General features: G+C 68.0%; 64 protein-coding genes, 4 tRNA genes and 2 pseudogenes (1 of these 70 cut by a window edge). 56 read left to right on the plus strand and 14 right to left on the minus strand.

The features are described from left to right. The 3 genes and pseudogenes from ACIGXP_RS39060 to ACIGXP_RS39070 form a co-directional block, all read left to right on the plus strand. Positions 1 to 99 (plus strand): annotated as a pseudogene (locus ACIGXP_RS39060) (IS481 family transposase); the annotation flags it as partial. Positions 100 to 275: 176 nt separating this feature from the next. Then, entirely contained in the window at positions 276 to 1,139 is an 864-nt protein-coding gene (gene htpX, locus ACIGXP_RS39065; protein ID WP_363214396.1) for a zinc metalloprotease HtpX, read from the plus strand. Continuing rightward, positions 1,136 to 1,528 (plus strand): YccF domain-containing protein, encoded by a 393-nt coding sequence (locus ACIGXP_RS39070; RefSeq protein WP_363214395.1) that lies wholly within the window; start codon positions 1,136 to 1,138, stop codon positions 1,526 to 1,528. The genes htpX and ACIGXP_RS39070 overlap by 4 nt, the downstream gene beginning before the upstream one ends. A 75-nt stretch (positions 1,529 to 1,603) precedes the next feature. Here ACIGXP_RS39070 and ACIGXP_RS39075 read toward each other — a convergent pair whose 3' ends face one another. Continuing rightward, complete coding sequence (locus tag ACIGXP_RS39075) at positions 1,604 to 2,854, minus strand: APC family permease (protein ID WP_399776677.1); 1,251 nt, start codon at positions 2,852 to 2,854, stop codon at positions 1,604 to 1,606. Positions 2,855 to 3,005: 151 nt separating this feature from the next. Between ACIGXP_RS39075 and ACIGXP_RS39080 the strand changes: the two genes are divergently transcribed. After that, positions 3,006 to 3,272 (plus strand): GlsB/YeaQ/YmgE family stress response membrane protein, encoded by a 267-nt coding sequence (locus tag ACIGXP_RS39080; RefSeq protein WP_363214393.1) that lies wholly within the window; start codon positions 3,006 to 3,008, stop codon positions 3,270 to 3,272. A gap of 61 nt (positions 3,273 to 3,333) precedes the next feature. On the opposite strand, the gene ACIGXP_RS39085 is transcribed toward ACIGXP_RS39080, so the two are convergent. Next, entirely contained in the window at positions 3,334 to 3,822 is a 489-nt protein-coding gene (locus ACIGXP_RS39085; RefSeq protein WP_019756392.1) for a YajQ family cyclic di-GMP-binding protein, read from the minus strand. A gap of 226 nt (positions 3,823 to 4,048) precedes the next feature. Here ACIGXP_RS39085 and ACIGXP_RS39090 point away from each other — a divergent pair. Beyond that, a tRNA-Tyr gene (locus ACIGXP_RS39090) sits at positions 4,049 to 4,130 on the plus strand. 97 nt (positions 4,131 to 4,227) lie between these two features. On the opposite strand, the gene ACIGXP_RS39095 is transcribed toward ACIGXP_RS39090, so the two are convergent. Together ACIGXP_RS39095 and ACIGXP_RS39100 are read right to left on the minus strand one after the other, a co-directional pair. Further along, a complete protein-coding gene (locus tag ACIGXP_RS39095) occupies positions 4,228 to 4,467 on the minus strand; it encodes a hypothetical protein (protein WP_399776681.1) in 240 nt (79 codons plus the stop codon). A gap of 74 nt (positions 4,468 to 4,541) precedes the next feature. Beyond that, a complete protein-coding gene (locus ACIGXP_RS39100; protein ID WP_363214391.1) occupies positions 4,542 to 5,000 on the minus strand; it encodes a DUF4231 domain-containing protein in 459 nt (152 codons plus the stop codon). Positions 5,001 to 5,127: 127 nt separating this feature from the next. On the opposite strand from ACIGXP_RS39100, the gene ACIGXP_RS39105 reads away from it, so the two are divergent. Genes ACIGXP_RS39105 through ACIGXP_RS39115 form a run of 3 tightly spaced genes read left to right on the plus strand, consistent with a single transcriptional unit; the run spans position 5,128 to position 6,004 of the window. Further along, positions 5,128 to 5,481 (plus strand): DUF6233 domain-containing protein, encoded by a 354-nt coding sequence (locus tag ACIGXP_RS39105; protein WP_363214390.1) that lies wholly within the window; start codon positions 5,128 to 5,130, stop codon positions 5,479 to 5,481. A 44-nt stretch (positions 5,482 to 5,525) separates the two neighbouring features. Further along, on the plus strand, positions 5,526 to 5,750 hold the full coding sequence (locus ACIGXP_RS39110; RefSeq protein ID WP_363214389.1) for a hypothetical protein: 225 nt from the start codon (positions 5,526 to 5,528) through the stop codon (positions 5,748 to 5,750). A gap of 41 nt (positions 5,751 to 5,791) precedes the next feature. Beyond that, positions 5,792 to 6,004 (plus strand): hypothetical protein, encoded by a 213-nt coding sequence (locus ACIGXP_RS39115; protein ID WP_363214388.1) that lies wholly within the window; start codon positions 5,792 to 5,794, stop codon positions 6,002 to 6,004. Between the two features lie 105 nt (positions 6,005 to 6,109). Here the strand turns inward: ACIGXP_RS39115 and ACIGXP_RS39120 are convergent, their stop codons facing one another. Beyond that, positions 6,110 to 6,766, minus strand: coding sequence for an SDR family oxidoreductase (locus tag ACIGXP_RS39120; RefSeq protein WP_363214387.1), 657 nt, complete (start codon positions 6,764 to 6,766; stop codon positions 6,110 to 6,112). A 205-nt stretch (positions 6,767 to 6,971) separates the two neighbouring features. After that, entirely contained in the window at positions 6,972 to 8,237 is a 1,266-nt protein-coding gene (locus ACIGXP_RS39125; protein WP_399776688.1) for an amidohydrolase family protein, read from the minus strand. A 357-nt stretch (positions 8,238 to 8,594) separates the two neighbouring features. Between ACIGXP_RS39125 and ACIGXP_RS39130 the strand changes: the two genes are divergently transcribed. The 6 genes from ACIGXP_RS39130 (at position 8,595) to ACIGXP_RS39155 (ending at position 11,304) form a co-directional block, all read left to right on the plus strand. Continuing rightward, positions 8,595 to 8,667: transfer RNA gene (locus ACIGXP_RS39130), tRNA-Thr, on the plus strand. A gap of 46 nt (positions 8,668 to 8,713) precedes the next feature. Further along, positions 8,714 to 8,786, plus strand: a tRNA-Met gene (locus ACIGXP_RS39135). 90 nt (positions 8,787 to 8,876) lie between these two features. Then, positions 8,877 to 9,041 carry a 50S ribosomal protein L33 gene (gene rpmG, locus ACIGXP_RS39140; RefSeq protein WP_003948671.1) on the plus strand — a complete coding sequence of 55 codons (165 nt, stop codon included), beginning with the start codon at positions 8,877 to 8,879 and terminating at the stop codon, positions 9,039 to 9,041. Positions 9,042 to 9,178: 137 nt separating this feature from the next. After that, positions 9,179 to 9,631: a MaoC family dehydratase N-terminal domain-containing protein gene (locus ACIGXP_RS39145; RefSeq protein WP_363214385.1), complete on the plus strand. Its 453-nt coding sequence runs from the start codon at positions 9,179 to 9,181 to the stop codon at positions 9,629 to 9,631. 7 nt (positions 9,632 to 9,638) lie between these two features. After that, the gene (locus tag ACIGXP_RS39150) at positions 9,639 to 10,067 is read left to right on the plus strand and encodes a MaoC family dehydratase (protein ID WP_363214384.1); all 429 of its coding nucleotides are present in this window, start codon (positions 9,639 to 9,641) and stop codon (positions 10,065 to 10,067) included. Positions 10,068 to 10,248: 181 nt separating this feature from the next. Beyond that, positions 10,249 to 11,304 carry a UDP-N-acetylmuramate dehydrogenase gene (locus tag ACIGXP_RS39155; RefSeq protein WP_399776691.1) on the plus strand — a complete coding sequence of 352 codons (1,056 nt, stop codon included), beginning with the start codon at positions 10,249 to 10,251 and terminating at the stop codon, positions 11,302 to 11,304. A 7-nt stretch (positions 11,305 to 11,311) separates the two neighbouring features. Here the strand turns inward: ACIGXP_RS39155 and ACIGXP_RS39160 are convergent, their stop codons facing one another. Then, positions 11,312 to 11,944 (minus strand): NAD(P)-dependent oxidoreductase, encoded by a 633-nt coding sequence (locus ACIGXP_RS39160; protein ID WP_399776693.1) that lies wholly within the window; start codon positions 11,942 to 11,944, stop codon positions 11,312 to 11,314. Between the two features lie 102 nt (positions 11,945 to 12,046). On the opposite strand from ACIGXP_RS39160, the gene ACIGXP_RS39165 reads away from it, so the two are divergent. Beyond that, entirely contained in the window at positions 12,047 to 12,658 is a 612-nt protein-coding gene (locus ACIGXP_RS39165; RefSeq protein ID WP_399776696.1) for a TetR/AcrR family transcriptional regulator, read from the plus strand. A gap of 98 nt (positions 12,659 to 12,756) precedes the next feature. Here ACIGXP_RS39165 and ACIGXP_RS39170 read toward each other — a convergent pair whose 3' ends face one another. Together ACIGXP_RS39170 and ACIGXP_RS39175 are read right to left on the minus strand one after the other, a co-directional pair. Next, entirely contained in the window at positions 12,757 to 13,797 is a 1,041-nt protein-coding gene (locus ACIGXP_RS39170) for an adenosine deaminase (protein WP_399776698.1), read from the minus strand. Positions 13,798 to 13,919: 122 nt separating this feature from the next. Then, positions 13,920 to 15,146: a pyridoxal phosphate-dependent aminotransferase gene (locus tag ACIGXP_RS39175; RefSeq protein WP_399776701.1), complete on the minus strand. Its 1,227-nt coding sequence runs from the start codon at positions 15,144 to 15,146 to the stop codon at positions 13,920 to 13,922. Between the two features lie 262 nt (positions 15,147 to 15,408). Between ACIGXP_RS39175 and ACIGXP_RS39180 the strand changes: the two genes are divergently transcribed. From ACIGXP_RS39180 to ACIGXP_RS39230, 11 genes are all read left to right on the plus strand, one after another. After that, positions 15,409 to 15,481, plus strand: a tRNA-Trp gene (locus ACIGXP_RS39180). A 107-nt stretch (positions 15,482 to 15,588) separates the two neighbouring features. After that, positions 15,589 to 15,876, plus strand: coding sequence for a preprotein translocase subunit SecE (gene secE, locus ACIGXP_RS39185; RefSeq protein WP_360093898.1), 288 nt, complete (start codon positions 15,589 to 15,591; stop codon positions 15,874 to 15,876). A gap of 80 nt (positions 15,877 to 15,956) precedes the next feature. After that, entirely contained in the window at positions 15,957 to 16,811 is an 855-nt protein-coding gene (gene nusG / locus ACIGXP_RS39190) for a transcription termination/antitermination protein NusG (protein ID WP_399776704.1), read from the plus strand. 162 nt (positions 16,812 to 16,973) lie between these two features. Next, complete coding sequence (locus ACIGXP_RS39195) at positions 16,974 to 17,375, plus strand: hypothetical protein (protein ID WP_399776706.1); 402 nt, start codon at positions 16,974 to 16,976, stop codon at positions 17,373 to 17,375. Between the two features lie 185 nt (positions 17,376 to 17,560). Then, positions 17,561 to 17,995: a 50S ribosomal protein L11 gene (gene rplK, locus ACIGXP_RS39200; RefSeq protein WP_055493153.1), complete on the plus strand. Its 435-nt coding sequence runs from the start codon at positions 17,561 to 17,563 to the stop codon at positions 17,993 to 17,995. 101 nt (positions 17,996 to 18,096) lie between these two features. Further along, positions 18,097 to 18,822 carry a 50S ribosomal protein L1 gene (gene rplA, locus ACIGXP_RS39205; RefSeq protein WP_055706206.1) on the plus strand — a complete coding sequence of 242 codons (726 nt, stop codon included), beginning with the start codon at positions 18,097 to 18,099 and terminating at the stop codon, positions 18,820 to 18,822. A 178-nt stretch (positions 18,823 to 19,000) separates the two neighbouring features. Further along, positions 19,001 to 19,936 (plus strand): hypothetical protein, encoded by a 936-nt coding sequence (locus tag ACIGXP_RS39210; RefSeq protein WP_399776708.1) that lies wholly within the window; start codon positions 19,001 to 19,003, stop codon positions 19,934 to 19,936. 485 nt (positions 19,937 to 20,421) lie between these two features. Beyond that, positions 20,422 to 20,952, plus strand: coding sequence for a 50S ribosomal protein L10 (gene rplJ / locus ACIGXP_RS39215; RefSeq protein WP_363214376.1), 531 nt, complete (start codon positions 20,422 to 20,424; stop codon positions 20,950 to 20,952). Positions 20,953 to 21,064: 112 nt separating this feature from the next. After that, positions 21,065 to 21,448, plus strand: a complete 384-nt coding sequence (rplL, locus tag ACIGXP_RS39220) for a 50S ribosomal protein L7/L12 (protein ID WP_398001933.1) — start codon at positions 21,065 to 21,067, stop codon at positions 21,446 to 21,448. Positions 21,449 to 22,039: 591 nt separating this feature from the next. Beyond that, positions 22,040 to 25,525 (plus strand): DNA-directed RNA polymerase subunit beta, encoded by a 3,486-nt coding sequence (gene rpoB, locus ACIGXP_RS39225; protein ID WP_363214375.1) that lies wholly within the window; start codon positions 22,040 to 22,042, stop codon positions 25,523 to 25,525. 98 nt (positions 25,526 to 25,623) lie between these two features. Next, positions 25,624 to 29,523, plus strand: a complete 3,900-nt coding sequence (locus tag ACIGXP_RS39230; RefSeq protein WP_363214374.1) for a DNA-directed RNA polymerase subunit beta' — start codon at positions 25,624 to 25,626, stop codon at positions 29,521 to 29,523. Between the two features lie 89 nt (positions 29,524 to 29,612). Here the strand turns inward: ACIGXP_RS39230 and ACIGXP_RS39235 are convergent, their stop codons facing one another. Then, the gene (locus ACIGXP_RS39235; protein WP_399776713.1) at positions 29,613 to 30,059 is read right to left on the minus strand and encodes a cold-shock protein; all 447 of its coding nucleotides are present in this window, start codon (positions 30,057 to 30,059) and stop codon (positions 29,613 to 29,615) included. 313 nt (positions 30,060 to 30,372) lie between these two features. On the opposite strand from ACIGXP_RS39235, the gene rpsL reads away from it, so the two are divergent. The 4 genes from rpsL to tuf all read left to right on the plus strand — a co-directional run bounded on the left by rpsL (position 30,373) and on the right by tuf (position 34,732). Beyond that, on the plus strand, positions 30,373 to 30,744 hold the full coding sequence (gene rpsL, locus ACIGXP_RS39240; RefSeq protein ID WP_003948652.1) for a 30S ribosomal protein S12: 372 nt from the start codon (positions 30,373 to 30,375) through the stop codon (positions 30,742 to 30,744). A 2-nt stretch (positions 30,745 to 30,746) separates the two neighbouring features. Continuing rightward, the gene (gene rpsG / locus ACIGXP_RS39245; RefSeq protein WP_003998848.1) at positions 30,747 to 31,217 is read left to right on the plus strand and encodes a 30S ribosomal protein S7; all 471 of its coding nucleotides are present in this window, start codon (positions 30,747 to 30,749) and stop codon (positions 31,215 to 31,217) included. Between the two features lie 39 nt (positions 31,218 to 31,256). Next, positions 31,257 to 33,383, plus strand: a complete 2,127-nt coding sequence (fusA, locus tag ACIGXP_RS39250) for an elongation factor G (RefSeq protein ID WP_363214372.1) — start codon at positions 31,257 to 31,259, stop codon at positions 33,381 to 33,383. Positions 33,384 to 33,538: 155 nt separating this feature from the next. Next, a complete protein-coding gene (gene tuf, locus ACIGXP_RS39255; RefSeq protein ID WP_363214371.1) occupies positions 33,539 to 34,732 on the plus strand; it encodes an elongation factor Tu in 1,194 nt (397 codons plus the stop codon). A gap of 103 nt (positions 34,733 to 34,835) precedes the next feature. On the opposite strand, the pseudogene ACIGXP_RS39260 reads toward tuf, so the two are convergent. From ACIGXP_RS39260 to ACIGXP_RS39270, 3 genes and pseudogenes are all read right to left on the minus strand, one after another. After that, positions 34,836 to 35,018, minus strand: a pseudogene (locus ACIGXP_RS39260) (hypothetical protein); the annotation flags it as partial. Next, positions 35,015 to 35,437, minus strand: a complete 423-nt coding sequence (locus tag ACIGXP_RS39265; protein WP_399776716.1) for a hypothetical protein — start codon at positions 35,435 to 35,437, stop codon at positions 35,015 to 35,017. The pseudogene ACIGXP_RS39260 and the gene ACIGXP_RS39265, both read right to left, overlap by 4 nt. Beyond that, a complete protein-coding gene (locus ACIGXP_RS39270) occupies positions 35,434 to 35,967 on the minus strand; it encodes an ATP-binding protein (RefSeq protein ID WP_399776718.1) in 534 nt (177 codons plus the stop codon). The genes ACIGXP_RS39265 and ACIGXP_RS39270 overlap by 4 nt, the downstream gene beginning before the upstream one ends. Positions 35,968 to 36,116: 149 nt before the next feature. Between ACIGXP_RS39270 and ACIGXP_RS39275 the strand changes: the two genes are divergently transcribed. From ACIGXP_RS39275 to ACIGXP_RS39285, 3 genes are read left to right on the plus strand one after another with little or no spacing between them, the layout of a single operon-like run. Next, complete coding sequence (locus tag ACIGXP_RS39275; protein ID WP_399776720.1) at positions 36,117 to 36,962, plus strand: helix-turn-helix domain-containing protein; 846 nt, start codon at positions 36,117 to 36,119, stop codon at positions 36,960 to 36,962. Beyond that, entirely contained in the window at positions 36,959 to 37,156 is a 198-nt protein-coding gene (locus ACIGXP_RS39280) for a DUF397 domain-containing protein (protein ID WP_399776722.1), read from the plus strand. Before ACIGXP_RS39275 ends, ACIGXP_RS39280 begins: the two co-directional genes overlap by 4 nt. Then, positions 37,153 to 37,767, plus strand: a complete 615-nt coding sequence (locus ACIGXP_RS39285) for a serine/arginine repetitive matrix protein 2 (protein ID WP_399776724.1) — start codon at positions 37,153 to 37,155, stop codon at positions 37,765 to 37,767. The genes ACIGXP_RS39280 and ACIGXP_RS39285 overlap by 4 nt, the downstream gene beginning before the upstream one ends. Before the next feature lie 85 nt (positions 37,768 to 37,852). Here ACIGXP_RS39285 and ACIGXP_RS39290 read toward each other — a convergent pair whose 3' ends face one another. Then, positions 37,853 to 38,230 carry a hypothetical protein gene (locus ACIGXP_RS39290; protein ID WP_399776727.1) on the minus strand — a complete coding sequence of 126 codons (378 nt, stop codon included), beginning with the start codon at positions 38,228 to 38,230 and terminating at the stop codon, positions 37,853 to 37,855. 222 nt (positions 38,231 to 38,452) lie between these two features. Between ACIGXP_RS39290 and ACIGXP_RS39295 the strand changes: the two genes are divergently transcribed. From ACIGXP_RS39295 to rpsE, 23 genes are all read left to right on the plus strand, one after another. After that, a complete protein-coding gene (locus ACIGXP_RS39295) occupies positions 38,453 to 38,875 on the plus strand; it encodes a hypothetical protein (protein WP_399776728.1) in 423 nt (140 codons plus the stop codon). Positions 38,876 to 38,930: 55 nt separating this feature from the next. Next, a complete protein-coding gene (locus tag ACIGXP_RS39300) occupies positions 38,931 to 41,255 on the plus strand; it encodes a hypothetical protein (RefSeq protein ID WP_399776731.1) in 2,325 nt (774 codons plus the stop codon). A 37-nt stretch (positions 41,256 to 41,292) separates the two neighbouring features. Continuing rightward, on the plus strand, positions 41,293 to 42,384 hold the full coding sequence (locus ACIGXP_RS39305; protein ID WP_399776733.1) for a hypothetical protein: 1,092 nt from the start codon (positions 41,293 to 41,295) through the stop codon (positions 42,382 to 42,384). A gap of 265 nt (positions 42,385 to 42,649) precedes the next feature. Next, on the plus strand, positions 42,650 to 43,207 hold the full coding sequence (locus tag ACIGXP_RS39310) for a hypothetical protein (protein WP_399776736.1): 558 nt from the start codon (positions 42,650 to 42,652) through the stop codon (positions 43,205 to 43,207). 324 nt (positions 43,208 to 43,531) lie between these two features. Further along, complete coding sequence (rpsJ, locus tag ACIGXP_RS39315; RefSeq protein WP_003948644.1) at positions 43,532 to 43,840, plus strand: 30S ribosomal protein S10; 309 nt, start codon at positions 43,532 to 43,534, stop codon at positions 43,838 to 43,840. A gap of 16 nt (positions 43,841 to 43,856) precedes the next feature. Continuing rightward, positions 43,857 to 44,501, plus strand: coding sequence for a 50S ribosomal protein L3 (gene rplC / locus ACIGXP_RS39320; RefSeq protein WP_103781446.1), 645 nt, complete (start codon positions 43,857 to 43,859; stop codon positions 44,499 to 44,501). 8 nt (positions 44,502 to 44,509) lie between these two features. Further along, positions 44,510 to 45,163 carry a 50S ribosomal protein L4 gene (gene rplD, locus ACIGXP_RS39325; protein WP_363214358.1) on the plus strand — a complete coding sequence of 218 codons (654 nt, stop codon included), beginning with the start codon at positions 44,510 to 44,512 and terminating at the stop codon, positions 45,161 to 45,163. After that, complete coding sequence (gene rplW / locus ACIGXP_RS39330; protein ID WP_363214357.1) at positions 45,163 to 45,582, plus strand: 50S ribosomal protein L23; 420 nt, start codon at positions 45,163 to 45,165, stop codon at positions 45,580 to 45,582. The genes rplD and rplW overlap by 1 nt, the downstream gene beginning before the upstream one ends. A gap of 40 nt (positions 45,583 to 45,622) precedes the next feature. After that, the gene (gene rplB / locus ACIGXP_RS39335; protein ID WP_228621219.1) at positions 45,623 to 46,459 is read left to right on the plus strand and encodes a 50S ribosomal protein L2; all 837 of its coding nucleotides are present in this window, start codon (positions 45,623 to 45,625) and stop codon (positions 46,457 to 46,459) included. Between the two features lie 12 nt (positions 46,460 to 46,471). Continuing rightward, positions 46,472 to 46,753: a 30S ribosomal protein S19 gene (gene rpsS / locus ACIGXP_RS39340; protein ID WP_030233885.1), complete on the plus strand. Its 282-nt coding sequence runs from the start codon at positions 46,472 to 46,474 to the stop codon at positions 46,751 to 46,753. A 45-nt stretch (positions 46,754 to 46,798) separates the two neighbouring features. Further along, positions 46,799 to 47,146, plus strand: coding sequence for a 50S ribosomal protein L22 (gene rplV, locus ACIGXP_RS39345; RefSeq protein WP_019329637.1), 348 nt, complete (start codon positions 46,799 to 46,801; stop codon positions 47,144 to 47,146). Beyond that, a complete protein-coding gene (rpsC, locus tag ACIGXP_RS39350; protein ID WP_014674374.1) occupies positions 47,146 to 47,967 on the plus strand; it encodes a 30S ribosomal protein S3 in 822 nt (273 codons plus the stop codon). Before rplV ends, rpsC begins: the two co-directional genes overlap by 1 nt. 5 nt (positions 47,968 to 47,972) lie before the next feature. Beyond that, on the plus strand, positions 47,973 to 48,392 hold the full coding sequence (gene rplP / locus ACIGXP_RS39355; RefSeq protein WP_009190136.1) for a 50S ribosomal protein L16: 420 nt from the start codon (positions 47,973 to 47,975) through the stop codon (positions 48,390 to 48,392). After that, positions 48,392 to 48,616: a 50S ribosomal protein L29 gene (gene rpmC / locus ACIGXP_RS39360; RefSeq protein ID WP_007494763.1), complete on the plus strand. Its 225-nt coding sequence runs from the start codon at positions 48,392 to 48,394 to the stop codon at positions 48,614 to 48,616. The genes rplP and rpmC overlap by 1 nt, the downstream gene beginning before the upstream one ends. Next, a complete protein-coding gene (gene rpsQ / locus ACIGXP_RS39365) occupies positions 48,616 to 48,900 on the plus strand; it encodes a 30S ribosomal protein S17 (RefSeq protein ID WP_153539280.1) in 285 nt (94 codons plus the stop codon). The genes rpmC and rpsQ overlap by 1 nt, the downstream gene beginning before the upstream one ends. A gap of 95 nt (positions 48,901 to 48,995) precedes the next feature. After that, positions 48,996 to 49,364 carry a 50S ribosomal protein L14 gene (rplN, locus tag ACIGXP_RS39370; RefSeq protein WP_003998823.1) on the plus strand — a complete coding sequence of 123 codons (369 nt, stop codon included), beginning with the start codon at positions 48,996 to 48,998 and terminating at the stop codon, positions 49,362 to 49,364. A 2-nt stretch (positions 49,365 to 49,366) separates the two neighbouring features. After that, complete coding sequence (gene rplX / locus ACIGXP_RS39375) at positions 49,367 to 49,690, plus strand: 50S ribosomal protein L24 (RefSeq protein ID WP_055706473.1); 324 nt, start codon at positions 49,367 to 49,369, stop codon at positions 49,688 to 49,690. Beyond that, positions 49,690 to 50,247, plus strand: a complete 558-nt coding sequence (gene rplE / locus ACIGXP_RS39380; RefSeq protein WP_014674377.1) for a 50S ribosomal protein L5 — start codon at positions 49,690 to 49,692, stop codon at positions 50,245 to 50,247. Before rplX ends, rplE begins: the two co-directional genes overlap by 1 nt. Before the next feature lie 5 nt (positions 50,248 to 50,252). Then, entirely contained in the window at positions 50,253 to 50,438 is a 186-nt protein-coding gene (locus ACIGXP_RS39385) for a type Z 30S ribosomal protein S14 (RefSeq protein WP_003948630.1), read from the plus strand. Between the two features lie 217 nt (positions 50,439 to 50,655). Next, entirely contained in the window at positions 50,656 to 51,054 is a 399-nt protein-coding gene (rpsH, locus tag ACIGXP_RS39390) for a 30S ribosomal protein S8 (protein ID WP_100827756.1), read from the plus strand. 24 nt (positions 51,055 to 51,078) lie between these two features. Continuing rightward, positions 51,079 to 51,618, plus strand: a complete 540-nt coding sequence (gene rplF / locus ACIGXP_RS39395) for a 50S ribosomal protein L6 (RefSeq protein ID WP_363214355.1) — start codon at positions 51,079 to 51,081, stop codon at positions 51,616 to 51,618. Between the two features lie 3 nt (positions 51,619 to 51,621). After that, complete coding sequence (gene rplR / locus ACIGXP_RS39400; protein ID WP_014674380.1) at positions 51,622 to 52,005, plus strand: 50S ribosomal protein L18; 384 nt, start codon at positions 51,622 to 51,624, stop codon at positions 52,003 to 52,005. A 36-nt stretch (positions 52,006 to 52,041) separates the two neighbouring features. Continuing rightward, positions 52,042 to 52,126: the start of a 30S ribosomal protein S5 gene (gene rpsE, locus ACIGXP_RS39405; protein WP_019753099.1), read on the plus strand. 521 nt of this gene lie beyond the right edge of the window; the window shows 85 of its 606 coding nt (coding positions 1-85); the start codon lies at positions 52,042 to 52,044; its stop codon lies beyond the right edge, outside the window.

A 52,126-nucleotide genomic window follows, 5' to 3' on the forward strand; every position in this document is an offset into this window, starting at 1 on the left:
GACTTCCTGCACACCTACAACCACCATCGCTGCCACACAGCACTCGGAGGCCAGCCACCGATCAGCCGTGTGAACAACGCTTCAGGTCAATACACTTAGAGCCTGCGCAGGAGTCCCGTGCTCCCACGCGCGCGTACCGCAGGCCGCCTCACTCGTACGGCCGAGGCACCGCACCGCCCGCACCAGGGAACTCGCGCCGCCCGCCTGGCGTTGAGCAGTACAGGAGGATCCACTGGACCTGAGGGTTCCCTGCTGCACGACTTGGAGGGCGTACGGTGCACCGCCGGCACAACGGGCTCAGGACCGCAGTACTCCTCGGGGGGCTGTCCGCGCTCATCATCGTCATCGGCAGCTTCTTCGGGCGCGCCGGTCTGGTCATCGCGGTCCTGGTCGCCCTCGGTACGAACGCGTACGCGTACTGGAACAGCGACAAGCTGGCCCTTCGCGCGATGCGCGCCCGCCCGGTCAGCGAGTTCGAGGCCCCGGCGCTGTACCGGATGGTGCGCGAGCTGTCCACGCAGGCCCGCCAGCCCATGCCCCGGCTCTACATCTCCCCGACGGAGGCCCCCAACGCCTTCGCGACCGGCCGCAATCCGCGCAACGCGGCCGTTTGCTGCACCGAGGGCATCCTGCGCCTGCTGGACGAGCGCGAACTGAGAGGCGTGATCGGCCACGAGCTGAGCCACGTCTACAACCGGGACATCCTCATTTCCTCGGTGGCGGGCGCGCTCGCCTCGGTGATCATGTTCCTGGTGAACTTCGCCTGGCTCATCCCGGTCGGCCGCTCGGACGACGACGACGGTCCCGGCCTGCTCGGCATGCTCCTGATCATGATCCTGGGCCCGCTCGCCGCCTCCCTCATCCAGCTGGCCATCAGCCGCTCCCGCGAGTACGAGGCGGATGCCTCCGGCGCCCAGCTCACCGGCGACCCGCTGGCCCTCGCCCGTGCCCTGCGCAAGCTGGAGACCGGCACCCAGCAGCTCCCGCTGCCGCCCGAGCCCCGGATCGAGACCGCCAGCCACATGATGATCGCCAATCCCTTCCGCCCCGGTCAGGGACTGACCAAGATGTTCTCCACGCACCCGCCCATGGCGGACCGCATCGCCCGGCTCGAAAAGATGGCAGGTCGCTACCAGTGAAGACCATCCTGAACATCATCTGGCTCATCCTGAGCGGCTTCTGGCTGTTCCTCGGCTATCTCCTCGCCGGTGTCCTGCTCTGCGTCACGGTCATCGGAATCCCCTTCGGCATAGCCGCGTTCCGCATCGGCGTCTACGCCCTGTGGCCCTTCGGATACACCACGGTCGAGCGGCGCGACGCGGGCGCCCCCTCCTGCATCGGCAACGTCCTCTGGCTGGTCCTGGCCGGCTGGTGGCTGGCGCTCACACACATCGCCACCGGTATCGCGCTGTGCCTCACGATCATCGGCATCCCGTTCGGCATCGCCAACTTCAAGCTGATCCCGGTCTCCCTGCTGCCGCTGGGCCGCGAAATCGTCCCCACGGACCAGCCGTTCGCGACCCGCTGAGCCGGCCGGCGGAACCCAGGCGCCGGATGCGCGTGCGACAGCGAGTGACGCACTGACGTCGCGTCACTCGCCGTGTCACTCGCTGTGGCGCCGCGCCCATCGCCGTACGCCGAAGGCCAGCACGCCCACCGCGAGTACGCCCGCCCCCACGGCCACCGATACGGCGGGCAGTGCGAACGCCAGCGTCGCGCAGCCCAGCAGGCCCACCGCGGGCACCGCACGGGCCCTCGCAGCGGGAGCCAGCGTCCAGGCGGACGCGTTGGCGACGGCGTAGTAGGCGAGCACTCCGAAGGAGGAGAAACCGATCGCGCCGCGCACATCCACCGTCGCGGCCAGCACGGCGACCACCGCGCCCACGGCCAGTTCCGCACGGTGCGGCACCCGGAAACGCGGGTGCACGGCCGCCAGCGCCCCCGGCAGATGCCCGTCCCGGGCCATGGCGAGCGTCGTACGGGACACGCCCAGGATCAGCGCGAGCAGTGAGCCGAGCGCCGCCACCGCCGCCCCCGCCCGCACCACGGGCACGAGCCCCGGCACGCCGGCCGCCCGCACCGCGTCGGCCAGCGGTGCCGCCGCGTGCCCGAGCCGAGCCTCGCCGAGGACAACGAGCACCGCGACGGCCACGCACGCGTACACCACAAGCGCGATTCCCAGGGCCAGCGGGATCGCGCGCGGGATGGTGCGCGCCGGGTCCCGTACCTCCTCCCCGAGGGTCGCGATGCGGGCGTACCCGGCGAAGGCGAAGAACAGCAGCCCCGCCGCCTGGAGCACCCCGCCGGCGCCCGGCGGCAGCCCGGCGTCCAGCCCCCCGGTACCGGCCCGCCCGGAGGCCAGGCACACGAACACCACAGCCGTGAGAACGGCCAGTACCACCGCCACGATCACGCGCGTCAACCACGCCGACTTCTGGATCCCGCCGTAGTTCACGGCCGTCAGGACCACCACGGCAGCGACCGCCACCGCATGTGCCTGCCCCGGCCACACGTACGCGCCCACGGTGAGCGCCATGGCCGCACAGGACGCCGTCTTGCCGACCACGAACGCCCAGCCCGCGAGGTATCCCCAGAAGGGGCCCAGCCGTTCCCGCCCGTAGACGTACGTGCCGCCGGAGGCCGGGTAGCGGGCGGCGAGACGGGCCGAGGACATGGCGTTGCAGTAGGCCACCACGGCGGCGAGCGCCAGGCCGGGCAGCAGTCCCGACCGAGCCGCGCCCGCGGCGGGCCCCAGGGCGGAGAAGACGCCGGCTCCGATCATCGAGCCGAGCCCGACGACCACGGCGTCCCGCACGCCGAGGGTGCGTCGCAGCCCGACGCCGGAAGGAGTCATGCGCCGCACCCTACTGAGCACGGCAACCGCGGGATGGACCTGTGACGTCCTTTTCATCGACACGGCACGAACACGCGCGCGGACAGCGGTCCGCACCGGACTCTCAGCAGCCGGACAGTGCGGACACAGCGCGGAAGGGCAGGTTCACGGCATGGGCATCATCGCTTGGATCATCCTGGGACTGCTGGCCGGAGCCATCGCCAAGATCCTCCTGCCGGGCCGCGACCCGGGCGGCTTCATCGGCACGACCCTCATCGGCATCGCGGGCGCGTTCATCGGCGGCTGGATCTCCGCCCGCTGGCTGCACCACCCGATCACCAAGAGCTTCTACGACGGCGCCACCTGGGCCGCTGCCATCGGCGGCTCGCTGGTGCTGCTGATCGTCTACCGCATCCTGTTCGGCAACTCCCGGGACTGAGCGCGGCATCGGCGGCACGGAAGGGTGGGCACCGCTCGGGGTGCCCACCTCTTACGGTTTCTTACCGGTAGTTCACGAACTGCAGCGCGAAGTCGAAGTCCTTGCCCTTCAGCAGCGCGATCACGGCCTGCAGATCGTCCCGGCTCTTGGAGGAGACGCGCAGCTCGTCGCCCTGGACCTGGGCCTTCACGCCCTTGGGGCCCTCGTCGCGGATGATCTTCGCCACCTTCTTCGCGTTCTCCTGGGAGATGCCCTCCTCGATGGACGCGAAGATCTTGTACTCCTTGCCGGACAGCTGGGGCTCGCCCGCGTCCAGCGCCTTCAGCGAGATGCCGCGCTTGATCAGCTTGGACTGGAAGACGTCGAGGACAGCCTTCACCCGGTCCTCGGAGTTCGCCTCCATGAGGATCTTGTCACCGGACCACGAGATCGAGGCGCCCACGCCCTTGAAGTCGTAGCGCTGCGAGATCTCCTTGGCGGCCTGGTTGAGGGCGTTGTCGACCTCCTGCCGCTCGACCTTCGAGACGATGTCGAAACTGGAGTCGGCCATGTCCTGTGGCTCCTTGTATCGGGGTGCATATCGGGTGCGTGCCGGCGTGCGCGGCGGCGGCCGCCGGGCCCGGCGTGGCGCCGGGCCGCATCCGCACCAGCCTAGCCACCCCACGGGCCAAGGGGTGGAGATCAACCGGGTGGCGAAGCACCCCCATGTATCGGGTATTGTTTACGTCGTCGCCAGGGAGCGCCGCCGAAAAGCGGTTCGATCTGGTGGTCAACCCGGCGGTGTGCCCGAGCGGCCAAAGGGAGCAGACTGTAAATCTGCCGGCTCAGCCTTCCCAGGTTCGAATCCTGGCGCCGCCACACGGGAACGAGAGCCCCGTGATCTGTGAGAGCAGATCACGGGGCTCTCGTCGTTTCCGTGGCGGTCGTTTCCGTGGTGGTGCTGCCCGGTCGGCGGCTAGTTGATGTCCCTTTTCAGGTTTTCAATCACGAAGCCGGTGTCCTGGCTGTCGTAGATCGTCTCAGGGTGGAGGAGCGGCCCCAGCAGAGGTACCGGGCCCGGGAGGGCGGAGACCGGCATGCGCGTGGTGCTGACCAGGTCGAGTGCGTCGGAGCCATTGGCCGCGTGTGCCGGCGCGGCGGCCATCAGCAGGGCGCCGGTCGCGGCGGCGGCGAGGATGCGGGGGGTGGTTTTCATGACTTGTGCAACGACCGGATCGCTCCGGTGTCACCGGACAGACCGCACGCGCCGGGGCGGGGCGCAGTCTCGATTCAGGCCCTGGTCGACGGCGCCGGTTCCCGGCGATGCTCCAGCCATGTGCGACTCAAGTCATCCCAAATAGTTTGGTATTTGTCGAAAATCTCACCCAGGCGGTCATGCGTGAGATCGTCGGCGGCCGTCGATGCCGCGAGGTATTCGAGCTCGTCGGCAAGCCGCTGGAACCGGTACTGAGCTTCCTCCATGAGCACCCAGCGGGAGCGCCAGTTGAAGAACGGTTCGACAGCCCCCAGCAACGTCACCAGGGCCACCAGGGCAAAGGCCAGACCGGCCCATGTGTTGAGGCTTTGCAGGCCCAGAATGACGGTGGACGCGGCGGACAGTGTCAGCGTCAGCATTTTGATCACCGAAGCGCTGCGCCGGAATCGCTGTTTCCTGCTTCGGGCGTAGTCGTTGCCTTCGCGAATCTTGTCCAGTAGGAGGGCAGCTGTCTCCCTCGGGCTGAGACCCACACCGGGTCCATTGTTCGACTGCACTCCGCCCCCAAAGGTCCGTCACTCATTTTGCGGCAAGGTGCGATGGCGCAGGGCAGCCGCATCCGTTGGTCGCGGTTCCGGACTCTTCACTAGAATCGAACGCGTGAACGATGACCGTCCGCTGACGCGTCTCGACATGCTGCGTTTCGCCCGCCGCGTCGTCGAACATCAGGCTGCGAGGCAGCTTGCCCTCATGGACCGGTGGATCGCGGACGAAGAACGCCGGGAGGCCGAACGGCAGCGCCGCCCCACGCCCCGGCAGGCCGCGCCGGAGTGGCTGATCGAGCGCGGTCTGAACGGCCGCAGTGCGGTGTACGTCCACGTCGGCGGCTGTGCCGGCGCCGGCGGGCGGGCCAAGGGAGTCGGCCGGGACCAGGCGGTACGGGCGCTCACCGAGGGAGGTGTCCCCGCATGTCCGCTGTGCCGCCCCGACACCGTGCTGGGCATTCTGGAATGACCGGTCCGGGTGCGGGCCCGGATGGTCCGGACGATGCTGGAGTCATGGCCGGGAAGCGACCCATCATCGTGCACCTGCCGTCCCCGACCGGCGGTCGCCGGGTCCGGGTGGACGGCGAGATCCTCGGCCTGGCGCACAGCGTGCGGGACCTGGTGGAGTTCCTGCGCCGGGCAGGGCTGGAGATGGAGCCGGAGCAGGTGGCCGACTCGCCGCTGATCGACTGGCGCGGGGTGGGCCCCGACCGCTGGGAAGCCGAGACCCGCACCTGACGCCGGTGTCGCCTCCGCGTTCCGGTGGGCACACTGGCGGCATGTCCTCCCCACGCAGAACCTGTCCCGTGTGCCGCCGCGAGATCGCCGTCGTCGCCGGCCGCTTCGCGCGGCACGACCCGCCCGGGGCACGGCAGAGCGGGGAGCTGGTCTCCTGCGCCGGATCGCGGCGGCAGGCGCAACCGGGGGCGCTCCAGCCAACGTTGGACGGGTACGCCGTACCGGACTTTCCCGGGCAGCTGCCTCTGTTCTGAGAGCGGACACCAATGGGTGGGTGGTTTGCGGGTTCTGACGGGGTGACGGGGGAGTGCGGAGGGCCTTGCAGCGGGCGGTGACCGTTCAACGGCCCGTGGCCGGCCTCAGTTCCCCGCCACCGACTTCACCGCGACCGACACCGGCGTCGATCCGCTGATCAGCTCCAGCGTCAGGCCGGTTGTCGCCGGGGTGTCCACCAACTCCGCGAGCACGGCCGCCACGTCGTCCCGCGGGATCGCGCCGCGCCCGGTGTGCGCCTCCAGCCGGACCTGACCGGTGCCCGCGTCGTCCGTCAGCGAACCGGGGCGCAGGATCGTCCAGTCCAGGGCCTCCTGGCGGGTGACGTACGCGTCCGCCTCGCCCTTGGCGCGCAGGTACGCGTCGAAGACGTCGTCGCCCTGGTGGGCGGGATCCGCACCCATCGAGGACACCACCAGGAAGCGGCGCACGCCCGCGCGTACGGCCGCGTCCGCGAACAGCACCGCCGCGCCCCTGTCCACCGTCTGCTTCCGTTCCGTGCCGCTGCCCGGGCCCGCGCCCGCCGCGAAGACCGCCGCGTCGGCGCCCTGCAGATGCGCCGCTACCTCCTCGACCGACACGGACTCCAGGTCGAGCAGGACCGGTTCGGCACCGGCCGCCCTCAGGTCGTCGCCCTGCTCCGCCTTGCGGATGATGCCCGCGACCTCGTCCCCGCGCGCGGAGAGCAGGCGCTCCAACCGCAGCGCAATCTGACCATGACCACCAGCGATGACAATGCGCATGACTCCGACCGTACGCCGGAAGGGGCGCATCTGCCGCGCAAGTCGGACCGGCACGGCCGCAGCGCGCCGGGCTCACGCGCACCAGCACGCGCCCAGCGCGCACACCGAACCGCGCGCCCGCGCCAGGCAGCCGGCGCACCCGGCGCGCGTCCTCCGGCCCGCACGCCCCCGCCCGGCCTCAGGGCCCGCACGCCCCCGCCCGGCCTCAGGACAGCTCACCCCGCCCCTGCCGTGGCAGCCCGAGTTCTGCCGCGACCGCCGAGTTGCAGTACTCGCGCACCGCGCTCGTGCGCGCCACCACCCGGCCCCGGTGCACCACGATCCGGCTGTAGGCCAGGGACAGGGCACCGGCCAGACGGTCGCCGCGCACGGCCAGGAGCTCGGCGGGGAAACCGGCCTCCACGCGTACCTCCGCCATTCCCAGCACCGCGCGCGCCGAGGTGCTCACGGCGTCGTAGGCGTCCTGCGGGCGCAAGCCGTGGGCGGACGCGAGGAGGTAGGCCGCCTCCAGGGGGTCACCGCGGCCGACCGGGTTCGAGAGGTCGCGCAGGGCGCCGCTGCCGGCTGCCACCCGCACCCCGGCCGCGCGCAGCAGCCGTACTGGAGCGGCGCCCCGACGGTCGGCACCGCAGCAGCCGCCCTGGGGCAGGCACACGACCGTCACCCCGGCCGCCGCGAGCTGGTCGGCGGCGCGTGATGCGGCCTCGGCGGGCAGGCGTGCGAGGCCGGCGCACGGCCCGATCGTCACGCCGGGGCGCAAGCCCCCCGCCATGGCGGCGAGCCGGGACAGCCGGGCCGGATCGGAGGCGTCCGTGTGCAGGTCCACCGGGCAGCCGTGCTCGGAGGCCACCTCCAGGACCGTCTCCACGTAGCCCGTGGGATCGGGGTCCAGGTCCGGGCAGCCGCCCACCACGGAGGCGCCCATCTTGACCGCGTCACGCAGTATCGCCAGACCGTCGGCGCCGGCCACCCCGGTCAGCAGCCGTGGCATCGCCACCGCTGTCAGCTCCGCGAGCCCGTGCAGCGAGCGCCGCGCCTGCAGGACGGCACCCAGTGCGCCGAGGCCCTGGACGTCGCCCACGCGCACGTGCGCGCGTGCCGCCGTCGCCCCGTGCCCGAGCTGCAGCAAAGCCGCCTCCGTCGCCCGGCGCTGGACGTCCTCGGGGGCGTACGACACCGGTCCGGGGCGCTCGGCGGACAGCGCGGTGTCGCTGTGCGCGTGCGGTTCGGCCGGAGCCGGGAGGAGCAGGTATCCGTTCAGGTCCACGCGCGTGGCGCCCGACCGGGCCGGACCCGGCGCCAGACTGCCGGCCGTGCCCACCGCCTCGATGCGTCCGCCGCCCAGCCGTACGTCCACGGTCCGGCCGTCGGTGAGCCGCGCCCCGCACAGCAGCAGGGCGGCCGCGTCGGACTGGCCGGAGGATCCCGAGGAGTTCGACGGTGGGTGGGGCTGCGGCTGGCTGTCTGGCATCGCGCTCCAGGATCGGGGCCGGGGCTCGGGCGGTCCGCGTGAGAGTCGGGGCTCGCGCACCCCAAGATCACGCAGAGTGAGTCGAGCCTAGGGTGGTGAGCCGCGCTGGGCGCGCAGGAGCGCAATAGTCGTACCGGTGTGGTCCGCCCTTGGCGGTACACGTGTCGCCCACACGCGTGGCACCGCCCCGTCACTTCCGGCGAAGCCCACGCGCGCGTGCCCCCCGCCGCACGTCGCCCCGAGCCGGCACCCGCGCGGTGCATGAGGCCGCTGCGGGGGCGGAGATGGGGGTGGTCATGGGCGGCCGGATACGGATTTGGGTGAACGGCGGCGGACCGTGTAATGTCTTCATCGCTCGCCCCAATAGCTCAGTCGGCAGAGCGTCTCCATGGTAAGGAGAAGGTCAACGGTTCGATTCCGTTTTGGGGCTCTGGTGTGAGAGGTTCCCGTCGAAAGGCGGGGCCCGATCGCATCTCAGCGGTGTAGCTCAGTCGGTAGAGCAAGCGGCTCATAATCGCTGTGTCACCGGTTCAAGTCCGGTCACCGCTACTGACAGTAGCCGATTGCGGGGTCGGTCCTTCGATCGGCTACTCTTTCTTGCGTTGAATCAGTCCACCCGTTCGTCTTAGGAGCACTCACGTGGCTGCCACCGACGTCCGCCCGAAGATCACGCTGGCCTGCGTGGAGTGCAAGGAGCGGAACTACATCACCAAGAAGAACCGGCGTAACAACCCGGACCGTCTTGAGATGAAGAAGCACTGCCCGCGTTGCAACGCGCACACCGCGCACCGCGAGACGCGATAAACAGGCTCGTACGCGAGGCCGTCCCCTTCCGAGGGGGCGGCCTCGCGTCGTTTCAGTCGGACCGCCGGCCCAACGGCTCACGGCTGGTTTCCGGCTAATTTGGGGCCATCACAGCAGACATCAGGAGGTGCCGGGCCATGGCGCTCGACCAGTCCTTCGTAGGACGGACCTACCCGCCCACCGCGCCCTATGAGGTGGGCCGGGAGAAGATCCGCGAGTTCGCCGAGGCGGTGGGCGAGACCAATCCGGTGTACACGGACCCGGAGGCCGCCAAGGCGTACGGACACCCCGATGTGATCGCCCCGCCGACCTTCGTGTTCTCCATCACCTTCCGGGCCGCCGGGCAGGTCATCGAGGACCCGCAGCTCGGCCTCGACTACAGCCGCGTGGTGCACGGCGACCAGAAGTTCGCCTACCGCCGCCCGGTCCGGGCCGGGGACCGGCTTTCGGTCACCTCCACCATCGAGGGAATCAAGTCCCTCGCGGGCAACGACATCCTGGACATCCGGGGTGAGGTGCACGACGAGGCGGGCGAGCACGTCGTGACCGCCTGGACCAAGCTCGTGGCCCGCGCGGCCGAGGAGGCGTGAGGACCTGATGACGGCGAAGATCACCTACGAGGACGTCGAGGTCGGCACCGAGCTGCCGGCGCAGACCTTCCCCGTGACCCGTGCCACACTCGTGCGCTACGCGGGCGCCTCCGGGGACTTCAACCCGATCCACTGGAACGAGAAGTTCGCCAAGGAGGTCGGCCTGCCGGACGTCATCGCGCACGGCATGTTCACCATGGCCGAGGCGATCCGCGTGGTCACGGACTGGACCGGGGACCCCGGGGCGGTCGTGGAGTACGGCGTCCGCTTCACCAAGCCCGTCGTCGTGCCGAACGACGACCAGGGCGCCCTGATCGAGGTCAGTGGCAAGGTCGCGGCCAAGCTGGACGACAACACCGTGCGTGTGGACCTGACGGCGACCAGCGGCGGCCAGAAGGTGCTGGGTATGTCCCGGGCGGTCGTACGTCTGGCCTGACGGTCCGCCGGCGGGGCGGCAAAGGCCAAGGGCCGGCTGCAGTCGCACAAGGAAGCAGCAATGCCGTAAGGGGCGTCCTCCATGGCGGGGCGCCCCTTACGCACATCCGGAACGCAGGTCCTCGCGGGGCGGCGGACCGTGCCCGTCCAGCCAGGCGGGGCCGTCTCGTAGTCTTGGGCCCGTGCAGGTACTCCACGATGCCCCTCTTGCCCCGCTGACCACCTTCCGGCTGGGCGGTCCCGCGACGCGGCTGGTCACTGCGGTGACCGACGCCGAGGTGATCGCCGCCGTCCGTGAGGCCGACGACAGCGGGACGCCGCTGCTGGTCATCGGCGGTGGATCGAACCTGGTCATCGGTGACAAGGGCTTCGACGGCACCGCCCTGCGGATCGCCACGCGCGGTGTCGAACTGCGCGGCACGACGCTGGAGCTGGCGGCCGGCGAGGTGTGGACGGACGCCGTGGCCCGCACGGTCGAGGCCGGGCTCGCCGGTATCGAGTGCCTGGCCGGCATCCCCGGATCCGCCGGCGCCACGCCGATCCAGAACGTGGGCGCCTACGGCCAGGAAGTCGCCTCCACCATCACCGAGGTCCTCGCCTACGACCGGCGTGCCGACGAGACGGTCACGCTGACGAACGAGGAGTGCGCCTTCTCGTACCGCCACAGCCGCTTCAAGGCCGACCCCGAGCGCTACGTGGTGCTGCGCGTCCGCTTCGAGCTGGAGGACGCTGCCGGGCTGTCCGCGCCCGTGAAGTACGCCGAGGCGGCGCGCGCGCTCGGCGTCGAGCCCGGTGACCGGGTGCCGCTGGCCGACGCCCGCGAGACCGTCCTGAAGCTGCGTACCGGGAAGGGCATGGTCCTCGATCCCCAGGACCACGACACCTGGTCCGCGGGGTCCTTCTTCACCAACCCGATCCTCACCGACGAGCAGTTCGCCGCATTCCACGCGCGCGTGCGCGAGCGGCTCGGGGACGGTGTCGAGCCGCCCGCCTACCCGGCGGGGCAGGGCCGTACGAAGACCTCCGCGGCCTGGCTGATCGACAAGGCGGGCTTCACCAAGGGCTACGGCACCGGCCCGGCCCGCATCTCCACCAAGCACACCCTCGCCCTCACCAACCGGGGCGAGGCCACCACCGAGGACCTGCTGGCGCTGGCCCGTGAGGTGGTCGCAGGGGTCCGTGAGGCCTTCGGGGTCACGCTCGTCAACGAACCGGTGACCGTCGGCGTCAGCCTGTAAGGGGCGCTCAGTACGCCACCCCCACCCCCTGCTTCACCGTTCCGTCGTCGTCGATCATCGCCAGCATCGCGTGCGCGACGTCCGCGCGTGCGATGAAGCGGCCCTTGCGCGGGAAGCCGCCGACGATGGTGCGGTAGTGGCCGGTGAGCGGCTTGTTCTGCAGGCGGGGCGGTCGTACGGACGTCCAGTCCGTGCCGCTGCGGGCCAGTTCGCCCTCCATCTCGCGCAGGTCGGCGTAGATGTCCTTGAGGATCGCCGACACCAGGCCCCGCGCGGCGCGGTCCAGCGGGCCGTCGTTCGCGGCGGCGGGGCCGACCGGGGCGGCGCTGACCACGAGCAGCCGCCGTACGTCCTCCGCCTCCATGGCGCGCAGCACCGTACGGGTCAGCCGGGTGGTGACCCCGGCGTCCTTGCGGCTGCGGGGGCCCAGGCCGGAGAGGACGGCGTCACGGCCGCTGACGGCGGCACGCAGCTCCTCGGGGTCGGTCAGGTCGGCGCGGAACACCTCCAAGGCGTCCCCCCTGACGTCCAGCCGGGCCGGATCGCGGACCACTGCGGTCACCCGGTGGCCCGCGCCGAGCGCCTGGCGCACGATCTCCCGGCCGATGCCGCCGGTGGCGCCGAAAACGGTGAGGTTCATGAGTGTCCCCGTACTCGGGTTAGGTGGGTGAGTATTCACTCACCCCTGTTCGCTCTAGAGTGAGTAAGTACTCACCCACTCGTCAAGCCCGATTGGACCCCCATGGAGCCGAAGCCGGCGCGTGTCCGCATCCTCGACGCCGCTCACGAGCTCATGCTCACCGTCGGACTCGCCCGCGCCACCACCAAGGAGATCGCCCGCGCGGCCGGCTGCTCCGAAGCGGCCCTCTACAAGTACTTCGACAGCAAGGAAGAGCTGTTCGTCCGGGTGCTCACCGAGCGGCTTCCCCGGCTCACCCCGCTGCTGGACAGCCTCGCCGCCGAACCGGGACAGGGCACCCTGGAAGGCAACCTCACCGAGATCGCCCGCCGGGCCGCCCTCTTCTACGAACAGAGCTTCCCGATCGCCGGCTCCCTGTACGCCGAGACCCAGCTCAAGGAGCGCCACCACGAGGCGCTGCGCAAGCTCGGCTCCGGCCCGCACAAGCCCATCCAGGACCTGGACGCCTACCTCCGCGCCGAACAGGCCGCCGGCCGCGTCCGCCCCGACGCCGACACCTACGCGGCCGCCTCCCTGCTGCTGGGCGCCTGTGCGCAGCGCGCGTTCGCCTACGACGCGACGGAAACGGGGCAGCGGCCGCCGGTCGACGACTTCGCCGCGCGGCTCGCCAGGACGCTGCTGGGCGGAATCTCCGTTGCGCCGGCCACCGCCTGAGCTCGCCGCGCGTCTGGTGCCGGGCCACCACACGTACGGGCTGGGGCCCAGCCACCGGCACCGCAGGCACGGCCGGAGGACGAGCCCCGCAGCCCGCTTCAGACGGGCGGGCGGGCCAGCCAGTCGTCGACGCCGGCCAGCAGCCGCGCCTTGACGTCCTCGGGGGCGGCCGAGCCCCGCACCGACTGGCGCGCCAGTTCCGCGAGTTCGGCGTCCGAGAAGCCGTGGGCGTGGCGGGCGATCTCGTACTGGGCGGCCAGCCGGGAGCCGAACAGCAGCGGGTCGTCGGCGCCGAGCGCCATCGGGACACCGGCCTCGAAGAGCGTCCGCAGCGGCACGTCCTCGGGCTTCTCGTACACGCCGAGCGCCACGTTCGACGCCGGGCACACCTCACAGGTCACGCCCCGGTCGGCCAGCCGCTTCAGCAGCCGCGGGTCCTCCGCCGCGCGTACGCCGTGCCCGACCCGCGAGGCGTGCAGGTCGTCCAGGCAGTCGCGCACCGAGGCCGGGCCGGTCAGCTCGCCGCCGTGCGGGGCCGACAGCAGACCGCCCTCGCGCGCGATGTGGAAGGCCCGGTCGAAGTCCCGCGCCATGCCCCGCCGCTCGTCGTTGGAGAGCCCGAAACCGACCACGCCGCGCTCCGCGTACCGCACCGCGAGGCGGGCCAGCGTACGGGCGTCCAGGGGGTGCTTCATGCGGTTGGCGGCGACCAGGACCCGCATGCCGAGCCCGGTCTCCCGGGACGCCGTGTCCACCGCGTCGAGGATGATCTCCAGGGCCGGGATCAGCCCGCCCAGCCGGGGCGCGTACGACGTCGGGTCCACCTGGATCTCCAGCCAGCCCGAGCCGTCCCTCAGGTCCTCCTCGGCCGCCTCGCGGACCAGGCGCTGGATGTCCTCCGGCTCGCGCAGGCAGGAGCGCGCCGCGTCGTACAGCCGCTGGAAACGGAACCAGCCCCGCTCGTCGGTGGCCCGCAGCTTCGGCGGTTCGCCGCTGGTCAGGGCTTCGGTCAGGGCCTCGGGCAGTCGAACGCCGTACTTGTCGGCCAGTTCCAGAACGGTTCCCGGCCGCATCGAACCGGTGAAGTGCAGGTGCAGATGGGCCTTCGGCAGCTCAGAGAGGTCACGTACACGCTCCATCCCAGGATCCTGCCGTACGCACCTGTCACACCGGTAGCCGTTTCCCCGTACGTGGTCTTGCTCGCACAAACGAACAGGAGCACCTCCCGACGTCGGGAGGTGCTCCTGTCCAAAAATGGACCTCAGTCCCTGGCCTCCGCCAGCAGCTTCTGCATCCGGCTCACGCCCTCGACGAGGTCCTCGTCACCGAGCGCGTACGACAGCCGCAGGTAGCCGGGCGTGCCGAAGGCCTCGCCCGGGACGACCGCGACCTCGGCCTCCTCCAGGATCAGCGCGGCGAGCTCGACGGTGTCCTGCGGGCGCTTGCCGCGGATCTCCTTGCCGAGCAGCGCCTTGACCGACGGGTAGGCGTAGAAGGCGCCCTCGGGCTCCGGGCAGACCACGCCGTCGATCTCGTTGAGCATCCGCACGATGGTCTTGCGGCGCCGGTCGAAGGCCTCGCGCATCGTCGCCACGGCGTCCAGGCCGCCGGAGACGGCGGCCAGGGCGGCCACCTGTGCCACGTTGGAGACGTTCGAGGTGGCGTGCGACTGCAGGTTCGTCGCGGCCTTGACGACGTCCTTCGGGCCGATGACCCAGCCCACGCGCCAGCCGGTCATGGCGTACGTCTTCGCCACACCGTTGACCACGATGCACTTGTCACGCAGCTCGGGCAGCAGCGCCGGCAGGGACACCGCGGCGGCGTCGCCGTAGACCAGGTGCTCGTAGATCTCGTCGGTGAGCACCCACAGGCCGTGCTCGACGGCCCAGCGGCCGATCGCCTCGGTCTCGGCCTCGGAGTACACCGCGCCGGTCGGGTTGGACGGGGAGACGAAGAGGACGACCTTCGTCTTCTCGGTGCGCGCCGCCTCCAGCTGCTCCACGCTCACCCGGTAGCCGGTGGTCTCGTCGGCCACGACCTCCACCGGGACACCGCCCGCGAGGCGGATCGACTCGGGGTATGTCGTCCAGTACGGCGCCGGGACGATGACCTCGTCGCCCGGGTCGAGGATCGCGGCGAACGCCTCGTAGATGGCCTGCTTGCCGCCGTTGGTGACGAGGATCTGCGAGACGTCGGGCTCCCAGCCGGAGTCGCGCAGCGTCTTCGCGGCGATCGCGGACTTCAGCTCGGGCAGGCCGCCGGCCGGGGTGTAGCGGTGGTACTTGGGGTTCTTGCAGGCCTCGACGGCCGCCTCGACGATGTAGTCCGGGGTCGGGAAGTCGGGCTCACCGGCGCCGAAGCCGATCACCGGACGCCCGGCGGCCTTCAGGGCCTTGGCCTTGGCGTCCACGGCGAGGGTGGCGGACTCGGAGATCGCGCCGACTCGGGCGGAGACCCGGCGCTCGGTGGGTGGGGTTGCAGCGCTCATGGAGCCCATCGTTCCAGACCGGAAATCCCCCCGGCATGCGGGTTTCACAGACTGAACAACAAAGGGTCGAGGCGTGAACACGGGTCCGAATCCGGTCCCCGGTCAGGAGGATCTCTGGTCAAGTGGCTCCGGACGGGCACTTTCTGTTCGACGCCGGGCCGCGGACCACGTACACTCTCACCTCGTTGGCCTTCAGCAGCCGCCGCCGCAACCGGTGCACACCGCGCACCCGGCCGGATGCGGTACGTTGGGGGACACACAAAGGGTCGTAGCTCAATTGGTAGAGCACCGGTCTCCAAAACCGGCGGTTGGGGGTTCAAGTCCCTCCGGCCCTGCTACACACACCGCCAGGATGTGTGCGCATGTACGTACAGCAATGCACCGCCGTGCGGCTCAGAAACCGGGCGCGGCACGGCCACGACCCGGGACCAGGTGAGGACGAATGACGGACGCCGTGGGCTCCATCGACACGCCTGACGCCCAGGACGAGCTGCCGGAGTCCAAGAAGAAGGCCCGCAAGGGCGGCAAGCGCGCCAAGAAGGGCCCGCTGAAGCGCCTCGCCACCTTCTACCGCCAGATCATCGCGGAGCTCCGCAAGGTCGTCTGGCCGACGCGTAACCAGCTGACGTCGTACACCACCGTGGTGATCTTCTTTGTTGCCATCATGATCGCGCTGGTGACCGTGATTGACTATGGGCTCAACCACGCGGCCAAGTACGTCTTCGGCTGAGCCAGGAGCGAAGGGCGCCGTGGTACCGGCGCCCGTTTTCGCATGTTCCACCCCTATGTATCCAGGAAGAAGCAGCCACCGTGTCTGACCCGAACCTGAACGACGACGCCATCGAGTCGCGCGCGACCGCTGCCGAGATGGTGGACGACGAGCTCGACATCGTCGAGGGCGCGGACGAGCAGGACGAGTTCGAGGCTGCCGAGGCCGAGGCGGGGGAGCCGGCCGAAGAGGCTGCCCTGAACGTCGAGGACGAAGAGGACGAGGAAGCCGGCGAGGAGGCCGCCGCCGAGGCTGCCGAGGAGGAGCCGGCCGCGCCCGTCGACCCCGTCCAGGCCCTGCGCGAGGAACTGCGCACCCTCCCCGGCGAGTGGTATGTCATCCACACCTACGCCGGTTACGAGAACCGCGTGAAGACCAACCTGGAGCAGCGCGCCGTCTCGCTGAACGTCGAGGACTACATCTTCCAGGCCGAGGTGCCGCAGGAAGAGGTCGTCCAGATCAAGAACGGCGACCGCAAGACGATCAAGCAGAACAAGCTGCCGGGTTACGTCCTGGTCCGCATGGACCTGACCAACGAGTCCTGGGGCGTCGTCCGCAACACCCCGGGCGTCACCGGCTTCGTCGGCAACGCCTACGACCCGTACCCGCTGACCCTGGACGAGATCGTCAAGATGCTCGCCCCGGAGGCCGAGGAGAAGGCCGCCCGCGAGGCCGCCGAGGCCGAGGGCAAGCCCGCTCCGCAGCGCAAGGTCGAGGTCCAGGTGCTGGACTTCGAGGTCGGCGACTCGGTCACCGTCACCGACGGCCCGTTCGCCACGCTGCAGGCGACCATCAACGAGATCAACCCCGACTCGAAGAAGGTCAAGGGCCTGGTGGAGATCTTCGGCCGGGAGACGCCGGTCGAGCTGTCCTTCGACCAGATCCAGAAGAACTAGCTTCGCGATCGTCCGAAAGAGCCCCCGCCCAGCGGTTTCCCGTTGGGCAGGGGCTCTGTCGTGTCCAGGGGCCGCTCCCTCATCGAGCACCAGCCCGAAGCCGTTCCGCCGGCCGCGCGCTACGGTGTCCGCTCAACACGGAGGTCTGAGGGGCAGGGGCGGATGACAGCAGAAGGCGAGCGCATGGTGCGCGCGATGGGAGAGCTGTACGCGACGCTGGAGAACACGCACGACGCAGCGGGCGACGAGACGTTCGCGAAGAGCGCCGCGTGCAGCTGCTCGCCCAGCTGGCCGGGGCTGGAGACCACAGCCAATGGCTACGTGCTCAGGGCGGTGCCTTCTTCGCACTACAGCATCATGACGAACCCGGAAGTGGGGACCTTCGTCGCGCGCTGTTCCGGCTGTCACGCCCGCTATCCCGAGCCCTGGGTCCTGGACGACAAGGAGCCCATGCCGTACGCCTGGGCACGTGAGTCTGCCGAGCGGCCGCGACGGCGCAGTCGCTGGGGCCGTCTCTGGGCCGTCCGGCGCCGACGGACAACGACCACTAGTCCGAAGAACTGATCCACAAGAACCAGTCCATTTCTGGACGTCGCCCTTCCGCGCAGGTCAGGCGGGCTGTCCTCAGCCGGTCTGACCTGCACGGTTTTTGGCCGCGCATCCATACCCGTTATCGTTGTGCGGTATGCCTGCGTCAGGATCGCGATCCTCGCGCGGGCATGGACCCGATTGAAAGGACCCGGAGAGCTATGCCTCCCAAGAAGAAGAAGGTCACGGGGCTCATCAAGCTCCAGATCCAGGCCGGTGCCGCCAACCCGGCTCCGCCGGTCGGCCCCGCGCTGGGTCAGCACGGTGTCAACATCATGGAGTTCTGCAAGGCCTACAACGCCGCGACCGAGTCGCAGCGCGGGTGGGTCATCCCGGTGGAGATCACGGTCTACGAGGACCGCTCCTTCACCTTCATCACCAAGACGCCGCCGGCCGCGAAGATGATCCTCAAGGCCGCGGGTGTCGAGAAGGGCTCCGGCGAGCCGCACAAGACCAAGGTCGCCAAGATCACCGAGGCGCAGGTCCGCGAGATCGCCCAGACCAAGATGCCCGACCTGAACGCGAACGACCTGGACGCCGCCGCGAAGATCATCGCCGGTACCGCGCGTTCCATGGGCGTCACGGTCGAGGGCTGACCTCAACCCACCCAGCAGTCATGCGGCCGTAGCGGTCGCACGTGGCAGGGCCTGCTCGGCCCAGGGACCACGACTCCTTTCAGAACACACAGGAGCAAGTTGTGAGCAAGCGCAGCAAGGCTCTCCGCGCTGCGGACGCCAAGGTCGACCGGGAGAAGCTCTACGCCCCGCTCGAGGCCGTCCGTCTCGCCAAGGAGACCTCCACGACCAAGTTCGACGCCACCGTCGAGGTCGCCTTCCGTCTGGGTGTCGACCCGCGCAAGGCCGACCAGATGGTCCGTGGCACCGTGAACCTTCCGCACGGCACCGGTAAGACCGCCCGGGTCCTGGTCTTCGCGACCGGCGACCGTGCCGAGGCCGCGCGTGCCGCGGGCGCCGACATCGTCGGCGCCGACGAGCTGATCGACGAGGTCTCGAAGGGCCGCCTGGACTTCGACGCCGTCGTCGCCACCCCGGACCTCATGGGCAAGGTCGGCCGCCTCGGCCGCGTCCTCGGCCCGCGTGGTCTGATGCCGAACCCGAAGACCGGCACCGTCACCCCCGACGTCGCCAAGGCCGTCACCGACATCAAGGGCGGCAAGATCGAGTTCCGCGTCGACAAGCACTCGAACCTGCACTTCATCATCGGCAAGGCGTCCTTCGACGACGCCAAGCTGGTGGAGAACTACGGCGCCGCGCTGGAGGAGATCCTCCGTCTGAAGCCGTCCGCCGCCAAGGGCCGTTACCTCAAGAAGGCCGCCATCACCACCACGATGGGCCCCGGCATCCCGGTCGACCCGAACCGCACCCGCAACCTCCTCGTCGAGGAGGACCCGGCCGCCGTCTGAGCCCTCCGCTCGGCCCGGTAGCCGCGTCAGGTACGCGTGAGTAAGGGCGGGCCCTGCAACCTTCCAGGTGCAGGGCCCGTCCTTTCTTTGTACGACCTGTCTTTGCAGGCCCTTTGGGACGACTGTCAGTGGCCTGGGCTACGGTGCAGGCACTCGACTTGCATGGGGGTAGGACAAGATGAAGAGCACGACGGCGCGCCGGATGACCCTTTCCGTGGCGGTGGTGGCCGCGCTGACCGGGGTGGCCGCCTGCGGCTCCTCCAGCTCCGGGAAGGACGGCAAGGCGGCCGGTGGCGGCGCGATCCACCTCAGCCCCATAGCCGCCGTCCTGCGCACCGCCGAGCAGTCCACCGACAAGGCGGACTCGGCCAAGGTGCACTCCACCATGTCCCTGGGCAACCTGATGTCGGCGACCGGCGACGGCGCCCTCGCCTGGGGCCACGGCATCAAGGGCAACCTCACTCTGACGTACACCGGCGGGCAGATGGCCCAGATGATGCGCAAGGCCGGTACCCCGTCGATGCAGGCCCGCTATCTGCCGGACGCCTACTACGCGAAGATGAGCGAGGCGTTCGCCCAGCAGATGGGCGGCAAGCACTGGGTCAGGTACGGCTACGACGACCTCGCCAAGTTCGCCGGCGCGTCCGGCTCGTACCTGAAGGACCAGGCCCAGACGTCGTCGCCGAACCAGGCCGTGAAGATGCTGCTGGCCTCCGGTGACGTGAAGAAGGTCGGCGAGGAGACGGTCTCCGGCGTGCACACCAGGCACTACGCGGGCACGGTGAACGTCGCCGACCTCGCGGGCCGGAGCAGCAACCTCAGCGCGGACCAGCTGACGGCCCTGAAGAAGCAGCTCGACCGGTCGGGCATCACCACCGACACCATCGACATCTGGATCAACGACCAGAACCTGCTGGTGAAGAAGACCGAGAAGGCGGACACCGCCAAGGGCACCCTGACCAGCAGCGCCTCCTACAGCGACTACGGCGTGCCGGTCTCCGCCGAGGCGCCGCCGGCCAGTGACACCAAGGACTTCAAGGACCTGATGAAGTCCCTCGGGACCCACGGCTCGGGCACCACGTCGAGCGGCTCCGCCACCGGCACCCTCTCCTGAAGCACCGGCGCCTGACCCGCACGGCCCGGCTGTACGACGGTCAGGGCCGGCGAGAAGGCCCGGAGCGCCCCGGCCCCGGCGGCCGTAGCCCACGCGGCGCGCGTCGCAGCCCACGCGGCGCGCACCACCGGAGGGGCCCCGCCGGACCCCGCACGGCAGCCGGTGCCGGAGAGCCCGCGGCGGGACCTCCTACGAGCCGTTTGTGCTCGATTTGCTCGGCGGCGCCCCCGTCCCGTACTCTCTTGCAGAAGCCAAAGACCGCTGGTCGTTGCCGTGCGCTCGTACGAGGGCTCGGTGGCCGAAGGATCCGCTGAAAAGTGGGCGACCCGCGCAGGTGACAGTGGAAGAACTCCCGGAGTGCGCGCGCCGAGCGCGTGTGCGGCCGGTCGAGTCCGCCCCGTGCGCCTGCGCCGGGGCGTTTCGTTTTACCCAGTCCTCCTTCGGGTCCGCGCGGTCCGAATCACCCGGAAGGAGGCCGAGGCTCTATGGCGAGGCCCGACAAGGCTGCCGCGGTTGCCGAGCTGACGGACAAGTTCCGCAGCTCCAACGCCGCCGTGCTGACCGAGTACCGCGGTCTCACCGTGGCGCAGCTCAAGACGCTGCGCCGGTCGCTCGGTGAGAACGCCCAGTACGCCGTGGTGAAGAACACGCTGACCAAGATTGCGGCCAACGAGGCCGGGATCACGCTGGACGACCAGCTCTTCGCTGGTCCGACGGCCGTCGCCTTCGTCACCGGTGACCCGGTGGAGTCGGCGAAGGGTCTGCGTGACTTCGCCAAGGACAACCCCAATCTCGTCATCAAGGGCGGTGTCCTCGAGGGCAAGGCCCTCTCCGCCGACGAGATCAAGAAGCTTGCGGACCTCGAGTCCCGCGAGGTTCTGCTCGCCAAGCTGGCGGGCGCCATGAAGGGCAAGCAGTCCCAGGCTGCCGCGCTCTTCCAGGCGCTCCCGTCGAAGCTCGTCCGCACCGTGGACGCGCTGCGCGCCAAGCAGGCCGAGCAGGGCGGTGCCGAGTAATTCGGCTCGCATCATGACCGCCGCCACCAGGCAGCGGTCGTAGCGGGCCCGAACGTACGCCCGCCAGTCATGTACATCCGGCACCAGCCGATTTAGTGGAAGGAAAGCCATCATGGCTCTCACCCAGGACGAACTGCTCGCCGAGTTCGAGGGCATGACCCTGATCCAGCTCGCCGAGTTCGTGAAGGCGTTCGAGGAGAAGTTCGACGTCACCGCCGCCGCCCCCGTCGCGGTTGCCGCCGCCGGCGCCCCGGGCGCCCCGGCCGCCGAGGCCGTCGAGGAGAAGGACGAGTTCGACGTCATCCTCACCGGCGCCGGCGACAAGAAGATCCAGGTCATCAAGGTCGTGCGTGAGCTGACCTCCCTGGGTCTGAAGGAGGCCAAGGACCTCGTCGACGGCACCCCGAAGCCGGTCCTCGAGAAGGTCAACAAGGAAGCCGCCGACAAGGCCGCCGAGGCCCTCAAGGGCGCCGGCGCCTCCGTCGAGGTCAAGTAAGACCTCTCGGGTCCCCAGGACTCGAACGCGCGCCGAGCGCAGCCCCGGGACACTCTGAAAAGTGCCCCGCAGGGCTGTAACGCGAACGCACCGAAGAGCGATCATCCATCCGGGTGGTCGCTCTTCGGCGTATGCGGAGGACCGACCTCGGTTACCTTGCACTCGCGACGGCGAGGGGTATGGTGATCTTCGTCGTGTCTCCGGCCAGTCTCGTTTGGACTGAGGGGCCTTGACGAACCGCACGCAGCGCGCAATTCTCAGGACGCGTCGTCACAAGGATCCGAATCCGAGGCATGGATCGACGGCGAAGAGGGCAGTATCAACGTGCGTTGAGGGCAGGCATGCCGAGGGCGTTGACAAGAGCGGTGAGCACAGCGAGGGTCTCGACAAACCCGCACTGGACATCAGTGTGCCAAGTGGCTACACTGACCCTTTGCGCTGCCTGTTAGCTGTCCCCTGCCCGTCACCAGGGGTCTGCCCTCACTCGAGCACTGAAGACAAAAGCCCCCTTGACCTGGGGTTTCTGTCTCTGTGTACGGGAGAGGGGCCGGCACGCGCGTAGTGAGTCCGAGCCCTCGGAAGGACCCCCTCTTGGCCGCCTCGCGCAATGCCTCGACCGCGAATACGAACAACGGCGCCAGCACCGCCCCGCTGCGCATCTCCTTTGCAAAGATCAAGGAGCCTCTCGAGGTTCCGAACCTGCTCGCGCTGCAGACCGAGAGCTTCGACTGGCTGCTCGGCAACACCGCCTGGCAGAGTCGGGTCGAGGAGGCTCTGGAGAACGGTCAGGACGTCCCCACCAAGTCCGGTCTGGAAGAGATCTTCGAGGAGATCTCCCCGATCGAGGACTTCTCCGGGTCGATGTCCCTGACGTTCCGGGACCACCGCTTCGAGCCGCCGAAGAACTCCATCGACGAGTGCAAGGAGCGCGACTTCACGTACGCCGCCCCGCTCTTCGTCACCGCCGAGTTCACCAACAACGAGACCGGTGAGATCAAGTCCCAGACGGTCTTCATGGGTGACTTCCCGCTCATGACGAACAAGGGCACCTTCGTCATCAACGGCACCGAGCGTGTCGTTGTGTCTCAGCTGGTCCGTTCCCCCGGTGTCTACTTCGACTCCAGCATTGACAAGACGTCCGACAAGGACATCTTCTCCGCCAAGATCATCCCGTCCCGGGGTGCCTGGCTGGAGATGGAGATCGACAAGCGCGACATGGTCGGTGTCCGCATCGACCGCAAGCGCAAGCAGTCGGTCACCGTGCTGCTCAAGGCGCTCGGCTGGACGACCGAGCAGATCCTCGAGGAGTTCGGCGAGTACGAGTCCATGCGCGCCACCCTGGAGAAGGACCACACCCAGGGCCAGGACGACGCGCTGCTCGACATCTACCGCAAGCTGCGTCCGGGCGAGCCCCCCACGCGTGAGGCCGCGCAGACGCTGCTGGAGAACCTCTACTTCAACCCCAAGCGCTACGACCTCGCCAAGGTCGGCCGCTACAAGGTGAACAAGAAGCTCGGTGCGGACGAGCCGCTGGACGCCGGTGTGCTCACCACCGACGACATCATCGCCACCATCAAGTACCTGGTGAAGCTGCACGCCGGCGAGACCGAGACGATCGGCGAGTCCGGCCGTTCGATCATGGTCGAGACCGACGACATCGACCACTTCGGCAACCGTCGTATCCGCAGCGTCGGCGAGCTGATCCAAAACCAGGTCCGTACGGGTCTCGCCCGTATGGAGCGTGTCGTGCGCGAGCGCATGACCACGCAGGACGTCGAGGCGATCACGCCGCAGACCCTGATCAACATCCGGCCGGTCGTCGCCTCCATCAAGGAGTTCTTCGGCACCAGCCAGCTGTCCCAGTTCATGGACCAGAACAACCCGCTGTCGGGGCTGACGCACAAGCGTCGTCTGAACGCCCTCGGCCCGGGTGGTCTCTCCCGTGAGCGGGCCGGCTTCGAGGTCCGTGACGTGCACCCCTCGCACTACGGCCGCATGTGCCCGATCGAGACGCCGGAAGGCCCGAACATCGGTCTGATCGGCTCGCTGGCCTCCTACGGCCGGGTCAACGCGTTCGGTTTCATCGAGACGCCGTACCGCAAGGTCGTCGAGGGCCAGGTCACCGACGAGGTCGACTACCTGACCGCCGACGAGGAGGACCGCTTCGTCATCGCGCAGGCCAACGCGCCGCTGAACGACGAGATGCGGTTCGCCGAGGCCCGCGTGCTGGTCCGCCGCCGTGGCGGCGAGGTCGACTACGTCGGCCCCGAGGACGTGGACTACATGGACGTCTCGCCGCGCCAGATGGTGTCGGTCGCGACCGCCATGATCCCCTTCCTGGAGCACGACGACGCCAACCGTGCCCTCATGGGCGCGAACATGATGCGTCAGGCCGTGCCGCTGATTAAGTCCGAGGCTCCGCTCGTCGGCACCGGCATGGAGTACCGCTCCGCGGTCGACGCCGGCGACGTGGTCAAGGCCGAGAAGGACGGTGTGGTCCAGGAGGTCTCCGCGGACTACATCACCACCGCCAACGACGACGGCACGTACATCACGTACCGCCTGGCCAAGTTCTCCCGGTCCAACCAGGGCACCTCGGTCAACCAGAAGGTCATCGTCAACGAGGGCGACCGCGTCATCACCGGCCAGGTGCTGGCCGACGGCCCGGCCACCCAGAACGGCGAGATGGCCCTCGGCAAGAACCTGCTCGTGGCGTTCATGCCGTGGGAGGGTCACAACTACGAGGACGCGATCATCCTGTCGCAGCGCCTCGTGCAGGACGACGTCCTCTCCTCGATCCACATCGAGGAGCACGAGGTCGACGCCCGTGACACCAAGCTCGGCCCCGAGGAGATCACCCGGGACATCCCGAACGTCTCCGAGGAGGTCCTCGCCGACCTCGACGAGCGCGGCATCATCCGCATCGGTGCCGAGGTCATCGCCGGTGACATCCTCGTCGGCAAGGTGACCCCGAAGGGTGAGACCGAGCTGACCCCGGAGGAGCGCCTGCTGCGCGCGATCTTCGGTGAGAAGGCCCGTGAGGTCCGTGACACCTCGCTGAAGGTGCCGCACGGCGAGACCGGCAAGGTCATCGGTGTGCGCGTCTTCGACCGCGAGGAGGGCGACGAGCTGCCGCCGGGCGTGAACCAGCTGGTCCGCGTCTACGTCGCGCAGAAGCGCAAGATCACCGACGGTGACAAGCTCGCCGGCCGCCACGGCAACAAGGGTGTCATCTCCAAGATCCTGCCCATCGAGGACATGCCGTTCCTCGAGGACGGAACTCCGGTCGACATCATCCTCAACCCGCTGGGTGTGCCGTCCCGAATGAACCCGGGACAGGTCCTGGAGATCCACCTCGGCTGGCTCGCCAGCCGCGGCTGGGACGTCTCCGGCCTCGCGGACGAGTGGGCCCAGCGCCTGCAGGCCATCGGCGCCGACCAGGTCGCCCCGCGCACCAACGTCGCGACCCCGGTCTTCGACGGTGCCCGCGAGGACGAGCTGGCGGGTCTGCTGCAGCACACCATCCCGAACCGCGACGGCGAGCGCATGGTGCTCCCGTCCGGCAAGGCGCGGCTGTTCGACGGCCGTAGCGGTGAGCCGTTCCCGGACCCGATCTCGGTCGGCTACATGTACATCCTGAAGCTGCACCACCTGGTCGACGACAAGCTGCACGCCCGCTCGACCGGTCCGTACTCGATGATCACCCAGCAGCCGCTGGGTGGTAAGGCGCAGTTCGGTGGCCAGCGCTTCGGTGAGATGGAGGTGTGGGCCCTTGAGGCCTACGGCGCCGCGTACGCCCTCCAGGAGCTGCTGACCATCAAGTCCGACGACGTCACCGGCCGCGTGAAGGTCTACGAGGCCATCGTCAAGGGCGAGAACATCCCCGAGCCCGGCATCCCCGAGTCCTTCAAGGTGCTCATCAAGGAGATGCAGTCGCTCTGCCTGAACGTGGAGGTGCTGTCCAGCGACGGTATGTCCATCGAGATGCGTGACACCGACGAGGACGTCTTCCGCGCTGCGGAGGAGCTCGGTATCGACCTGTCCCGGCGCGAGCCGAGCAGCGTCGAAGAGGTCTGACGGGAGTCCGGCGGGGCCCTGACCCACAAGGGCCCCGCCGACCCCCAGGCCCCCGTTTCAGACCACAGACTTTCGACCCTGAGAGGGATTGACGCATAGTGCTCGACGTCAACTTCTTCGACGAGCTCCGGATCGGCCTGGCCACCGCTGACGACATCCGTCAGTGGAGCCACGGTGAGGTCAAGAAGCCCGAGACCATCAACTACCGCACCCTGAAGCCCGAAAAGGACGGACTCTTCTGCGAGAAGATCTTCGGTCCGACCCGGGACTGGGAGTGCTACTGCGGCAAGTACAAGCGCGTCCGCTTCAAGGGCATCATCTGCGAGCGCTGTGGCGTCGAGGTCACGCGCGCGAAGGTGCGTCGTGAGCGGATGGGCCACATCGAGCTGGCCGCGCCCGTCACGCACATCTGGTACTTCAAGGGTGTCCCGAGCCGCCTGGGCTACCTGCTGGACCTGGCGCCGAAGGACCTCGAAAAGGTCATCTACTTCGCCGCGTACATGATCACGTACGTCGACGAGGAGCGCCGTACCCGCGACCTGCCCTCCCTGGAGGCGCACGTCTCGGTCGAGCGCCAGCAGATCGAGAACCGCCGGGACGCCGACCTGGAGGCCCGCGCCAAGAAGCTCGAGACCGACCTGGCCGAGCTGGAGGCCGAGGGCGCCAAGGCCGACGTGCGCCGCAAGGTGCGCGAGGGTGCCGAGCGCGAGATGAAGCAGCTGCGCGACCGTGCGCAGCGCGAGATCGACCGCCTCGACGAGGTGTGGACCCGGTTCAAGAACCTCAAGGTCCAGGACCTCGAGGGCGACGAGCTGCTCTACCGCGAGCTGCGTGACCGCTTCGGCACGTACTTCGACGGCTCGATGGGTGCCGCGGCGCTGCAGAAGCGCCTGGAGTCCTTCGACCTGGAGGAGGAGGCCGAGCGCCTCCGCGAGATCATCCGCACCGGCAAGGGCCAGAAGAAGACCCGTGCCCTGAAGCGGCTGAAGGTCGTCTCCGCGTTCCTGCAGACGAGCAACAGCCCCAAGGGCATGGTCCTCGACTGCGTCCCGGTCATCCCGCCGGACCTGCGTCCGATGGTGCAGCTGGACGGTGGCCGCTTCGCGACCTCCGACCTGAACGACCTGTACCGCCGTGTGATCAACCGCAACAACCGTCTGAAGCGGCTTCTCGACCTCGGTGCGCCCGAGATCATCGTGAACAACGAGAAGCGCATGCTTCAGGAGGCCGTCGACGCGCTCTTCGACAACGGCCGTCGTGGTCGCCCGGTGACGGGCCCCGGCAACCGTCCGCTGAAGTCCCTCAGCGACATGCTGAAGGGCAAGCAGGGCCGCTTCCGTCAGAACCTGCTCGGCAAGCGTGTCGACTACTCGGCGCGTTCCGTCATCGTCGTCGGTCCGCAGCTGAAGCTGCACCAGTGCGGTCTGCCCAAGGCCATGGCGCTGGAGCTCTTCAAGCCGTTCGTGATGAAGCGCCTGGTCGACCTGAACCACGCGCAGAACATCAAGAGCGCCAAGCGCATGGTGGAGCGCGGCCGCACCGTCGTGTACGACGTCCTCGAAGAGGTCATCGCCGAGCACCCGGTGCTGCTGAACCGTGCTCCCACCCTGCACCGCCTCGGCATCCAGGCCTTCGAGCCGCAGCTGGTCGAGGGCAAGGCCATCCAGATCCACCCGCTCGTCTGCACCGCGTTCAACGCGGACTTCGACGGTGACCAGATGGCCGTGCACCTGCCGCTGTCCGCGGAGGCGCAGGCCGAGGCCCGCATCCTGATGCTGTCCTCGAACAACATCCTCAAGCCGGCCGACGGCCGTCCGGTGACGATGCCGACCCAGGACATGGTCCTCGGTCTGTTCTTCCTCACCACCGACGGCGAGATGCGTGACGTCAAGGGCGAGGGCCGCTCGTTCGCGTCCGTGGCCGAGGCGATCATGGCGTTCGACGCCGGCGAGCTGTCGCTGCAGTCGCGCGTGGACATCCGCTTCCCGGTGGGCACCATCCCGCCGCGCGGCTGGACCCCGCCGGCGCGCGAGGAGGGCGAGCCGGAGTGGCAGCAGGGTGACAGCTTCCGGCTGAACACCACGCTGGGCCGCGCGCTCTTCAACGAGCTGCTGCCCGAGGACTACCCGTTCGTCGACTACGAGGTCGGCAAGAAGCAGCTCTCCGAGATCGTCAACGACCTCGCCGAGCGCTACCCGAAGGTCATCGTTGCGGCGACGCTCGACAACCTGAAGGCTTCCGGCTTCTACTGGGCCACCCGTTCCGGTGTCACCGTCGCCATCTCCGACGTCGTCGTTCCCGAGGCGAAGAAGGAGATCGTCCGCGGCTACGAGGCGCAGGACGAGAAGGTCCAGAAGCAGTACGAGCGCGGTCTGATCACCAAGGACGAGCGCACGCAGGAGCTCATCGCGATCTGGACCAAGGCGACCAACGAGGTCGCCGAGGCGATGAACGAGAACTTCCCGAAGACCAACCCGATCTTCATGATGGTGAACTCGGGTGCACGAGGCAACATGATGCAGATGCGTCAGATTGCCGGTATGCGTGGTCTGGTGTCGAACGCGAAGAACGAGACGATCCCGCGTCCGATCAAGGCCTCGTTCCGTGAGGGTCTGTCCGTGCTGGAGTACTTCATCTCCACGCACGGTGCCCGTAAGGGTCTGGCGGACACCGCCCTGCGTACCGCCGACTCGGGTTACCTCACCCGTCGTCTGGTCGACGTCTCCCAGGACGTCATCATCCGCGAGGAGGACTGCGGCACCGAGCGCGGCCTCAAGCTCCACATCGCGGAGGTCGGCGCGGACGGCGTGCTGCGCAAGGCGGACGACGTCGAGACGTCCGTGTACGCGCGCTGCCTCGCCGAGGACATCGTGGTCGACGGCAAGGTGCTGGCCCCGGCCGGCACCGACCTCGGCGACGTGCTCATCGACGAGCTGGTCAAGAACGGCGTCGCGGAGGTCAAGACCCGCTCGGTCCTGACCTGCGAGTCCGCCGTCGGCACCTGCGCGATGTGCTACGGCCGTTCGCTGGCCACCGGCAAGCTGGTCGACATCGGTGAGGCGGTCGGCATCATCGCCGCCCAGTCCATCGGTGAGCCCGGTACCCAGCTGACGATGCGTACCTTCCACACCGGTGGTGTGGCCGGTGACGACATCACCCAGGGTCTGCCGCGTGTCGTCGAGCTCTTCGAGGCCCGTACCCCGAAGGGTGTCGCCCCGATCTCCGAGGCCTCCGGCCGCGTGCGGATCGAGGAGACCGAGAAGACCAAGAAGATCGTCGTCACCCCGGACGACGGCAGCGACGAGACGGCGTACCCGATCTCCAAGCGTGCCAAGGTCCTGGTCAGCGAGGGCGAGCACGTCGAGGTGGGCCAGCAGCTCACCGTGGGTGCCACCAACCCGCACGACGTGCTGCGCATCCTGGGCCAGCGTGCCGTCCAGGTCCACCTGGTCGGCGAGGTCCAGAAGGTGTACAACTCGCAGGGTGTGTCGATCCACGACAAGCACATCGAGATCATCATCCGGCAGATGCTGCGCCGTGTGACGATCATCGAGTCGGGCGACGCCGAGCTGCTGCCCGGCGAGCTGGTCGAGCGCTCCCGCTTCGAGCACGAGAACCGTCGTGTGGTCCAGGAGGGCGGTCACCCGGCCTCCGGTCGTCCGCAGCTGATGGGTATCACCAAGGCCTCGCTGGCGACGGAGTCCTGGCTGTCGGCCGCCTCCTTCCAGGAGACGACCCGAGTCCTGACGGACGCGGCGATCAACGCCAAGTCCGACAGCCTCATCGGCCTCAAGGAGAACGTCATCATCGGTAAGCTCATCCCGGCCGGTACGGGTCTGTCCCGCTACCGCAACATCCGGGTCGAGCCGACCGAGGAGGCCAAGGCCGCGATGTACTCGGCCGTCGGCTACGACGACATCGACTACTCGCCGTTCGGCACCGGCTCCGGCCAGGCCGTTCCGCTGGAGGACTACGACTACGGTCCGTACAACCAGTAAGCGGGCAGCATGAGTTGAAGGGCGGTCACCCCAGTGGGGTGACCGCCCTTCGGCGTATGCGGAGTACGGCGCGCAGTGTCCTGGAGGTGTCAGCCCTCGACCCAGCCGTGGCTCTTGCCGAGCTGTACCAGCTGCCGGCGGAGCTGCGTGATCTGTTCCCCGGTCAGCCATGGGGCCGAGGTCAGCAGGAGTTCGGTCACCTCGAAGCTGTACTCCGCGACGCTGAGCACATCGCACGTGGGATCTTCACCGTCTTCGGGTCCGGCGGTGTAGGCCTGCACGGACGGAGGCACCTGGAGCCGCGCCGGCGGGGGCATCATCGGTGTCTGTGCCCTGTCGGCGAGCCGGACGGAGGACGCCTTGGGTCCGCGGTCGCCTTCCTCGATCTCGAACTCGACCCACGTCCCGGACCGCAGGGAGGACTCCGGTATCAGCAGATCGTTCGCGTGCAGGAAGACGTCCTCGCCGCCGTGCTCGGGAGCGATGAACCCGTAGCCCCGCACCCCGTCGAACCGAAGGACCTTGCCGACAGCCATCTGAACCCCATCACAGCCTTCTCGGGCCCCTTGCCCGGACATCTGTGGGGGATCCTAGCCGTGATATTCCGCGCCCCCGGCCCCTTCATTTTGACCCAGCTGGATGAGGTAGGTACGCTCAGACCTTGTGCCTGGGGTGTGCCCTGGCTCTCGTGCGTGCCTTCAGACCGCATGGCGAGCTGCGACCGGCCACCGTAATCTGCGCCCTTTTCGCCTTGCGGCGAGAATCTGCGGGATTCGACACACCCGACCGCGTGGGTCGGCGAAGTTCCAGGTTAGCTGTACCCATCGGCACACAGAAACCGGAGAAGTAGTGCCTACGATCCAGCAGCTGGTCCGCAAGGGCCGGCAGGACAAGGTCGAGAAGAACAAGACGCCCGCACTCGAGGGTTCCCCTCAGCGTCGTGGCGTCTGCACGCGTGTGTTCACGACCACCCCGAAGAAGCCGAACTCGGCCCTCCGCAAGGTCGCGCGTGTGCGTCTGACCAGCGGCATCGAGGTCACCGCTTACATTCCGGGTGAGGGACACAACCTGCAGGAGCACTCCATCGTGCTCGTGCGCGGCGGCCGTGTGAAGGACCTGCCGGGTGTTCGCTACAAGATCATCCGCGGCTCCCTCGACACCCAGGGTGTCAAGAACCGCAAGCAGGCCCGCAGCCGTTACGGCGCCAAGAAGGAGAAGTAAGAATGCCTCGTAAGGGCCCCGCCCCGAAGCGCCCGGTCATCATCGACCCGGTCTACGGTTCTCCTCTGGTGACCTCCCTGATCAACAAGGTGCTGCTGAACGGCAAGCGCTCCACCGCCGAGCGCATCGTCTACGGCGCCATGGAGGGCCTGCGCGAGAAGACCGGCAACGACCCGGTCATCACGCTCAAGCGCGCTCTTGAGAACATCAAGCCGACCCTTGAGGTCAAGTCCCGCCGTGTCGGTGGCGCCACCTACCAGGTCCCGGTCGAGGTCAAGCCCGGCCGTGCCAACACCCTGGCGCTGCGCTGGCTGGTCGGTTACTCCCGCGCCCGTCGCGAGAAGACCATGACCGAGCGTCTCCTCAACGAGCTTCTCGACGCCTCCAACGGCCTCGGTGCGGCCGTGAAGAAGCGCGAGGACACCCACAAGATGGCCGAGTCCAACAAGGCCTTCGCGCACTACCGCTGGTAGTCGCTACCCACATCGAGACCGAGAGAAGACTGAAGCCTTATGGCTACCACTTCACTTGACCTGGCCAAGGTGCGCAACATCGGCATCATGGCCCACATCGACGCGGGCAAGACGACCACCACCGAGCGGATCCTGTTCTACACCGGTGTGTCTTACAAGATCGGTGAGGTCCACGACGGCGCTGCCACCATGGACTGGATGGAGCAGGAGCAGGAGCGTGGCATCACGATCACCTCTGCTGCCACCACCTGTCACTGGCCGCTGGAGAACGTCGACCACACCATCAACATCATCGACACCCCGGGTCACGTCGACTTCACCGTCGAGGTGGAGCGCTCCCTGCGCGTGCTCGACGGTGCCGTGACGGTGTTCGACGGCGTCGCCGGCGTTGAGCCCCAGTCCGAGACGGTGTGGCGTCAGGCGGACCGCTACGGCGTTCCGCGTATCTGCTTCGTCAACAAGCTCGACCGCACCGGTGCCGAGTTCCACCGCTGTGTCGACATGATCGTCGACCGTCTGGGCGCGCAGCCGATCGTCATGCAGCTCCCGATCGGTGCCGAGGCCGACTTCAAGGGCGTCGTGGACCTGGTCCGCATGAAGGCGCTCGTGTGGTCCGCCGAGGCGACCAAGGGCGAGATGTACGACGTCGTCGACATCCCGGACACGCACGCCGAGGCCGCCGAGGAGTGGCGCGGCAAGCTGGTCGAGGCCGTCGCCGAGAACGACGAAGAGATCATGGAGCTGTTCCTGGAGGGCCAGGAGCCCACCGAGGAGCAGCTGTACGCCGCGATCCGTCGTATCACCATCGCCTCCGGCAAGGGCACCGGCACCACCATCACCCCGGTGTTCTGCGGTACCGCGTTCAAGAACAAGGGCGTCCAGCCCCTGCTCGACGCGGTCGTGCGCTACCTGCCTTCCCCGGTTGACATCGAGGCCATCGAGGGCCACGCGGTCAACGACCCGGAGGAGGTCGTCAAGCGCAAGCCGTCCGACGACGAGCCGCTGTCGGCGCTGGCGTTCAAGATCATGAGCGACCCGCACCTCGGCAAGCTCACCTTCGTCCGCGTGTACTCCGGCCGCCTGGAGTCCGGCACCGCCGTGCTGAACTCCGTCAAGGGCAAGAAGGAGCGCATCGGCAAGATCTACCGCATGCACGCCAACAAGCGTGAGGAGATCGAGTCGGTGGGCGCCGGTGACATCGTCGCCGTCATGGGCCTGAAGCAGACCACCACCGGTGAGACGCTGTCCGACGACAAGAACCCGGTCATCCTGGAGTCCATGGACTTCCCGGCGCCGGTCATCCAGGTCGCCATCGAGCCCAAGTCGAAGGGCGACCAGGAGAAGCTGGGCGTCGCGATCCAGCGCCTGGCCGAGGAGGACCCGTCCTTCCAGGTCCACTCGGACGAGGAGACCGGCCAGACCATCATCGGTGGTATGGGCGAGCTGCACCTTGAGGTGCTGGTCGACCGTATGCGCCGTGAGTTCAAGGTCGAGGCCAACGTCGGCAAGCCGCAGGTGGCCTACCGCGAGACGATCCGCAAGGCCGTCGAGCGCGTCGACTTCACCCACAAGAAGCAGACCGGTGGTACCGGTCAGTTCGCGAAGGTGCAGATCGGCATCGAGCCGCTCGAGGGTGGCGACACCTCGTACGAGTTCGTGAACAAGGTGACCGGTGGTCGTATCCCGAAGGAGTACATCCCTTCGGTCGACGCCGGTGCGCAGGAGGCCATGCAGTTCGGCATCCTCGCCGGTTACGAGATGACCGGTGTCCGCGTGATCCTGCACGACGGTGCCTACCACGAGGTCGACTCCTCCGAGCTCGCCTTCAAGATCGCCGGTTCGCAGGCCTTCAAGGAGGCCGCGCGCAAGGCGTCCCCCGTGCTCCTTGAGCCGATGATGGCCGTCGAGGTCACCACGCCCGAGGACTACATGGGTGAGGTCATCGGCGACATCAACTCCCGCCGTGGTCAGATCCAGGCCATGGAGGAGCGGGCTGGTGCCCGCGTCGTGAAGGGCCTCGTGCCCCTGTCGGAGATGTTCGGCTACGTCGGCGACCTCCGCAGCAAGACGTCGGGTCGCGCAAGCTACTCGATGCAGTTCGACTCCTACGCCGAGGTTCCGCGGAACGTCGCCGAGGAGATCATCGCGAAGGCCAAGGGCGAGTAACGCACCGCGTTCACACGCTTTAGGCTTGACTCCGGAGCCTCAAGGGGCATTCAGCCGCAATCCCGGATGAATGCCCCGGGTTCCGGGCTTCCCAGCAAAGATCACCTGGCGCCGATGAAGTAAGGCGTACAGAACCACTCCACAGGAGGACCCCAGTGGCGAAGGCGAAGTTCGAGCGGACTAAGCCGCACGTCAACATCGGCACCATCGGTCACATCGACCACGGTAAGACGACCCTCACGGCCGCCATTACCAAGGTGCTGCACGACGCGTACCCGGACCTGAACGAGGCCACCCCGTTCGACAACATCGACAAGGCGCCCGAGGAGCGTCAGCGCGGTATCACCATCTCCATCGCGCACGTCGAGTACCAGACCGAGGCGCGTCACTACGCCCACGTCGACTGCCCGGGTCACGCGGACTACATCAAGAACATGATCACCGGTGCCGCCCAGATGGACGGCGCGATCCTGGTGGTCGCCGCCACCGACGGCCCGATGCCGCAGACCAAGGAGCACGTGCTCCTGGCCCGCCAGGTCGGCGTTCCGTACATCGTCGTCGCCCTGAACAAGGCCGACATGGTGGACGACGAGGAGATCCTGGAGCTCGTCGAGCTCGAGGTCCGTGAGCTCCTCTCCGAGTACGAGTTCCCCGGCGACGACGTTCCGGTCGTCAAGGTCTCCGCTCTCAAGGCCCTCGAGGGCGAGAAGGAGTGGGTGGACTCCGTCCTCAACCTGATGAACGCCGTCGACGAGTCGATCCCGCAGCCGGAGCGCGACGTCGACAAGCCGTTCCTCATGCCGATCGAGGACGTCTTCACGATCACCGGTCGCGGTACGGTCGTCACCGGCCGTATCGAGCGTGGTGTCCTGAAGGTCAACGAGACCGTCGACATCATCGGCATCAAGACCGAGAAGACCACCACCACGGTCACCGGTATCGAGATGTTCCGCAAGCTGCTCGACGAGGGCCAGGCCGGTGAGAACGTCGGTCTGCTGCTCCGCGGCATCAAGCGCGAGGACGTCGAGCGCGGCCAGGTCATCATCAAGCCGGGCTCGGTCACCCCGCACACGGAGTTCGAGGCTCAGGCCTACATCCTGTCCAAGGACGAGGGTGGCCGCCACACGCCGTTCTTCAACAACTACCGCCCGCAGTTCTACTTCCGTACGACGGACGTGACCGGCGTGGTGACCCTCCCCGAGGGCACCGAGATGGTCATGCCGGGTGACAACACCGAGATGAAGGTGGACCTCATCCAGCCCGTCGCCATGGAGGAGGGCCTGAAGTTCGCCATCCGTGAGGGTGGCCGCACCGTGGGCGCCGGCCAGGTCACCAAGATCGTCAAGTAGGTTCCGCTTGCTTGAGGGTCACTGACTGACCTAAGAGGAGGCCCGTACGACTTCGGTCGTACGGGCCTCTTCGCATTGCCGGGCGACTTCTTCGCAGGCGGTGCTCCGGACAGACAGGCCATGGTGCCTCGGCCGGCCACAAAAGGGGCCCCCACCGATGGAACCGTCCGCCGCGGTGGGCGCGCCGGTGCGGGGATGCAGCCGTACGGCGGTACGGGCGAGCGGGGCCGGCGTGGGGAAAGGCCGCAGCGACGTCGAGCGGCCGGGCCGGAGTCGTACGGGTCACAGCCGTCGCACCGGGGGCTGGAGATGCTCGGCGTCGGTGGCGGACAGGAGCAGACGGGGGGCGTGCGGCGGAGGCCGGTGAGGACGTCGGTGGCCGCCTGGAGGAGAGTGGGGGAGAGGTGCGCGGGATTCGGCACGGCGGGGAGGGCTGCGCGGCGTGGCGGCGTGGGGCTTTTGCCGCGGTGCGGTGGCGGCGCGGCGGGCCGGGGCCCGGGGCGATGGTGCTGCGGACGCGTCGCCGTGCCGGCCCGGCTGGTCGCAGCAGACGGTGCGGGTGACGATACGGCCGCCGGGGACGCGGGTCCGTTCGCGGCGCAAGTAGCCGTAGGTCTCCAGCTCGCGCAGGGCGGCGGCGATACGGGTCGTGCCCTCGCGGAAGCAGGCGGCGAGGGTCTTGATGTCGACGGCGTTGCCGATCACCGTGAACCGTGAGGTGTGCCGGGTGTGCTCGTGGACGAGCCCGCCGGAGTGCGCGGAGTGGGAGCGCCGGTTCGGGTGCTTGGTCCTCCCGGCGGGGGCCGTCGCATGTCTGCGGTCGGACCGCCCGTGGCACCGGAGCACGGTCCGCCGGGTTCCGGTGCCGGGAAGGTGACCTCGGCCCAGACGGTCTTGCGCGGGTGCCGTCCATGGGTGACGCCCCAGCGGTCGGCGAGTGCTTCGACGAGGACGAGTCCGCGGCCTGATTCGCTTTGCGCCGCCGGGTGTCGAAGGCGGGGCAGGCAGTCACCGCGCGTGTCGGTGACCTCGATGCGGAGTGTGTCGTCGACGACGTAGAGCAGCAACTGGAAGTCACGGCCGGGTACGCGTCCATGGGTGGCGGCGTTCGATGCCAGCTCCGCGATGATCTGCGTCGCTCTCTCCAACGGCAGCCCCCAGGTGCGGAGTTGCTGTTCGGCGAGCAGTCGGGCGAGGCGGGCGCCGCGCGGGGTGGGGGACAGTCGGACACGCATTTCTTGATTCACGTCACTCAGCGTCGCCGAACCTGCTTCCGTGAGTGGGTGACAACGCCTCTACGTACGGTGACTGTCCCTGCTTTGTCTCGGCTGTCTCGGCTGTCTCGGGCGTTGTACGGGTACGAGTGCGGGGCGGAGGAGGAGCCATGGGCGAGGACGTGGACGAGGCGGGCTGGGACGTCGAGCCGGGGGACGAGATCGAGCCGGTGGTCCAGGCGGTGGGGCGGCTGCTCAAGGTCTGCCGGGAGGCTGCCGGGGTGACGGTGTGCGGGCTGGCCGAGGCCATGGGGTACGGCGAGGACATGATCCGCAAGATCGAGCGGGGCGCCCGCATTCCCCGGCCGGAGTTCCTGGACAGGGCGGACCAGATGCTGAAGGCGCAGGGGCATCTGAGGGCCTTCAGGGAGGACATGAAGAGGGCGCGGTATCCGAAGAAGGTACGGGAGCTGGCAGAGTTGGAGGGGCGGTCGGTGGAGATGCTGTTGTACAGCAACCACAACATCCACGGCCTGCTGCAGACGGAGGAGTACGCGCGAGCGCTGCTTCGTACCTGGCGTCCGGCCTACTCACCGGACCAGCTGGAGCGCATGGTGGGTGCTCGCATGGCACGCAAGTCCGTCTTCGAGCGCTCGCCCGCACCGGAGTTCAGTTTCGTCCAGGAAGAGGTGACGCTGCGCCGCCCGGTCGGGGACACAATGGTGTTGCGCCGACAGCTCGAACACATGCTGGAGGTCGCCCGATTGCCGTTCGTGGAGCTTCAGGTGATGCCGACCGCCCGCGCGAACCATCCAGGGACGGGGGGCCGGATCCAAGTGCTGAAGTTCGCGGACGGCACGGGGATGGGCCGTACCGACGGTGACTTCGCAGGCCGACCCGTCTCGAACCCGAGGCAGCTCCGCGTCCTCGATCTGCGCTATGGCATCATCCGGGCTCAGGCGCTCACGCCAGAGGAGTCTCTGGCCTTCATCGAGCAAGCGCTGGGAGAACTATGAGCACCCCGGAACTCCACTGGTTCAAGAGCAGCTACAGCGACAGCAGTAACGGCAACGACTGCGTCGAAGTCGCCCCCACCGCCGCCACCATCCACATCCGCGACTCCAAGAACACCGAAGGCCCGCGGCTCGCCGTCACGCCCACCGCCTGGGCCGGCTTCCTGCCGTACGCGGCCAAGAGCGCCCGTCCATGAGTCTCAACGCGCGCCCTGCCATCCCGGCCAAGGACCTGCGGCCCCGGCGTATCTGGTACCTGGTAGCCGCACTGCTGGGGCTCGTACTGGCTGGTGTCGGTGCCGCCTTCATCGTGATGACGGTGAAGAACACGGTGGGATCGATCGACACCGCGCACAGCTTCTCCAGCGGCGACGCGCGGACAGTCAGCTTCGTCCAGGGGAAGACCAAGGCGATCTACGTCTCCCAGGCCGGGCAGGGGCACGTCGACTGCCGGATCCCGGAGATGCGGTCGGGGTCGATGACGCAGCCGGACAGCACCTTCCGCATCACCGCCGGGTCCCGCACCTGGGACCGGGTCTTCGAGGTGAAGCCCGGCAGCAGCGGCGACTACACGCTCACCTGCACCTCCGCACTGCCGGCCGAGTTCGCGCTGGGAGACAAGCCCAAGGTGGGATCCATGATCGGCGGCATCGCCGCGGCGATCGGCTGCTTCATCGCCGCGTTCGCCTCGGCCGCGGCCATCGTCGTCGTCACCGCGGTCCGCCGCAGCCGCCACCGCCGACGGCTCGCCGCCACGTGGGCGCCTCCGCCGCAGTGGGGCCCGCAGCCGCCTGGCCAGGTGTATTGAGCGCGGGATCTCGGGGCCGCCGTAGCCGGTGATGCGCTCACGGGCCTCTTCCCGGATCGCCGAGAGCGGCCCGGCAGGCCTCCGCCTAGGACCGGGCTCTCGCCTGGTCGGCCAACCGGGACAGGACCTTGGCGTACACCGTGGTCGCCGCCGCCAGGACGGTGGGCAGGACGGCGAGCGCGAGGACGCCCAGCAGCGCCGGCCACTGGCGCAGGTGGTCCTCGGCGCAGATGCCGTTCGTCGGGGAGGGATCGATCAGCGGGCCCCGGCACGCGTTGCGGCGGGTGCCGTCGTACGACGAGTTCTCGGGGCCGTGGTCCGCGAGCAGCAGGTAGGCGAACCATACCCACATCGCCAGTGCCAGCATCGTCCACCCGATCGACCACTTCTCGACGCGGTCGCCGGCTCGGCGCACCTCCGCGGAGCGGCCCTCGGCGGGGACGGCCGTTTCCTCAGCTGTCATGAATCCCCCAATCGTGATCAGCGACCAGTCCAGCACACCTCCCGTCCCGGGTCGACCCACGCCGTCCGTCGGGAGGGGCCCTCTCCGCCGTGCCGTTAATCCAGGCACACCCCCCTGCCGTCGTAAAGGAAGCCCAAGCCCCGCAGCCCAACTGCCTGTTGCGGCTGGGGCGTTTGCTAGCGTGACGCGAGCACGCCAGAGCGCTAGACGGGGGTTGGCATCGTGGCAAGTAGTGGCGGCGAACGCGCCGTGGCAATACGGCTCAATCACCTGCAGGACATCCCGGGTGGTGGCGGGTCCGACCTCGCGCACTCTCCGGACCAGAAGAAGGCCGCAGCCGACACTCTCCACAATCACATAGCACCGGAGACCAAGACGGCGGGGGCCTGGGCGGACGACGAGACGGTCGCCGTGGTGAAGGCATTCGATGCGAAGGACGGGTACGGCTGGCTCACGTCCGCTGCTGTGGGCAAAATGCACAAGAACTGGTGCGAACAGGTCAAGAACTTTCTGAACCGGCTGGCGGATGACGAATCGGCCCTCCGGAACAACAACACCGTGTTGACCGGAACGGACGTTGGAGTGGCCGGTACGGCGCGCAAGGTGTCTGTGTTCGACACGTATTCACCTCCGTCGAAGCACTGACGGACAGCCGAGCTCTCTGGCACGCCATCGAATTCACTGCCTTCAACGGGGACCCATGCCGACCTACCACGAGATCCTGACGACCGACCTGTCCACGCTTACCACGGCCGCCGAACGCTGGGACGGCATGGCGAAGGAGCTCAACAAGCAGGAGTCCGCGTACCGGCGGGACGTCCACGGCATCACTCTGCTCCCGACGTTCGCGGGCGAGAGTCGGCAGGCCGCCAACGCTCGCTTCGGCGTCCGGCTCACGGAGTTCCAGAACGCCCAGACCGAGGCCAAGGCGATCGCCTCGCTCCTCCGGGACGCGCACACGCAGTTCGCGGACCTGCGTAAGAAGCTGGAGTCGGCCCGGGACGATGCGATCGCCAAGGGCATGAAAGTGTCGGACCAGGGCGTGGTCTCGCTCGACGACGACAAGCTCAGCACGAGGGACCGCCAGCGGCTGGCGACAGACACCGACTACGGGCTCAGCGTCCGCAAATCCGTCGCCTCCTGGCAGGCCCGCATCGACCAGTGCGTGAAGGACGTGAACGACGCCGACAAGGGCGTCGAGGTCGCCTTGGCTGCCGTCGTGAAAGGCCCCGACATGGGCGACGGCACGATCCCTGACTTCAACGGCAAGGCGCAGGGTGACATCGAGAAGTACGAGGCCCAGGAGGCGGACGACATCGCCCGGCGGGTCGCCAAGGGCGAGAAGGTCTCCGCCACCGACCTCGCCGAACTGCGCCGCGCGTTCCAGGACAACAAGGGTGACAAGGCGTTCAGCCAGACCTTCCTGGACGGGCTGGGGCCAGACGGCACCCTCAAGTTCACGAACAAGCTCGATGACCTTGCGTACTCTGACGACACCAAGAACAAGAGCACTTACCTCGCGATCAATGGTGGGCTTGCGGACTCCCTGGCGGTCGCCACACGCGTGCCTGATTTCAAGGACTCCCAGGGCAGACACCTGCGCTTCGGGAGCGACGCGTACAACGAGGCGTTCAAGGCCTGGACGAAGACCGATGACGCCGAGTTCTACAACAAGTGGCGTGCGGCGCTACGTGAACACGGCGACGACAAATACTCCCTCGAAGCGGCGGGGGACAAAATAGACCTCGGGTACGGGCACGGTCAGGAGATCCGCGGATACCAGAGCCTCGCCACGCTCATGCAGCAGGGGCACGGCTACTCCCCCCAGTTTGTCGCGGACGTCGCTGACGGCATGATCGCCGCGGAGAAGAGGGACCCCAATATCTGGGATCTCTATGGAAAGTTCAGCGATAAGGACGGCGACGGCTGGTTCGCGAACGACCCCGTCGACGGCACCCTTGAGGTCATGTCACGCAATCCGGAAGGGGCGACCGGCTATCTCGACCCCGGCACTGCCGCCGGCAAGCAGCGCCTGGATTACCTCCTGGACAGTCGGGACTGGAACATCATCAACACCACGCACGACGGCGCCAAGGTCGACTACGTGGTATCCGACGTGCAGGACACTGACGTCCGCAAGGGCTTCGGCGCTGCCCTGGAGGCCGCGACGACCGGCCAGGCGCCGGGTGACTATCACCCGATCGGTCAGCACACCGAGCCGCAGGCCCGCATCCTGCAACACACCATCGACACACTGAACTCCGTGAAGCAGGCGGAGAAACTGCCGGAGAATCTCACACTTCCGCTGGCGCACATACTGACGGCGTACACGCCGGACACCCATGAGATCAACGCGCAGTCGGATTCGCGTTTTGAAATCCCTCCCGGCAACACGGGCTCGGTCTGGAGTGACAAGAACGGAGCACACATCACTGTTGCGCGGGACTCCCTTACCAAGATCATGCGCGGTATAGCCGATGATCCGACGGCGTTCGGACATGTCTACGGTGCGGAGCAGCGCCATGCTCACGACCTATTGGCCGCTCTTCCGCAGGACGCCAGCAAGACGGTGATCAGTAATCGCATCACCGACTGTTCGCGGGCCATGGGCGCGTATGACGGGGTCCGCGCCGACGTCATCTTCGATGAACGCTTCAACAAAACACAATGGGCCGCCGACTTCAACCACGGTCTCAGCAACTCGCTCAGTACGGCACTCATGTTCAAGCCGAAGAACGCCGAATTCCTCGGCGTGGCTGGGGATGCGGCCACGAGGGCCCTCGACCTCTATACGTACGAATCGAACAAGGAGCACGTTGCCGAAGCGAACCTCAAGGCCACGGAACAGAACGTCAAGCTCTACGCAGCCGGACAGCATGACGTGGAGAACATGGTCAGGATGTGGAGCCACAGCCGCGGCAACGACATCGACAGCGACTGGACGAAGCAATACGTCCACGTTGGCCAGCAGGACTACAACTACGGCCGTGACCGGGCGCTGGACGTTCTCCGAGCCGACCGATGACGCCGAAGGGTGACACCGCCCGAACGGGAAGAGCACGATGAAGATCTTTGCAAGCCGCAGGCGGCGCCTGGTCGGCTGGTCCGTGGGCGGCATCCTGCTGACGCTGTACATCGTGGCGCAGGCGCTCTACAGCACTGGTGTCTACGCGCACTGGCGGGATCAACGGTCCCTTGACTCGGCATGCGGTGGCACCCTGGCTCAGGGTGGCCTCGGGGATGCGCTGAATTCCTCGCATGCGCGTGCCAGGGCCGTCGACGATTCGGAGTACCTGGCGGCTTGCCTGATCAACAGGCCGGACACAGGTCTGCATGGTGGCGCTCTCCAGCTCATGCTCCGCTGGAGCGACCAGTCGGCCACCTCCGAGGCTCTTGCACCGTTCAGCAAGAGCGCCAACGGGCTGCAGGGGCAGGTGGTGCCTCTCGGTAACGGCTGGCCGGGCTTCGTCCGGTACGACGGGGCAGCGCAAGTCGTGGTCGCCCTTGACTGCCAGAACAACAAGAACAGGGCTCTGGTGGCGTACGGCGACCTCATTCAGTGGCCGAAGGACGCAAAGACGAGGGGGCCCGTGCTCACCGGGCTGGGCAGAGTGACGACGGAAACGGCACAGAAGGCGGCTGCCCAGTACGGGTGCCATGCGCAGGGCGGTAGGCAGCTGACCCATGTCTCGCTTCCGTCCCCGAGGGCTGAGACGGCCCCTCGGCGACTTGCGCAGGCTCGGGGCTCCTGCGCCGCGCTCCGAGGGCTCGCCGGCCAGGCGTCCGACGCCGGGACGCCCGGATTCGTCGAGTACCCCGCGGACGCCTACACGCCGCAGGTCAATTGCTACCTGTTCACCCCGGGAGGCAAGCCGGGTTACGGGCTGTACGCGTACTACGGTGCCGTCGCCAAGGACTTTGAGTCGCTCAATCTGACCAACCGCAGTGACGACTACGCCCTGGCCACCGCCACGTGCCCTCAGTCGGGTCAGGAGGCGGTGTTTGCGCTCTACCACCTCTACGACCGGGACACCGACGGCTACCCCGTCCGCCACTACTCGGCGTCATTCGCCAAGACCGCCCTGAAGGCCTTCGCCGACCACGAGGCGAAGCAGCGCGGCTGCACGGCTCCGAGGATGGAACGCCCGCGGTAGTCGAGTAGGCGCAACGCCCTTCGGCCGCACTCTTCAGTCAACGAAAACATGCCCGAAGCACCCTCCCGCCGCTCCCCGCGGCGTCGCCGCGTCGTCATCGCCGCCGGCGCCGCTTGTGCGGCGGCGATCGGCGGCACCGCGGCATGACTGCTCCTGGCCCGGACGGGCACGCGGGGACGTGCCGTGACCTGCTCGGTGACAAGCGCGTGCATGCGGTGCTGGGCAGCGGTTACCGGTCCGGGATGACCTGCAGCAGGCGCAGACGATGAAGACCGTTCTGGACGCTGTCAACGAGACCTTGACAAAGACGGGCGGACGTCTCGACGCCACGCTTGGTGGTCTCGGCGGCCGGTCCGCCGACGCCGCCGGGGCCGCCGAAGGGGGTGCCGCCCACCCGGCCGCTGAGCGGCTCGCCGCCGTCACCGTTCCGCCTGCGCGGAACGCGCGTGTGTTCGGCTCGCTGGACGCGGTCGCCACCGGCGTTCGCCGAGACCTCGGTGATGCGGCGGCGAAGCAATGGCAGCGCGATGTCTTCAGGGCGGCGACGAGGCAGGCTTCCGCGCCCCCTCCTTACGACAGGGACCCGGCCGGGCATCTGGTCGACACCTGGTGGCGCACCCTCCGTACGGGCGGGCTGCAGAACAGCTCGGACACCTTCGGGCAGCAGGGCGCTGACATGGTGGATGACTGGAGGGTGACCTTCCCTGAGGAACCCCGGGCCCGCAGTTTGACCTACGTCACCCCCGGGGTATTCTCTCCGGCCCGATTGGCCAGCCCCCCACCCCATATGGCAGACTGTCCGAGTTGCTCGGTCGAGTGTTGATGCTGCGCGCCTCCCGCCGGGAGGACCGGAAGCGAGTCCCACAGTACTCGTCGCCCTAACTGCCTGAATGGCAGCACTGGGGCGGACGTACGGGAATCTTCCGGGAAGTGTGGGCGCGGCACCGGCCAGGCGCCCGGTGGGCCTGAGGTCCCCGGTCCGCGGTTCCGGAAGGGCCGTCGCATTCCCCGCAGGGATGTTCGAACAAGGGGCATCTGTGTCAGCGGGAGCGCGACACGCCCGACCGCGTGGGTCGGAGGAGCGAAGGCAGCAGAAGGAATCCGCCGGGTTCCAGAGCGTGAGAAGAGACAGGACTACTGAGTAGCCATGGCGGGACAGAAGATCCGCATCCGGCTCAAGGCCTACGACCACGAGGTCATCGACTCCTCGGCGAAGAAGATCGTCGAGACGGTGACCCGCACTGGTGCGTCGGTCGCGGGCCCGGTGCCGCTGCCCACTGAGAAGAACGTGTACTGCGTCATCAAGTCGCCGCACAAGTACAAGGACTCGCGCGAGCACTTCGAGATGCGCACGCACAAGCGCCTGATCGACATCCTCGACCCGACCCCCAAGACCGTTGACTCTCTGATGCGACTCGACCTGCCGGCCGGTGTCGACATCGAGATCAAGCTCTGAGGCTGGTGGGCTGAGAATGGCTAAGCAGATCAAGGGCATCCTGGGCGAGAAGCTCGGCATGACGCAGGTGTGGGACGAGAACAACCGTGTTGTTCCGGTCACCGTCGTCAAGGCCGGCCCCAACGTCGTGACCCAGGTTCGTACCAACGACGTCGACGGCTACGAGTCGGTCCAGATCGCCTTCGGCGAGATCGACCCGCGCAAGGTGAACAAGCCCCTCAAGGGCCACTTCGCCAAGGCCGACGTCACCCCCCGTCGTCACCTCGTCGAGATCCGCACCGCGGACGCCTCCGAGTACACGCTGGGCCAGGAGATCACCGCTGAGGTGTTCGAGGCCGGCGTGAAGGTCGACGTCACCGGCAAGAGCAAGGGCAAGGGCTTCGCCGGTGTCATGAAGCGCCACAACTTCGGTGGCCTCGGCGCCGGTCACGGCACCCAGCGCAAGCACCGCTCCCCCGGTTCCATCGGTGGCTGCGCCACCCCGGGCCGTGTGTTCAAGGGCCTCCGCATGGCGGGTCGCATGGGCAACGAGCGGGTCACCACCCAGAACCTGACCGTCCACGCCGTTGACGCGGAGAAGGGTCTGCTGCTCATCAAGGGCGCGGTTCCCGGTCCGAACGGCGGCCTCGTCCTGGTCCGCACCGCGGCCAAGGGGGCCTGAGGTAACCGATGAGCACTGTTGACATCCTTTCGCCGGCGGGCGAGAAGGCCGGTTCCGTCGAGCTCCCCGCGGAGATCTTCGACGCCAAGGTCAGCGTTCCGCTGATCCACCAGGTCGTCGTCGCGCAGCTGGCCGCTGCCCGCCAGGGCACGCACAAGACCAAGACCCGCGGTGAAGTCCGTGGTGGTGGCAAGAAGCCGTACCGCCAGAAGGGCACCGGTCGCGCCCGCCAGGGTTCGACCCGCGCGCCGCAGTTCGCCGGTGGTGGCGTCGTGCACGGTCCCGTGCCGCGCGACTACTCGCAGCGCACCCCGAAGAAGATGAAGGCCGCCGCCCTGCGCGGTGCCCTCACCGACCGGGCGCGTCACAACCGCATCCACGTCGTCTCCGGCGTGGTCGAGGGCGGGACCCCCAGCACCAAGGCCGCCAAGTCGCTGTTCGGCAAGATCTCGGAGCGCAAGAACCTGCTCCTGGTCGTCGACCGCGCCGACGAGGCCGCGTGGCTGTCCGCCCGCAACCTGCCCCAGGTCCACATCCTGGAGCCGGGCCAGCTGAACACGTACGACGTTCTCGTCTCGGACGACGTGGTCTTCACCCAGGCCGCTTTCGAGTCCTTCGTCGCCGGCCCGAAGGCCAACGACACCGAAGGGAGCGAGGTCTGATGGCCATCCGTCACCCCGCTATCGCCTCGAAGGCCGCCAAGGCCGCCAAGGCCGCGCGCGTCGCCAAGGCGCGCCGTCACGCCGCCGAGGGCAAGAACACCGTCGAGACCCCGCTGAGCAAGTCGTACACGGACCCCCGTGACGTCCTGCTGAAGCCGGTCGTCTCCGAGAAGAGCTACGCGCTCCTCGACGAGAACAAGTACACGTTCATCGTCGACCCGAACGCCAACAAGACCCAGATCAAGCAGGCCGTCCAGGCGGTCTTCTCGGTCAAGGTCACCGGGGTCAACACGATCAACCGCCAGGGCAAGCGCAAGCGCACGAAGACCGGTTTCGGTCAGCGTGCCGGCAGCAAGCGCGCGATCGTGACCCTCGCCGAGGGCGACCGTATCGACATCTTCGGCGGTCCGACCGCCTAAGGGCGGTCCGGATCGTCCGATATCGGACGAGGACTGAGAAATGGGAATCCGCAAGTACAAGCCGACTACGCCGGGCCGTCGTGGCGCCAGCGTCGCCGACTTCGTCGAGGTCACGCGGTCCACGCCGGAGAAGTCGCTGGTCCGCCCCCTGCACAGCAAGGGCGGCCGTAACAACGCCGGTCGTGTGACCGTTCGCCACCAGGGTGGCGGACACAAGCGCGCCTACCGCGTGATCGACTTCCGTCGTCACGACAAGGACGGCGTGCCGGCGAAGGTCGCGCACATCGAGTACGACCCCAACCGCACCGCTCGCATCGCGCTGCTGCACTACGCGGACGGCGAGAAGCGCTACATCCTCGCGCCGCGTGGCCTGAACCAGGGCGACCGGATCGAGAACGGTCCCGGGGCCGACATCAAGCCGGGCAACAACCTCGCCCTGCGCAACATCCCGGTCGGTACGACCCTGCACGCCATCGAGCTGCGTCCGGGCGGCGGCGCCAAGTTCGCCCGCTCGGCCGGTGCCTCCGTGCAGCTGCTCGCGAAGGAGGGCGCCTACGCCCACCTGCGCATGCCGTCCGGTGAGGTCCGCCTGGTCGACGTCCGCTGCCGCGCCACCGTCGGCGAGGTCGGCAACGCCGAGCAGAGCAACATCAACTGGGGTAAGGCCGGCCGTAAGCGGTGGCTGGGCGTTCGCCCGACCGTCCGTGGTGTCGTCATGAACCCGGTTGACCACCCGCACGGTGGTGGTGAGGGCCGGACCTCCGGTGGTCGCCACCCTGTGTCCCCGTGGGGCAAGAAGGAAGGCCGTACTCGTTCGCCCAAGAAGGCGTCGAACAAGTACATCGTCCGCCGCCGCAAGACGAACAAGAAGCGCTAAGGACGGGTTGAGATGCCTCGTAGCCTGAAGAAGGGGCCCTTCGTCGACGACCACCTCATGAAGAAGGTGGACGCCCAGAACGAAGCCGGCACCAAGAACGTCATCAAGACCTGGTCCCGCCGCTCGATGATCGTCCCGGCCATGCTGGGCCACACGCTCGCGGTGCACAACGGCAAGACCCACATCCCGGTGTTCGTCACCGAGTCGATGGTCGGCCACAAGCTCGGCGAGTTCTCGCCGACGCGCACCTTCCGGGGTCACGTCAAGGAAGACCGGAAGTCGAAGCGCCGCTAGTAGCGGATCGCATTCAGACACGTAAGTAACTCTGAAGGGACAACCATGGAAGCCAGGGCCCAGGCGCGGTACATCCGCGTCACGCCCATGAAGGCCCGCCGTGTGGTGGACCTCATCCGTGGCATGGACGCCACGGAGGCCCAGGCTGTTCTGCGATTCGCTCCGCAGGCAGCCTCCGTGCCGGTCGGCAAGGTGCTCGACAGCGCCATCGCCAACGCCGCGCACAACTACGACCACACCGACGCCGACAGCCTCTACATCTCCGAGGCCTACGTCGACGAGGGCCCGACCCTGAAGCGGTTCCGTCCGCGTGCCCAGGGCCGTGCCTACCGGATCCGCAAGCGGACCAGCCACATCACCGTGGTCGTCAGCAGCAAGGAAGGAACCCGGTAATGGGCCAGAAGGTAAACCCGCACGGGTTCCGGCTCGGTGTCACGACCGACTTCAAGTCGCGTTGGTACGCCGACAAGCTGTACAAGGACTACGTCAAGGAAGACGTCGCCATCCGTCGGATGATGACGTCCGGCATGGAGCGCGCCGGTATCTCGAAGGTTGAGATCGAGCGCACCCGTGACCGCGTCCGCGTGGACATCCACACCGCTCGCCCGGGCATCGTCATCGGCCGCCGCGGCGCCGAGGCCGACCGCATCCGCGGTGACCTGGAGAAGCTGACCGGCAAGCAGGTCCAGCTGAACATCCTCGAGGTCAAGAATCCGGAGACGGACGCTCAGCTGGTGGCCCAGGCCGTCGCCGAGCAGCTGTCCTCCCGCGTCTCCTTCCGCCGTGCCATGCGCAAGAGCATGCAGTCGGCGATGAAGGCGGGCGCCAAGGGCATCAAGATCCAGTGCGGTGGCCGCCTCGGCGGCGCCGAGATGTCCCGCTCGGAGTTCTACCGCGAGGGCCGCGTGCCCCTGCACACGCTCCGCGCGAACGTGGACTACGGCTTCTTCGAGGCCAAGACGACCTTCGGCCGCATCGGTGTGAAGGTCTGGATCTACAAGGGCGACGTCAAGAACATCGCCGAGGTCCGCGCCGAGAACGCTGCCGCCCGTGCGGGTAACCGCCCGGCCCGCGGTGGCGCCGACCGCCCGGCCCGTGGTGGCCGCGGTGGCGAGCGGCGCGGTCGCAAGCCGCAGCAGGCTGCCGGCGCCGAGGCCCCCAAGGCCGAGGCTCCCGCTGCCGCTCCGGCTGAGAGCACCGGAACGGAGGCCTGACCGTCATGCTGATCCCCCGTAGGGTCAAGCACCGCAAGCAGCACCACCCGAAGCGCAACGGTATGTCCAAGGGTGGAACGCAGGTTGCGTTCGGCGAGTACGGCATCCAGGCGCTGACCCCGGCCTACGTGACGAACCGCCAGATCGAGGCGGCTCGTATCGCGATGACCCGCCACATCAAGCGTGGCGGCAAGGTCTGGATCAACATCTACCCGGACCGTCCGCTCACGAAGAAGCCGGCCGAGACCCGCATGGGTTCCGGTAAGGGTTCTCCGGAGTGGTGGATCGCCAACGTCAAGCCCGGACGCGTGATGTTCGAGCTGTCGTACCCCAACGAGAAGATCGCCCGTGAGGCGCTGACCCGTGCGGCCCACAAGCTGCCGATGAAGTGCCGGATCGTCAAGCGCGAGGCAGGTGAAGCGTGATGTCGGCCGGTACCAAGGCGTCCGAGCTGCGCGAGCTGGGCAACGAGGAGCTTCTGGCGAAGCTCCGCGAGGCCAAGGAAGAGCTGTTCAACCTCCGCTTCCAGGCGGCGACGGGCCAGCTCGAGAACCACGGCCGTCTCAAGGCGGTCCGCAAGGACATCGCCCGGATCTACACCCTCATGCGTGAGCGTGAGCTCGGCATCGAGACGGTGGAGAACGCCTGATGAGCGAGAAGAACGTGACTGAGAACACCGAGGCGCGCGGTTTCCGCAAGACCCGTGAGGGTCTCGTCGTCAGCGACAAGATGGACAAGACCGTCGTCGTCGCCGTCGAGGACCGCGTCAAGCACGCGCTGTACGGCAAGGTCATCCGCCGTACCAACAAGCTCAAGGCACACGACGAGCAGAACGCCGCGGGTGTCGGCGACCGCGTCCTCCTCATGGAGACCCGGCCGCTGTCCGCGACGAAGCGCTGGCGCGTCGTCGAGATCCTCGAGAAGGCCAAGTAATTCCTGCGGGGCAAACCCCGCAGGTCAGTTCCGCCAGGCTCGGCAGGGGTTCGTAGAACCCCTGCCGGGAACCGGCAGACAAACAGGAGATAGACGTGATCCAGCAGGAGTCGCGACTGCGTGTCGCCGACAACACTGGTGCGAAGGAGATCCTTTGCATCCGTGTGCTCGGTGGCTCCGGTCGCCGCTACGCGGGCATCGGTGACGTCATCGTCGCCACCGTCAAGGACGCGATCCCCGGTGGCAACGTGAAGAAGGGTGACGTCGTCAAGGCGGTCATCGTTCGCACCGTCAAGGAGCGCCGCCGTCCGGACGGCTCGTACATCCGCTTCGACGAGAACGCCGCCGTCATTCTGAAGAACGACGGCGACCCTCGCGGCACCCGCATCTTCGGCCCGGTCGGCCGTGAGCTGCGCGAGAAGAAGTTCATGAAGATCATCTCGCTCGCGCCGGAGGTGCTGTAAGCATGAAGATCAAGAAGGGCGACCTGGTCCAGGTCATCACCGGCAAGGACAAGGGCAAGCAGGGCAAGGTCATTGCCGCTTACCCGCGCGAGGAGCGTGTCCTGGTCGAGGGTGTCAACCGGGTCAAGAAGCACACCAAGGCCGGTCCGACCGCTCGCGGTTCCCAGGCCGGCGGCATCGTGACCACCGAGGCCCCCATCCACGTGTCCAACGTTCAGCTGGTCGTGGAGAAGGACGGTCAGAAGGTCGTCACGCGTGTCGGCTACCGCTTCGACGAAGAGGGCAACAAGATCCGCGTTGCCAAGCGGACGGGTGAGGACATCTGATGGCTACCACCACCACTCCGCGTCTGAAGACGAAGTACCGCGAGGAGATCGCGGGCAAGCTGCGTGACGAGTTCAAGTACGAGAACGTCATGCAGGTTCCCGGCCTCGTCAAGATCGTGGTCAACATGGGTGTCGGTGACGCCGCCCGTGACTCGAAGCTGATCGAGGGCGCGATCCGCGACCTGACCACGATCACCGGTCAGAAGCCGGCCGTCACCAAGGCCCGCAAGTCCATCGCGCAGTTCAAGCTGCGTGAGGGCCAGCCCATCGGTGCCCACGTCACGCTCCGTGGCGACCGCATGTGGGAGTTCCTGGACCGCACCCTGTCGCTCGCGCTGCCGCGCATCCGCGACTTCCGCGGCCTGTCCCCGAAGCAGTTCGACGGCCGTGGCAACTACACCTTCGGTCTCACGGAGCAGGTCATGTTCCACGAGATCGACCAGGACAAGATCGACCGCGTCCGGGGTATGGACATCACCGTGGTGACCACGGCGACCAACGACGAAGAGGGCCGTGCCCTTCTCCGTCACCTCGGCTTCCCGTTCAAGGAGGCGTGAGCGAGATGGCGAAGAAGGCTCTCATCGCGAAGGCTGCTCGCAAGCCCAAGTTCGGTGTGCGTGGCTACACCCGCTGCCAGCGCTGCGGCCGTCCGCACTCCGTGTACCGCAAGTTCGGCCTCTGCCGCGTGTGCCTTCGTGAGATGGCTCACCGTGGCGAGCTGCCGGGCGTGACCAAGAGCTCCTGGTAATCCCCACTTTCAGGGATTCCTGGACCTCTCGGTAAGCAACTGGGTCGGCGGGGGCCCGTACCTTCCATGCCTTAGGCTAGGAGGGTTGGGCCTCTGCCGCCCTGGATCGACTTACTACGCCGTAGGTCCCCGCGCCGCACCCGTCCCGTCTGCAGAAGTACGGGGAGAGGGATGGCGCATATAGGAAACCCCGGCGAGAAAGGCCACAGGCCAATTCATGACCATGACTGATCCGATCGCAGACATGCTGACTCGTCTGCGGAACGCGAACTCGGCGTACCACGACACCGTGACGATGCCGGCGTCCAAGATCAAGTCTCACATCGCGGAGATCCTCCAGCAGGAGGGCTTCATCACGGGCTGGCGCGTCGAGGACGCCGAGGTGGGCAAGAACCTCACCCTCGAGCTGAAGTTCGGCCCGAACCGTGAGCGCTCCATCGCGGGCATCAAGCGGATCTCCAAGCCCGGTCTCCGGGTGTACGCGAAGTCCACCAACCTGCCGAAGGTGCTGGGCGGCCTCGGCGTGGCGATCATCTCCACGTCGCACGGGCTCCTCACCGACAAGCAGGCCGGCAAGAAGGGCGTGGGTGGGGAAGTCCTCGCCTACGTCTGGTAGCAGAAGGGAACGGAGGAAACAGCTATGTCGCGCATCGGCAAGCTCCCCATCGCGGTTCCCGCCGGCGTGGACGTCACCATCGACGGCCGTACGGTCTCGGTCAAGGGCCCCAAGGGCGAGCTGACCCACACCGTCTCGGCGCCGATCGAGGTCGTCAAGGGCGAGGACGGCACCCTGCAGGTGACCCGCCCCAACGACGAGCGTCAGAACAAGGCCCTGCACGGCCTGTCCCGCACGCTGGTGGCGAACATGATCACCGGCGTGACCCAGGGTTACGTGAAGAAGCTCGAGATCAGCGGTGTCGGTTACCGCGTGACCGCCAAGGGTTCGAACCTGGAGTTCGCTCTCGGTTACAGCCACCCGATCCTGGTCGAGGCCCCCGAGGGCATCACCTTCAAGGTGGAGACCCCGACCCGCTTCCAGGTCGAGGGCATCGACAAGCAGAAGGTCGGCGAGGTTGCGGCCAACATCCGCAAGCTGCGCAAGCCCGACCCGTACAAGGCCAAGGGCGTCAAGTACGAGGGCGAAGTCATCCGCCGCAAGGTCGGAAAGGCGGGTAAGTAAGCCATGGCATACGGGCAGAAGATCCTCAAGGGCGACGCCTACAAGCGCGCCGCGATCAAGCGCCGTCACATCCGGATCCGCAAGCGGATCTCCGGTACGGCGGAGCGTCCCCGTCTGGTCGTGACCCGCTCCAACCGCCACATCGTGGCGCAGGTGATCGACGACCTGAAGGGCCACACCCTGGCGTCGGCGTCCACCCTGGACGCGTCGATCCGTGGCGGCGAGGCCGACAAGTCCGCGCAGGCCAAGCAGGTCGGCGCCCTCGTTGCCGAGCGTGCCAAGGCCGCCGGTGTCGAGGCCGTCGTGTTCGACCGTGGTGGCAACCAGTACGCCGGGCGCATCGCCGCCCTGGCGGACGCCGCCCGCGAGGCCGGGCTCAAGTTCTGAGCCGCTTGTAGCTAGCGGAAAGAGAGAGGTAATCCAATGGCTGGACCCCAGCGCCGCGGAAGCGGTGCCGGTGGCGGCGAGCGGCGGGACCGGAAGGGCCGTGACGGCGGCGCTGCTGCCG

This window comes from Streptomyces sp. NPDC053069, from assembly GCF_044546895.1.
Lineage (GTDB): Bacteria > Actinomycetota > Actinomycetes > Streptomycetales > Streptomycetaceae > Streptomyces.

Excerpts from the sequence above, each read along its gene's own strand:
- ACIGXP_RS39170 (WP_399776698.1), bottom strand. The coding sequence starts at position 13,797 with ATGGAGCGTGTACGTGACCTCTCTGAGCTGCCGAAGGCCCATCTGCAC.
- ACIGXP_RS39210 (WP_399776708.1), top strand. The coding sequence starts at position 19,001 with ATGAAGAGCACGACGGCGCGCCGGATGACCCTTTCCGTGGCGGTGGTG.
- rplK (WP_055493153.1), top strand. The coding sequence starts at position 17,561 with ATGCCTCCCAAGAAGAAGAAGGTCACGGGGCTCATCAAGCTCCAGATC.
- secE (WP_360093898.1), top strand. The coding sequence starts at position 15,589 with ATGACGGACGCCGTGGGCTCCATCGACACGCCTGACGCCCAGGACGAG.
- ACIGXP_RS39165 (WP_399776696.1), top strand. The coding sequence starts at position 12,047 with ATGGAGCCGAAGCCGGCGCGTGTCCGCATCCTCGACGCCGCTCACGAG.
- rpsH (WP_100827756.1), top strand. The coding sequence starts at position 50,656 with ATGACCATGACTGATCCGATCGCAGACATGCTGACTCGTCTGCGGAAC.
- ACIGXP_RS39385 (WP_003948630.1), top strand. The coding sequence starts at position 50,253 with ATGGCGAAGAAGGCTCTCATCGCGAAGGCTGCTCGCAAGCCCAAGTTC.
- rplP (WP_009190136.1), top strand. The coding sequence starts at position 47,973 with ATGCTGATCCCCCGTAGGGTCAAGCACCGCAAGCAGCACCACCCGAAG.
- rplE (WP_014674377.1), top strand. The coding sequence starts at position 49,690 with ATGGCTACCACCACCACTCCGCGTCTGAAGACGAAGTACCGCGAGGAG.
- rpsJ (WP_003948644.1), top strand. The coding sequence starts at position 43,532 with ATGGCGGGACAGAAGATCCGCATCCGGCTCAAGGCCTACGACCACGAG.
- ACIGXP_RS39305 (WP_399776733.1), top strand. The coding sequence starts at position 41,293 with ATGAAGATCTTTGCAAGCCGCAGGCGGCGCCTGGTCGGCTGGTCCGTG.
- rplR (WP_014674380.1), top strand. The coding sequence starts at position 51,622 with ATGGCATACGGGCAGAAGATCCTCAAGGGCGACGCCTACAAGCGCGCC.
- rplC (WP_103781446.1), top strand. The coding sequence starts at position 43,857 with ATGGCTAAGCAGATCAAGGGCATCCTGGGCGAGAAGCTCGGCATGACG.
- ACIGXP_RS39235 (WP_399776713.1), bottom strand. The coding sequence starts at position 30,059 with ATGGCTGTCGGCAAGGTCCTTCGGTTCGACGGGGTGCGGGGCTACGGG.
- rplF (WP_363214355.1), top strand. The coding sequence starts at position 51,079 with ATGTCGCGCATCGGCAAGCTCCCCATCGCGGTTCCCGCCGGCGTGGAC.
- ACIGXP_RS39095 (WP_399776681.1), bottom strand. The coding sequence starts at position 4,467 with ATGAAAACCACCCCCCGCATCCTCGCCGCCGCCGCGACCGGCGCCCTG.
- rplL (WP_398001933.1), top strand. The coding sequence starts at position 21,065 with ATGGCTCTCACCCAGGACGAACTGCTCGCCGAGTTCGAGGGCATGACC.
- ACIGXP_RS39120 (WP_363214387.1), bottom strand. The coding sequence starts at position 6,766 with ATGCGCATTGTCATCGCTGGTGGTCATGGTCAGATTGCGCTGCGGTTG.
- ACIGXP_RS39150 (WP_363214384.1), top strand. The coding sequence starts at position 9,639 with ATGACGGCGAAGATCACCTACGAGGACGTCGAGGTCGGCACCGAGCTG.
- ACIGXP_RS39080 (WP_363214393.1), top strand. The coding sequence starts at position 3,006 with ATGGGCATCATCGCTTGGATCATCCTGGGACTGCTGGCCGGAGCCATC.
- ACIGXP_RS39145 (WP_363214385.1), top strand. The coding sequence starts at position 9,179 with ATGGCGCTCGACCAGTCCTTCGTAGGACGGACCTACCCGCCCACCGCG.
- ACIGXP_RS39275 (WP_399776720.1), top strand. The coding sequence starts at position 36,117 with ATGGGCGAGGACGTGGACGAGGCGGGCTGGGACGTCGAGCCGGGGGAC.
- rplB (WP_228621219.1), top strand. The coding sequence starts at position 45,623 with ATGGGAATCCGCAAGTACAAGCCGACTACGCCGGGCCGTCGTGGCGCC.
- ACIGXP_RS39290 (WP_399776727.1), bottom strand. The coding sequence starts at position 38,230 with ATGACAGCTGAGGAAACGGCCGTCCCCGCCGAGGGCCGCTCCGCGGAG.
- ACIGXP_RS39075 (WP_399776677.1), bottom strand. The coding sequence starts at position 2,854 with ATGACTCCTTCCGGCGTCGGGCTGCGACGCACCCTCGGCGTGCGGGAC.
- ACIGXP_RS39195 (WP_399776706.1), top strand. The coding sequence starts at position 16,974 with ATGACAGCAGAAGGCGAGCGCATGGTGCGCGCGATGGGAGAGCTGTAC.
- rplJ (WP_363214376.1), top strand. The coding sequence starts at position 20,422 with ATGGCGAGGCCCGACAAGGCTGCCGCGGTTGCCGAGCTGACGGACAAG.
- fusA (WP_363214372.1), top strand. The coding sequence starts at position 31,257 with ATGGCTACCACTTCACTTGACCTGGCCAAGGTGCGCAACATCGGCATC.
- ACIGXP_RS39085 (WP_019756392.1), bottom strand. The coding sequence starts at position 3,822 with ATGGCCGACTCCAGTTTCGACATCGTCTCGAAGGTCGAGCGGCAGGAG.
- ACIGXP_RS39270 (WP_399776718.1), bottom strand. The coding sequence starts at position 35,967 with ATGCGTGTCCGACTGTCCCCCACCCCGCGCGGCGCCCGCCTCGCCCGA.
- rplX (WP_055706473.1), top strand. The coding sequence starts at position 49,367 with ATGAAGATCAAGAAGGGCGACCTGGTCCAGGTCATCACCGGCAAGGAC.
- rpsS (WP_030233885.1), top strand. The coding sequence starts at position 46,472 with ATGCCTCGTAGCCTGAAGAAGGGGCCCTTCGTCGACGACCACCTCATG.
- ACIGXP_RS39115 (WP_363214388.1), top strand. The coding sequence starts at position 5,792 with ATGTCCTCCCCACGCAGAACCTGTCCCGTGTGCCGCCGCGAGATCGCC.
- ACIGXP_RS39175 (WP_399776701.1), bottom strand. The coding sequence starts at position 15,146 with ATGAGCGCTGCAACCCCACCCACCGAGCGCCGGGTCTCCGCCCGAGTC.
- rpsC (WP_014674374.1), top strand. The coding sequence starts at position 47,146 with ATGGGCCAGAAGGTAAACCCGCACGGGTTCCGGCTCGGTGTCACGACC.
- ACIGXP_RS39285 (WP_399776724.1), top strand. The coding sequence starts at position 37,153 with ATGAGTCTCAACGCGCGCCCTGCCATCCCGGCCAAGGACCTGCGGCCC.
- rplD (WP_363214358.1), top strand. The coding sequence starts at position 44,510 with ATGAGCACTGTTGACATCCTTTCGCCGGCGGGCGAGAAGGCCGGTTCC.
- rpmC (WP_007494763.1), top strand. The coding sequence starts at position 48,392 with ATGTCGGCCGGTACCAAGGCGTCCGAGCTGCGCGAGCTGGGCAACGAG.
- ACIGXP_RS39160 (WP_399776693.1), bottom strand. The coding sequence starts at position 11,944 with ATGAACCTCACCGTTTTCGGCGCCACCGGCGGCATCGGCCGGGAGATC.
- rpsQ (WP_153539280.1), top strand. The coding sequence starts at position 48,616 with ATGAGCGAGAAGAACGTGACTGAGAACACCGAGGCGCGCGGTTTCCGC.
- ACIGXP_RS39310 (WP_399776736.1), top strand. The coding sequence starts at position 42,650 with ATGAAGACCGTTCTGGACGCTGTCAACGAGACCTTGACAAAGACGGGC.
- ACIGXP_RS39300 (WP_399776731.1), top strand. The coding sequence starts at position 38,931 with ATGCCGACCTACCACGAGATCCTGACGACCGACCTGTCCACGCTTACC.
- rpsG (WP_003998848.1), top strand. The coding sequence starts at position 30,747 with ATGCCTCGTAAGGGCCCCGCCCCGAAGCGCCCGGTCATCATCGACCCG.
- rplW (WP_363214357.1), top strand. The coding sequence starts at position 45,163 with ATGGCCATCCGTCACCCCGCTATCGCCTCGAAGGCCGCCAAGGCCGCC.
- ACIGXP_RS39110 (WP_363214389.1), top strand. The coding sequence starts at position 5,526 with ATGGCCGGGAAGCGACCCATCATCGTGCACCTGCCGTCCCCGACCGGC.
- ACIGXP_RS39125 (WP_399776688.1), bottom strand. The coding sequence starts at position 8,237 with ATGCCAGACAGCCAGCCGCAGCCCCACCCACCGTCGAACTCCTCGGGA.
- ACIGXP_RS39280 (WP_399776722.1), top strand. The coding sequence starts at position 36,959 with ATGAGCACCCCGGAACTCCACTGGTTCAAGAGCAGCTACAGCGACAGC.
- rplV (WP_019329637.1), top strand. The coding sequence starts at position 46,799 with ATGGAAGCCAGGGCCCAGGCGCGGTACATCCGCGTCACGCCCATGAAG.